Origin of the sequence: Macrococcus capreoli, from assembly GCF_025628935.1 — a bacterium.
Classification (GTDB): Bacteria; Bacillota; Bacilli; order Staphylococcales; family Staphylococcaceae; genus Macrococcoides; species Macrococcoides capreoli.
The window spans coordinates 1-57,671 of sequence record NZ_JAOTIS010000010.1; the positions used below are offsets into that span (position 1 = coordinate 1).

Here is a 57,671-nt window from a genome sequence, read left to right on the forward strand (position 1 = left end):
TATTAACGTTGACATATTGTCATTCAGTTTTCAATGTTCATTTTTTCGCGTTACAAGAATTAATATTAACATAACCCTCAACTCTTTGCAACACTTATTTTTAAGAAGTTTTACACTCGCTTGATTATGTTCTTTCAAACATTTTCTCAAGCAGTAATTTAACTTGCTTTATTATATTACAGCGCTTAGAACAAAGTTTCAAGTGTTAGTTTTACACTTTTTCAACTTGTTTTTTTCGATGTAATTTTGTTGTGTCGCTTGTTTTCAGCGACTTTTATATCTTAACAAGTTGAATATCTTTCGTCAATACTTTTTCTTAATTTTTTTATGATTTTTTTCTTTCTATATTTAGATTACTGGATTGTTTACTTTAACTACTAGCTCAATACTTAGAAATAATATCAGGAATACTTCAATATCTAAAACAAACTTCATTTCTATTCGCTATATTTGTGCAACGAAATTATGATATAATGCTTTTCAGTATTATATAGGAGATGATGGTTTGAAATTATTTAGTAAAAAACCAACAAGTAAAATAAATCGCATCCGCTCATGGGCTTTAGGTTTAATTTTTCTTGCGATGATCGTTATGTATATTGGATCGGCAATATTCTATTTCTATCATAGCCAGCTTATCTTTTCACTTTTCTTGTTATTAGGAACTATTTTATTCTTAATTAGTTTTGTCGTTTATTTCTGGATTGGTATGCTTTCAACGAAAACGATTCAAGTACGCTGTCCTAATTGCGAGCAGTATACAAAAATGTTAGGTCGTGCCGATATTTGCGCAAACTGCAACCAGCCATTAACGTTAGATCCAGACCTGGAAGGTAAAGAATTTAACGAAGATTATAACAATGCAAGAAAAAGTAAAGCATTAGAAGCACAATTATCACACAATGAATCAGATAAAAAATAAAGGAAATCGCTAATTGCGATTTCCTTTTTTATTGAGACATTCAGGACAAACACCGTATATCTCCATACGATGGTGGGTTACAGCAAAACTTGTAATATGTTGTGCAATATGTTCAACTTCATCTAATCGTGGATAATGAAAATCTGTAATCTTACCACACTCACTACATATAACATGATAATGATTATCTGTTTCAAAATCGTAACGACTCGCTGCATCTCCGTAAGTTAACTCTTTAACAAGTCCACTATCCTTAAATACTTTTAAATTGTTGTAAACCGTTGCGACACTCATATTTGAAAATTGAGGAGATAAAGCTTTATAAATTTCATCAGCAGTTGGATGACTGTTTGATTCAATTAAAAACTTTAATACTGCTTGTCTTTGCGGTGTTATTCTCACGCCAGTTTTACGTAAACTTTGAATCGCTTCGTCAAGCATATGTTCCATATTTAATTCAGCTGACATCATAACACCTCGTTTCTACTTTATAGTAATTCTATTTTACATTCTTTTTTTCAACAATGTCAAATGACTATCCTCATTTGGCATTCAAATTCATTATTTCAACACTTTATGAATCTCTTCCATTTGCTGTTTTACTTTAACACCATCGAAGTAAGCTAATACTTTATTTTCCTCATCTAATATAATTGTCGTTCTTACAATCCCCATTGATTCTTTCCCGAACGATTTCTTCATACGATAAATATTGAGCGTTTCCGAATATTGATAGTTTTCATCAACAAGTAAATCAAACTTTAAATTGTGTTTGTTAATAAAATTAGTGTGTTTCGTCTTACTATCACCACTAACACCATATACTTGAACACCTAAATCATTCAAGTTTTCTAAATTATCATTAAAGTCACATGCTTGTATCGTGCATGTCGGCGTGTTATCTCTCGGATAAAAATACAATATTGTCTTTTGTCCTAGTAAAGATTCGTTCGTTACAACTTCTCCATTTTGATTTTCCATTGCAAATGCAGGTAAATTATCACCAATTTTCAACATTTTAATCCTCCTAATCAAAATTTCTTTATTACTATGATAGTATAGTAGACGAAAATACTAAACAAAAGAGGTTGATAAAATGGATTTTACAAATTCTGAACGTATACAAAAACGCGCAAACGAAGCAATTCTAGGTGGCGTTAACTCACCTTCACGATCATATAAAGCTGTTGGCGGAGGTGCTCCTGTTGTTATGGCTCGCGGTGAAGGTGCTTACTTCTATGATGTTGATGGGAATAAGTATATCGATTATTTAGCAGCATATGGTCCGATTATTACCGGGCATGCACATCCACATATTACTAAAGCGATCAAACGCGCTGCAGAAAATGGTGTATTATACGGAACACCTACAGAACACGAAGTGATATTTGCTGAAATGTTAAAAGAAGCAATACCATCATTAGAGAAAGTACGTTTCGTGAATTCAGGTACTGAAGCTGTTATGACAACGATTCGTGTTGCAAGAGCATTTACAAAACGTGATAAAATCATCAAATTTGCTGGATGTTATCACGGTCACTCAGACTTAGTATTAGTTGCAGCAGGTAGTGGTCCTTCTCAGCTTGGGACGCCTGACTCTGCGGGTGTGCCTAAAAGTGTAGCGCAAGAAGTAATTACAGTGCCTTTTAATGATATCGAGCAATTTAAAGAAGCGTTCCATCATTTCGGTGATCAAATTGCCGGGGTATTAGTTGAACCTATCGTTGGGAACTTCGGTATTGTAGAACCAAAAGAAGGTTTCTTGCAAGCAGTCAACGATATTGCACACGAACATGGTGCACTAGTAATTTACGATGAAGTCATTACAGCATTCCGTTTCATGTATGGCGGTGCACAAGATTTATTAGGTGTGAAACCTGATTTAACAGCATTCGGTAAAGTAATCGGTGGTGGATTGCCAATCGGTGCTTATGGTGGTCGCCAGGATATTATGGAACACGTTGCGCCACTTGGACCGACATATCAAGCTGGTACAATGGCTGGTAACCCATTAAGTATGCAGGCAGGTATCGCTTTACTTGAAGTCATTAAACAAGATGGTGTGTATGAAGAATTAGATCGATTAGGTAAATTATTAGAAGACGGTATGCTTGAATTAATTCAAAAATACAACATTCGTGCAACGATTAACCGTTTAAAAGGTGCGATGACAATCTACTTCACTGATGAAACAGTAGTAAACTACGAACAAGCTGAGAATACTGACGGAGAGGCATTCGCGAAGTTCTTCAAATTAATGTTAAACCAAGGCATCAACTTAGCTCCTTCTAAGTATGAAGCGTGGTTTATCACAACAGAGCACACTGAACAGGATATTAAGGACACATTAGTTGCTGTTGAAAATGCATTCAAAGAAATGTCTATTGAAAAATAAATAAAATTCATGTATAAGTGTACTATCAATTAAATAATGAGGTAGATAGATGATATGAAATTAGGCGCACGTATATTAAAAACAGGCATTGCAATTATTATTTCATTATTTATTGCACACGCATTTAACGCACCCGGCGCTATTGTTGCTGGTATCTCAGCACTATTCGCTATGCAACCGAATGTATACCGATCCTTCAAAACAATTATTGAACAGTTCCAGGGAAACCTTATCGGCGCAGTATTAGCTGTAATTATGGCACATTTATTCGGTTTCCATATTGTGATTATCGGTATTACATCTATATTACTTATCTCAATTTTACAACGTTTTAACTTATCTCATGTTACAGGATTAGCTGTTGTGACACAGCTCATTATTATGGATCATCAGGATGGTAATTTCTTAGAATCTGCTGCCTATCGATTTACGTTCGTCATGATCGGCGTATTAAGTGCATTCGTTGTAAACACATTATTTTTACCACCTAAATTTGAAACGAAAATGTATTACAACTGTTTAAATATAAGTGGTGATATCTTTAAATGGATTCGTTTAGAAATAAACGGTTCTACTGAATTCCATGCGGTTAAACGTGATATTGATGATATACGAAGTAGAATTGAAAAAGTAGAAGAACAGTACAACTTATATAAAGAAGAGCGCGCCTATTCTAAAAAAGGCAGCATTCGTAACATTCGAAAAAAAATTATCTTTAAAGAAATCATTCTGGCAACTCGACGTGCACACGATGTACTTAGAAAACTGCATCGTTATGAAAATGATGTGATAAATTTACCTGAAGATTTGAAAATACAAATAAAATTTGAACTTGATGAATTGATGACGATACATGAAGAAATACTGATGCGTGTATCTCAGAAAGTTCCAGCTAATAAAATTGACGACAATTATATGATTAACGAAGCATTTAAAGAAAATATATTAGACGCATTCTTAAGAGAAATTAATCAAGCAAAGGATCCAGAGTATAGTAAGGAACATGTGCTTATTGTCATCGGCACCATATTTGATTACCGAGATCGCCTCGAACATCTGGACCGTATTACGCATAGTTTCTATAAGTATCATAAAGATGATAAGAAGATTACGATACAAAATGAAAGCGTTGATATATAGGAAGAGACGGTCTGAAATGCGTTTAGACTATTAATCAATAACGATTAATAGTCTTTTTTTATTGCCATCCATTATTGTCTTCTACTTTTACTCGATCCTTTGAGACATATGGATTGCCCTGCACCGTAAATCGATATAAATATTCCACTGCTTCCTCTTTATTATCAATGCCAATTCGTTTACTTCCGATAATGACTTTAGGAATTTTCCCTTCAGAAATTTGAATCGGCCCTTCATTAAGTCTGAGACCATTATGCAAATCTCGCTTCACACCTAAACTTTGTGTTAACTTACCAGGCCCATCTGTTAAATTGACATTTCTACCGCGTCTTGCAATCATCGTATTAATTCCTTCAACTGGTTCAATCCCTCTGATCAGAACCCCTTCAGGATGCGCTACATCACGTGTTATAAAATTCATACAATGATGTCCGTGCATCGTATAAACATAAATCCCACCATAATCACGATACATCATTTCATTCTTCTTATTTCTTTTTAATTGATATGTATGTGCTGCCTTATCAAGCTCACCTAAATATGCTTCTACTTCAGTGATATAGCCACTCGTAATTTTACCGTCGATATTGGTAGTTATTTTTTTACCTAGCAAATGTTTTGCTGCATGTATTGTATCATCTTTTAGAAAACTCAAATCCAATTCAATCACCTCAAAGATTAGTTTACCCCATTGAAGGTTGTATCAGTCATTATGTAGTACTGAAATTGGGGATTCTCCAATTTCAATCCAAATTTCAACCACGATTCTCAAACCCAATTACAACAAAAAACAGCAAACCCTATAGAGTTTGCTGCTGTTCATTAACTTACTTCTTTCAAAGCTTTATACATTCTATTCACATACTGCTCACCAGTTATAATTTCACCATTCTCAGTACGATATAACAAATGTTTCGCTTTAATTTGTGTCGGACTCTCAACCCCGCATGCTGCCGCTAAATTAAATAGTCCTTCATGCATACTAACGACATAGTTCGTCACACGATACTGTTTCTCTTCTACCACTAATCCTTTTTCTTTCTCTGGATCCGTTGTGGCAACACCGACAGGACAATCATTCGTATGACATTGTTGTGCCATAATACATCCAACACTCATCATCATTGCACGTGCAACTTGTACTAAATCTGCACCTAACCCTAAAGCAATCGCCACTTTATCTGGTGTAATTAATTTACCTGAAGCAATAATCTTAATATCATCTCTCAAGCCATTCTCAACAAGCACTGCATTTAATATCGGTAACCCTGAGAATAACGGTAGTCCAACAGTATCTTCTAATTCCTGATACGTTGCACCTGTTCCCCCTTCACCACCATCAATCGTAATAAAATCCGGATAAATACCTGTTGATTTCATATCAGCCACTAAACTATAGAGCATGTCTAAGTTACCGACAACCATCTTAAATCCTACTGGTTTACCACTTAACGTTTGTAATCGCGCTACAAAGTTTAACAGATCAATATTATTCTCCATAAACGTAAATCTATTCGGTGAGTTGATTGTTGTATAAGGTTTAACATTACGAATACGTGCAATCTCTTCAGTAACCTTCTCCGCTTCAACGTGGCCACCACGCGTCTTAGCCCCTTGTGCAAGTTTAATCTCAAATGCTTTCACATATTCGTTATTCGCCTTCTTCATAAAATGCTCTTCACTGAAATTACCATCCTCATCTCGCACTCCGAATAATCCAGGTCCGATTTGAAAAATAATATCACATTGCCCGCTTAAGTGATGATCACTTAAGCCACCTTCACCTGTATTCATCCACGTTGTAGCTAATCCTAAACCTTTTGACAGAGCAGAAATTGCATTTTTACCTAAAGCTCCATAACTCATACCTGACTGTCCGATTAATCGTTTCACGTAAAATGGATGTTTGCGGTTTGCCCCTAACACAACAGCATGTTCATCTGTTAACATATATGGATCAACTGACGCCTCTTCTCGATGCTCTTTCCTTGAAAATAATCCTTCTGCATCTAATTTATATACTTTCGTATTAACTTTCGTTTGCTGATCCACTGCAAGTTCATTCGGCTGCTTCGGAAATATTGAGTTTTGAATATAAAATCCTGGTGCATTAAAGTCACGTCTGGAACCAAATCCACCGATACGAGATTTATATTTACCTGCTTTCACAACATCTAAATAATCTTTTCTGGAAAATGGCGTTGACTCATTGTCCGATTGAATTAAATATTGTCGCATTTCTGGCCCAATCTTCTCAAAGAAATAACGTACTCGCCCAAGTACAGGATAGTTCCTTAATATACTATGTTGATGTTGTTTCTTATCGACAAAGATTAAAGAAATGATGCCAATCGCAACAATCAAAAAGATAACTAACAGAACTGTATCCACAATCAATTGAATTGTTTGTAATAAGTCCAAAATAATAACCCCCTATGCATGATATTTCTATCATACTATAGGGGGTTCATTCATACAAAGCTATTCCGCATCTAAATGTTGTATTGAATATAAATTATAATAATGTGATTTATTATGCATTAATTCCTGATGTGTACCTATTTCGACAATTTCACCATTTTGAATAACAACAATCTTATCCGCATGTGTAATCGTAGATAATCTGTGAGCAACAATCACTGTTGTTCTATCTTTCGATAATGTTTCTAATGCTTCCTGAATCACCGCTTCACTTTCTAAATCCAGCGCACTCGTCGCTTCATCCAGAATTAAAATCGGTGGATTCTTTAAGAACACACGTGATATCGCTACACGTTGTTTCTGACCGCCTGATAATTTCACACCGCGCTCACCGACTTCTGTATCATATCCATCTGGTAAGCTCATGATAAAGTCATGTGCATTGGCAAGTTTCGCTGCATAAATCATTTCTTCTTCAGTCGCATTCGGTTTACCAAGTAATATATTTTCTCTAATAGATTCTGAGAATAATATATTATCCTGCATTACCATACCGATTTGTGTACGTAAGCTTTCAATTGAGTAATCTTTCAATGGGACATGATCTATCTCAATCGCACCACTCGTCACATCATAAAATCTAGGAATTAAACTAATCATCGTTGATTTACCGCCACCACTCATACCGACAAAGGCAACTGTTTCACCACTGTTAATTTCAAGGTTAACGTTGTGTAATACTTCGTTATCCCCCTCATTATATTTAAAGCCTACATTTTTAAAGCTTATATCACCATGCTGCACTTTAATATCGCGTGCATGTGGCTCATCTTTCACATCATATGGTTCATCAAATAACTGGAACATACGATCCATCGATGCCATACTTTGCGTCAATGTAGTAGATGATGAGACTAATCGACGTAATGGTCCGTATAAACGATCTAAATATGCAATAAATGCTGCTAGACTACCCACAGTTAGTCCGCCTTCAATGACTAAATAAGCACCAAATCCTACAACGAGTAGCGGTCCGATATCTGTAATCGTATTGATAACCGCGAAACTTTTAGCATTCCATCGCGTGTGATCTGTCGCTTTCGTTAAGAAATTCTTATTACGTTTATTAAAGCGTTCGTTCTCTTCCTCTTCAATTGCAAAAGTCTTAATGACAGTCATCCCTTGCACACGCTCATGTAAAAATCCTTGCACTTCAGCAAGTGATTGACTACGTGCACGTGTTAATTTACGTAAGTTACCAAAGAAATAATAAATACTAAACATATAGAACGGGAAGACAATTAATGAGATTAACGTTAACTTCACGCTCATCGTAAACATGATTGCAAGTGCGATGATAATCGTCACTAAATCTAACCATACATTCATTAATCCAGTTACGATAAAGTCTTTCGTCGACTCTACATCATTTATCACACGCGAAATGACTTCTCCAACTTTATTATTTGAATAGAACCTTACACTTAATGCTTGTAAATGTTTATATAATTTCTTACGAATGTCATATAAAATCTTGTTACTTGTCCATTGCGCTAAATATTGTCGATAGTATTCAACAGGTGGACGGATGACTACAAAGATAAAGCCGAATATTAATAATGAATTCATTAAAGCAGATTTCTTCTCTGCTACACTCATCGCACCATTTTGAATGACGTCATCAATGACATATTTAATCAGTAAAGGAATCAATAACGGTATACCAAACTTTAGAATTCCAATTGCAATTGTTAAAATAATGAGCAGCCAATAAGGTTTAACAAACTGCATATAGCGTTTTATCATGTAAAATCTCCTTTTAACAAAATTAAATCAACCTAACGCATAGGTTGATTTAATCTTTCATTCTTTTCTGGAAATGAAATCTTTCTTGCCACACTTTAATGAAGTCCGGCGCAAATGGTCCCTTTTTCCTTTCAATCCATTGCTGCAAAATATCAACGTTTCGTCTTAGGATAACATCAATCTCTTTTGGATAATTCATCTGTTTCATATGTTGCTGATACTCATCCTCATCCAATAAGTGATACTTACCATTTGGATAGACTTTAATATCTAAGTCATAATCAATATATTTAATGGCCTCTGTATCGTAAATAAATGGTGATGATAAATTGCAATAATAGTACACACCATCTTCTCTAAACATACAAATGACATTAAACCAATACTCAGAATGAAAGTATACGATAGCCGGCTCTCGAGTGACCCATGTTCTGCCATCACTTTCAGTTACAAGCGTTCGATTATTCCCCCCAATGATAACGTGATTCGTCCCTTTTAAAATCGTTGTTTCAGACCAGACTCTGTGGATTTTTCCGTTATGTTTATAACTTTGTATCTGAACATTCTGGCCTTCTTTTGGTATGGATTCTTTGACCATATTCCACACCACCTATAATTTATAATCTTTGCATTTTAAATTATAACACAACTCAGTCATCAATAAACGTAATTCAACCTATTGAATATAATCTACATATTTATCAAAGATGTTCGTCATAGATACCGGAAAGTTAAATGTCCCTTTATCTTTAATCTCAATCAATTTATAAGGCAATGCAACTTTGCTGTTCGTATACGCTAAATAGACTTCCATTTGCCATTCTAAATGCGTAAATTGATGCTTTGTCTTCACAAATGGTTCATCTTCAATATGCAGTGAAAGATTCATTTGCGCTTCAATATCCGAGACATGAGTATCTATTTCAAACATCGGAAATTGCCACATCGAAGCTAATAATCCTGTTTCTGGTCTTTGTTCAATAATAATTTGATCATCTTTCTGGATGAGCAGTACTTTATATTGCTGAACTGTCTTCTTAACTTTCTTTAATTTAACTGGCAAATCCAGTACATTGCCTTGTTCAAACGCCATGCAATGTTCACGGACTGGACAAACTATACATAAAGGAGCTTTCGGGGTACAAACAGTTGCCCCAAGTTCCATCAATGCTTCATTAAAGTCACCTGCCGCGTCAGGCATGACTGCCATTACTTTAGCTTCAAAGTGTTTGCGTGCTTTCGTACTCGAAATATCGAATGCATCATTATCAAGTCTTGAAAACACACGATATACGTTGCCATCGACTGCTGGTAATTTGTGATTAAATGCGATACTCATCACTGCACCTTGCGTATATGGCCCAACACCTTTTAATGACAGAAACGTAGATGGATCTTTCGGCACTTGTCCATTATACGCTGACTGAACTTCACGTATTGCTGCATGGAAATTTCTTACCCTTGAATAATAACCGAGACCTTCCCAGTATTTCGCAACTTCATCTATTGACGATTGGGCAAGTGTTTCGATATCCGGAAATCTATCGATAAATCGCAAATAATAATTTCTTACCGTGTTGACTTGAGTTTGTTGTAACATTACTTCTGATAACCAAATTTTATATGGATCTTTCGTCTCACGCCAAGGCATCTCGCGTTTATGTTGATAGAACCATGCTAATAAATCTTTGCTAAACGTTTCGTTATGTTTCATAACAACCAACTTTCTAAATTTATTGTTAAACTTATACTATTGATGTATCAATGCTTTAAAATTGGATTATAATATTTGTGAAAGGAATGATGTATATGGATACTGCTACTCATGTTGTTATGGGGGTTGCACTTGCAGGACTTGCTACAATCGACCCCGCCATTTCTACAATGTACCCGGCAGTCGTTACTGCAGTGATGGTAGGTTCACAAATTCCAGATATTGATACTGTATTGAAATTAAAAAACAATGCTGTCTATATTAATAATCATCGCGGCATAACACATTCAATACCTTTTACAATCCTCTGGCCGATTGTTCTCACGCTGCTCGTCTGCTTAATATTTAAAGAACAACAATATTTACATATATGGTTATGGGCGCAAATCGCAGTATTTTTACATGTGTTCGTTGATATTTTCAATTCTTACGGGACACAAGCGTTGAGACCACTTACTAAAAAATGGATTCAAATTGGAATAATTAATACGTTTGATCCGGTTATCTTTATATTGCATTTATGCGCGATAGCATTATGGTACTTTGGTGGACCGCCAGTTTATATTTTCTCAGCATTATTTATAATACTCGTCATCTACTATATCACGCGACGTCTACTACAACAATCGATTAAACGCGCAGTGATTAAGCTTATTCCGAAAGATGAGACGATTATTAAGACGTTCGTAGCACCAACGATACGATTTTTTGAATGGCGCATTGCGATACAAACGAATACACATGATTATATCGGACGTAGTTATAAGCGTTCAATCAACTTTAGTGATCGTTTTAAACGCGTACCATTTCCTGATAAAGCATTAATGCAGTATGCACAATATGATGATAACTTTAAAGCCTTTATTAATTTCAGCTCGATTTACCGATGGACTGTAACTAAGACTGATTATGGTCACGAATTACGCTTTATCGATTTACGTTATTTAAAGAATGGACATTATTCGTTCGTCGCAATTATTGCACTGGATGAAACGTATCATGTTACACATAGTTATACTGGATGGGTGTTCTCAGAAGAGAAATTACAAAAGAAATTAATGCGTGGGCGTGTGAATATACAATCATATTAAGATTAGAAAAGCACCATAAAATCTGTACAGATTTTATGGTGCCTTTCTAATCTTCAAAATATATTGCTTTTATTTTCGCAATGCTTATATTATTTAAATCAAAATGTTGTTTCTTTTTAAGTTCAGTATACTCAATTTTATTCACGTTAATTTCATCTTTTAATATTTTATACAAATAATTAAACCATAAATAAATTAACATAAGTTCAAATATAAATATCATCTGTGTCGGTAAATTTAAAAATGGTGTTGTCCCTAATACTACCGATTCCTGAATACCATTCACGACAAAGTAAAATGGATTGAGTTTCAATATATTAACGAATAATACCGGTAAATCTGAAGGCACCCACAATATCGGTACACTGATAAAGATGACTCCAAGAATAATCATAATTACTCTTCGAATATTATATATTAAATGCGACATCAACGATAAAAGTGTACAAATCGGCATTAGCAATACAATTGTAGCTAACGAAAAATATAATACCGACAGAAAACTAATATCAAATTCCACATGATTCGTAGCCGCTAATATAAATAACATTAATAACGACAACATAAATAAAATGAAAAAATTAATGATCTGAACATTCGTTAATACATATGTTGGTGTATTCGTAATATTTAACATAAATCCTCTCGACTGCAACATTCTCATCGAGAAATAAACAGAACAAGCAATCCAGAAAAATACTAAATAGCCAGCGAGCGACCACAATTTAGATAACTTATCAATCGGCAAACTATCATTTACATTTAATAAAAAGAATGTTGCAGCGATTAACACTAAATTAACCGCAAGCCATAGCGAGTATAATTTACGATTATAATAAATTTCTATTAATGCATTCTTTATCGTATGCGGAATATATTTAATTGTATTTAATAATTCATTCATATTTCACACCTACATTTGAATATATAGCCATTCATGCTCTGTAAAGTCTGCAATGCCATATCCCTCTCCAATTTTGACAATCCATTGATCGCCTTCAATACCGAATTTCTTCTTAAGTTCTGCTTCATTTTCAATCGGATAACTAATACCGTTCAATATATTCGCATCATTAAAATGTAAATAAATTTTATTTTTCGTCAGTTTCACTTTATAGCGATGATTAGATTCTGGATACAGTTCTTTATTAATCGTATGATGCGTTTTTCCTAAATATCCGTTAAAGAACTCACGAAAGTTTACGTAGTTACTATACATGTACTTTTCAAGTTCACCGAAAGTATGTTCATCATATAAAGCGGCTGGATTAATGTAAATAATATCTTTCTTATTCACATCCATCGCAGATTTAGCAAAATTCACGCGATAGACCTGGTCGTTGATGCCTGAAATCGTTAACGTTGAATTGGCAGGTAATGTAACACTATTGTTTTCACTTGTAAGTTTCGTCTCTTTGTTCGTCACACCAAAAGCATATTTATCCACATATGCTTTCTTAGGCTTCTCTACAATACTCGTTTCTTCATTAGCAGCTACTTTAGCGGGAACACCAATATTATTGAGTAAGAGAACAAACATTAATGCAATCCCAAATAATATAAGCGCACTCATCGTCAATAACTTTTGCAGATGCTCATCAAACACTACACTACCATAACGTTTAATGCGACTTAGTTTGTCACCTTCATCATGATGAAGCGAACGTCCCATTTTATAATTTAAATCAAATAGTGCCCGTTCATCGTCGTTGCGACAGCTTTCATAATCTTTAATATAGTTTCTGTAGAGCGGCATGATAACACTCGGCACACCAGACTTTCTTACTTGTCCATGACTCATCCATGTAATATAATTCGCCGTCTTCTCAATAAAATCAATATCAGTTTCAATCAACACAATCGATTTACTTTCTTTCACTAATAAATCGATAATCATTCCAAATTTCTTTTTAAATTCATCGTCCAGATGGTGATATAAATCATCGAAGATAATAACATCAGGCTTTAAGAAATACGCAAGTGTTATCATTAATTTTGAACGTTCAAACGTTGATAATTTGTTTGTCGATTCCATTTCTTTCTGACTTAAGCCACTAAATTCTAATACATTTTTACGCTTTTCATTAAATGAATTGAGCGGTAAGTTATAAGATAAAAATATAGACTCTATTAATTGTTTTACAGAAGATTCACCATCAAAAATGTGATTATGACTTGCTAGAAAAGTTGGATAATCATTTTTTACACGACCTTCATTGGGCGCAACAACTTTGGATATCAATTTACCGACGACGGATTTCCCCGAATTTGGTAAACCAATTAATCCTAATATTTCACCTTTATATAAATGAATTGTGACATCTTTAACTTCAACGTTATGATTTTTAGATTCTGGTATAATAAAATCTCTTATTTTTGAAAAGCCACTGACATGACGAAAATATTTCGTTACGTTAACAAGTCTTACTAAAATATTATTTGACATCTTTTCTCTCCTTAAGCATCAAGCTGTAACAGCGCTAAAGGTATCCCCTCTTCGTCAAGCGTTGCACCTAATCTAAATCCCCATGCAAATACACCTTTTATACGTTCAACTTTAAAATATTCCTTTTGATTACCGATCAATTGATAAACTTTACCTATTTCTATTTTTTCACTATCTATCATATAACTTTCAGCGATGAGTGCTTTGCGCATCCAGACTTCGTACTCATTAACAACACCCATCGTTTCAGCCTTACGCGCCTTTTCGCGATAAATACCAACGATTTCTCGCAATTCATGCATATTCATTTCGATTAATTTTTTCTCAGTCACTTAAACCACTTTCCTTTAATCGTTCTATTATTATATCGTATTCAAAGCCTTTTCTCATTAAACTCTGAGTAATCTTTTGTTTTAATTCAAATCCTTCATACTTTCTGGATAATCGATTACTTTCTTTTTCTAAATTTTTTTGAAGGGCATCTTCATTTGATTCTATTTTAACATTTTTTAAAGCATCGTTTGCAATATCCAAATTATACCCTTTTTGAATAAGTGTTTGCATTATTTTTTGCTGAATCATACGACTTGATTGCTTTTTCTCATATTTTTTTATTATTTTATTTGCGATGCTTTCAATGCGTTCTTCAGTGATGAGCGATTCAAATTGATTTGTGTATCGCTCAATTAAGCTTTGTTCAACCCCAAGTTCTTTCAACTTTTGGGCATAAAATACTGGTCCTTTATCCGTTGTGTTCAGTATTGTATTCATCAAGCTGATGCAATAATCTTCATGATTAATATAACCGTTGTCTTTGCAATAAAGTATCGCTTTGTCTGCTGCTTGCGCATTCACTTCAAGCTGTGCTAAATAATGACGTACTTCCTGTTCCGTGCGCTTCTTATAAGATAAATATTGTAGCGCCTTATTAATGGCGACACGGTAACCGTCATACTCACCGATTTCAACTAATTGCTGATCCGTTAATATTAAATCTTTTCTTAAATTAAAGTAAACATATGTCGCTGCATCAATACCCGCAAAAAATTCACCATTGATATATAAGTTAAAACGTTCTTTATTATTTTTCTGAACTTCAATCCTAGTGATTTTTTTCTCCATTGTAAAACCTCCATAAAAATAACGCTAAAAATTAATTTAGCGTTCATCTTACTTATATTATAAACCACTTATTGCTTCATTGTATTGATTGTCGTTGATAAAGTTTTGCTCACGCATCTTAGATAATGTTGCCTTCGTGCGTGTCTTTAACGCATCATCTGATGCATATTGATCTGGATGATATAACGATGGTGCATTGATTGTACTCGCCAGAAGTGCACTTTGTAACACTGAGATTTGCGGGTAATACTGATTATCTTTATGTGTGCTGACGTTGAAATCTGCATTGGCCGCACTTTCAATCGTATAATGGTTATTACCAAAATAAATTGTATTTAAGTAATAACTTAAAATCTGTTCTTTCGTATAGTTATTTTCAATTCTTTTAGCTACAACGACTTCTTTAATCTTTCTGGAAATCGACTTCTCGTTATTGAAGAAGTATGTTTTAGCGAGTTGTTGTGTAATAGAACTTCCGCCTTGTGAAGCTTCTCCATTCTTTAATGAAACGAGCATTGCGCGACCAGTACCAAACCAATCTACGCCGTCGTGTGTATTAAATCGTTTATCTTCAACTGCAATAAATGCATTCTTCACGTAAGGTTGCATATCTTTCGTTGCGACATACGTTTCTTTCTGTTCGATTGTACGGAGTTCACCGATATCCACTTGAAATCCTTTATAAACATTAAAGCCAACATATAGAGTGATGATGAGTAATGGGATGAGTAATAATGTTGAACATCCTAAACATCCGCGTTTACGCTTTTTCAAATATGATGCACCTCTTTCCTTAACACCATATTACCACCCGGTCGTACGGTTTGGAATTAAAAGTGATAGAAACGACGTAAAATCAGTCCTGGGATGTATGATGATTTTCGCGTGAAGTGACTGATATTCGCGTTTATCAGTCATGTCACATATATTAGCATCAAAAAAACCAGCTGTCATCAGACAGCTGGTTTGCATCAATCTATTTCAATAATGATAATGATTCACGGTTAAAATCTGGTAGATCATCCGGTGTACGGCTCGTTACGATATTACTATCTATTACAACCGGTTCATCTACAACTGTTGCACCCGCATTTTCTAAGTCTTTACGGATTGATAAATAACTTGTCATCTTCTTACCTTTTAATAAATCTGTATCGATTAATAATTGAGGGCCATGACAGATTGCAAATACAGGTTTCTCCTGTTCAACGAATCCTTTCGCAAATGCACCGAATCGACCTTGTTCATCCCCACGTAATAAATCTGGAGAGAATCCACCAGGTATCAATAATGCATCAAAGTCTTCATGTTTCACTTCACCAATTGCTTTATCTATTGTAATTTCTGTATTTTCTTTTTTACCTTTAACTGTGCTACCTGCTTCTTTACCGATAACAGTCACTTCGTGTCCTTCTTGTTTGAATGCTTCAACTGGGCTCGTAAATTCTGAGTCTTCGAATAAATTATCTAATACTACTGCGATTTTCTTAGTCATAAATTACATCCTCCTAAAATCGTTATAGTATTATTTACCCGCCTCAAAAATGATAAAACATCCTTAAGCATTTGCCTAAGGATGTTTAACTTTACTTACCTAGTTTTCTTTTACGTACTAGTCTTACCACTGCTTCAACTTGGGCTGTTTGCGGGAACATATCAACAGGTTGAATGTAATCTACCTGGAATGCTTTCGTTAAATGCGCTAAGTCTTTCGCAAGCGTTGAAGGGTTACAGCTTGTGTAAACGAACGTCTTCGGTTTAATTTCATTAATTAATTGAATCGTTTCTTCAGATAATCCTGTTCGTGGTGGATCCACTGTTATCACATCTGGATAGAACCCATCTTTAATCCACTCATCTAATTTTTCTGATGCGTCACCGATTTCAAATTTACAGTTCTCTTTATTATTCGCTGTCGCGTTATAAATCGCGTTCACGATACCATCTTCATTCGTATCCATGCCACGTACTTCTTTCGCATTATCTGCTAACCAAATACCGATCGTACCAGTACCACAGAATGCATCGACAACATTTTCTTTACCTGTAAGCCCAGCAGCACGTTCAACTTCTCTATAAAGTACAACCGTTTGCTTCGGATTTAACTGGAAGAAGCTCTCAGCTGATAAGTCATAAACGTGATCCTGTAATGTCTCACGGATCGTCTCTGCTCCGGCAATTACAATCGTTTCGTTACCCATAACAATTGAAGTCTTCTCTTTATTGATGTTTAATGCTACACCTTTAACACCCGGCAAACGCATTACACGTTCAGCTAATAAATCTTGTTTCTTTAAGTCGCGTGTATTTGTCACAAACACAACTTGTAAGTCCCCTGTCGCAAGTGCAACACGCGTAATAATATGACGCACACCGTATTCACGCGCTGGATTTTTACAAACTTCGATATTTAATTCACTCATAATCTTTTTAATTTCATTCGTCGTCTTCATCGTACGATCATCCTGTACGATACATTCATGTAAATCAATTAACGTATTGGAATGCTCTTTATAAAGTCCAGCACGAATTTTACGGCCTGATTTCTCGACAGGGAATTGATTTTTGTTACGATAACCATAAGGATTTGCCATACCTAAAGTATCTTTAATTAAATCTAATTTAACATGGGGTGCATATTTCGTAATTGCATCTTCTACGATTTGCTTTTTATATTTTAATTGCCCATTATATGAAAGATGTTGTAACTGACATCCACCACACAAATCAAAGACGTTACATAGCGGTTTTACGCGTTCCCTTGATTTTTCACGGATTTTGACCATTTTTGCTTCTAAATATTTGTTATTAATATCAGTTACTTGTGCAACGATTACTTCGCCAGGCAATGCCCCTTTAACAAACGTAATCTTCCTTTTAAAATAACCTATTCCCTCGCCATTAATACCGAGTCTTTTAATTGTTAAAGGAAACTGTTGACCGATTTTTACCTGTATATCTGCCATTATTTATCTCCTTATTTTTGAATAGATTTAACTTTCTCTTCTAACTGATCTAATATGCTTAACCATTCGTCGATATCACTGATATCTGTCGTTTCTGGATCTACAGATTCGATTGTCTCCATAAAATCACTTAATTTCACTTTAATTTCTTCTAAAGATTCTTTAGTCATATTGAACTCCTTTTCATTATCTTGAATGTATTCATTATGTAACAAATTCACACAACTTTCAATGTATTTGTTGTTGACAAACATTCTCACACGTTCATAATAGTAAAAGACGAATATTGGAAAGAAGGCTAATCATGATACATTTGAAAGATAAGATTTCAATTCATAACGACCCATGGGAAGCATATAATGATGTTGAAAAATATGGGGAAACGAAACTTTCAAACATTGAATTTACGACTACTACATTATGTAATATGCGATGTGCACATTGCGCCGTAGGATACACATTACAACTTAAAGACCCCGATACGATTGATATGAACACTATATTTAAACGCTTAGATGAAGTAGAACATTTATCTACATTAAGTGTGACCGGCGGAGAACCGATGTTCTCTAAGAAATCTATTAAAGAAACAGTGATTCCTATCTTAAAGTATGCTCAAAATCGTGGCATTTATACACAAATGAATTCAAATTTAACAATAAACTATGATCGATATAAACCGATTATCGATTTAGTTGACGTGATGCATATTTCGCACAACTGGGGTACGATTGATGAATTTGCTGAAGTCGGATTCCATGTGATGGATAAGAAACCACCACTTGCAGCACGTTATAAACTATATGAACAAATGATTGAGAATTCACGCAAATTATCTGAAGCAGGCATGTTTGTATCAGCAGAAACGATGCTCAACAAAAGTACTCTGCCTTATTTAGAAAAGATTCATAAAGAAATTGTGAATGATATGAAGTGTGCACGTCATGAAGTGCATCCGATGTATCCATCTGACTTTGCTAGTGATTTGAATGTATTAACGACAGAAGAAACGAAAGCTGCTATTAGGCAACTATTATCTTTCAGGGATGAAGCAACGTGGATGTTATTTGGCACATTGCCAATTTTACCTTGTTCAATGAATCCAGATGATTTAACATTTTTAAATGAAGTAAAACAAGCCAAAAATGTAACAGTCAGAAACGATCCTGATGGTCGTTCAAGACTGAACGTCAATGTATTTACAGGTGATGTTATCGTGACTGACTTCGGTGATGAAACAGGTACGATAGAAAATATTGTGACTACTCCGCTTCAGACTATTTATGATAAGTGGAAAGCAAGCGAACTGAATCAATCATTAAACTGTCATTGTCCAAAAGTGAAATGTTTAGGCCCTAATTTACTTGTTAAGAATATGTATTATCCAGATGTTGATTTTAAAGCAAATGAGCAAAGAATGAACCAACTATAATTCAAACCAGACCCTTAATGGGTCTTTTTTAATACATTAAATAGTTATTTAAATATTCTTATTATTTTATCACTTAATTCATGTATAATAATAAATACAGATAGAATACTAGGGGTGTGTTATATGACAATAGGGGAAAAAATTCGAGAGATTCGAAAAAAACAAAATAAAACTTTAAAATACATTTCGGACGAAACGGGGGTGTCGATTGCTTTCTTATCACAGCTTGAAACGAATAAATGCAGTGCAACGATGTCATCACTTCGAAAAATTGCAGATGCATTAGAAATTCACCCGAGTTATTTCTTTCATACAACAAAGGTTGAAAAAGAAGAAGATTCAATAGAACCTACGCAATCATTTGTTTATCAAAATTTATCGAATGGAGTTGCTGGTGCTTTCATACCAAATCGCGTCGTCTTAAAACCAGGCGCAAATCAAAATGATTCAAGTCAGCATGCTGGTGTGGAATTTATTTATGTATTAAATGGAACACTAACGCTAACTGTCGGTACAGAACGCTATGAATTACAACCCGGCGCGTCATATATGTTCGATGCGCGTGAACCACATTATTGGTATAACTTTACTGAAGATGAAGTTGAATTTTTAGTCGTGAATGAAATACATAAACATCAAATGTAAAAGAGTAAGTTCGCAATTTTCACGGGTATTGCGAACTTACTCTTTTTATTTTTGAAGATTTTAAGTTATACTGCTCTTTTTATGTGTGTTAGTTCGTAATATTTTTCTCAAAGAAATTCAACAATGCTTTACTCTTTCCTCGTCTACTCTTTCTGAATTCAGCACGTTCTTTCGCTGTTTCATTAAGCCATATTTGATCTTCTGTTTCTGGTATAACTTCAGGTACAACAACCGGCTTATTATCTTCATCCAACGCAACAAATGTTAAGAAACTGATCGCCGCAAGTTGTTTCGTTTGTTGAATCACATTCTCTGACACTACTTGTACACACACTTCTATCGATGATGTCCCCGTATACGTCACAACCGCTTCAAGTGTAACAACTTCCCCAGGTCGAATCGGTCTCACAAAATCAACAGAATCTGTACTTGCAGTGACAACTGATCTTGCACAGTGCCTTGTCGCTGCAATACTTGCAACATCATCTATTAATGCCATTAACTTTCCACCGAACAACGTATGATGATGATTCGTATCTTCTGGAAATATTTGTTTCGTCTTAATTGTCTTTGATGCATTCATCGTCTTTTTTAATCGTTCTGTCATATCCATTCCTCTTTTTCTTAAACATATTATATTTATAATAGATGATTTAACGCAAAATAAAAAGAGATAGTCCCCTATCTCTTTATCGTTTAATTAATGTAAATCGTCAGCAAATACTTTCTTTTCTAACGCTTCTTCAGGTGTGTCAATAATATCTGCTTCTTTAGAATCAAAAACATTAATAAGTGTCATCATAATAAATCCACCAAATGTAACGATTGCAAATAAAAACGCAATAACAACTAACCACATCATAGGTACTGACATGCCCATCCTCCTCTTAAATCAATAGTAATATAATCATATCATTTAATGCTGAAAATTAAAACGCCCAATTTCCATTAATAAATATCGGTTCTTCCTCACCATCCGCTGTAATTCCCATAATGTTCATTTCAGCTGAACCTATCATGAAGTCTTCATGCGTAATAGAATTGTTTAATCCATTCGCTGCAAGTTCTTCTTCGCTCATTTCTTTTCCACCTTCAATACAGAAAGGATAAGCTGAGCCTAATGCTAAATGACACGATGCATTCTCATCAAATAATGTATTATAGTAAAGAATCTTAGAATTTGAAATTGGTGAGTCATGTGGTACTAATGCAACTTCACCTAAACGTCGTGCATTCTCATCTGAATTGAGTAAGCCTTCTAATATGTCTTTACCCACTTTCGCATCGAAATCAACAACGACACCGTCTTTAAATGTTAACTTGAATTCATCAATAATATTTCCCCCATAGCTTAACGGTAACGTACTAGAAACTGTTCCGTTTACTTGATCTTTATGAGGGACAGAGAATACTTCTTCAGTTGGCATATTCGCCATAAACGAATGCCCTGCTTTATTAATACTTGAAGCACCACTCCATATATGTCCTTTCGGTAATCCAACTGTTAAATCTGTACCTGGCGCAATATAATGTAATCCAACATAAGCTTTCTCATTTAAATAATCTGCCTTCGCATGTAAGTTATCATTATGTTCAACCCATGCTTGTACAGGATCATTAGCATTCATTCTTACTGAATCTAAAATTGCATCTAATAATTTCTCAAATGCTGCTGTTTCATCTAATTCCGGGAATACTAATTTCGCCCATGCAGGAGATGGATATGCTGCAACTGTCCAAGAGAATTGATCTGATTGCATCATCTTCATATATTCTTTAAACCCTGCTCCGTACGCTTTCATATACGCAGAAACTTTTGCCGGATCAGCATTTTTTAAATTTTCAGGGCTTGATGAGATTAAAGCAAGTTGCGCTGCATAGTCTTTCGCATAATCCATACGCTCATCGATTAAATATTGAGGTACAGTTTCAAAAGCTGACTGATCACGATATTCAAAATTAAGTTGCGCTAAACGATCATCAGTATAAGCAACTTTAACATCTTTAGAACCTGCTTTATAAGCCTCTTCAACAACTAAATGCACGAAATCTTTCGCATCAACAGTAGCACGAATAAATACACGTTGGTCTGGTTGAACGTTCATCCCTACTTTAACAAGTAGTTCAGCATATTTCTGTAATTTCTCTTCTTTGTATAATTTCATTGCTATTCCCCTTTTCGTTGATATATTTAGTAATATATTAATAAATTGAATTCAATTAATGAATTCAACACTATTTTACTGCTTTCTTAATTGTCCTAATGCATCTGTTAACGCGCTCATTTCACTCGGTGAAAATGTATCTCTTTTCGTTACCATTGCATGAATATCACGTAATTCCTCAATCTTATCGTCATCTATTGTTTCAGGTTTAATCACACCTACATTTACAAGCTTTAGCTTTTGGATAATTTCATTTACCATTTGTTCTTTATTCATTTTATACACCTTCTCTATCGGATTTCCATACAATTTCTATTTTATCAAACAATTCAAAAATTGAATAATATAAAATTTATATATTTTCGATATTCTTTGTTTATCAAAGGTCAACAATGGCTATATAATAATTAATAGGTGAGACATCACCATTTTTACATTACTAGGAGGAGAATCACATGAATAACAAATTAATTCCTGCAACAATTGCTGGTGCTGTAATCGGTGCTGCTGTATCAATGATCGATAAAAAAACACGTAGTTCGGTGAAGAATCAAGTACAAGCTACAAAGCAAAACGGATTAACACCTGCACCTGCAACAAAATCAAAAGTAAGTAATTTAAAAGATGAGTTATTATACTGGAAAGAAACAATCGATGAAATTCGTCGTAACAATCCAGAATTAGAAAAAGCACTTTTAGATGCAAAAGATACGTTTATTCAAAAGCGTAATCAAAAGAAATTATCTGGACCAAACAACTAATTAAATTGTTTTAAATTATGATGAGGTGATTTTATGACGAAAGAACAAAAAAGCACCTCTAAATTCTTGACTCAGGCTGCTAACAGTCCTGAGTCAAATCATTTAGAGGATGATAACAAGCAATCGTTACTGAGTAATTCAGACGAGAACTATGTTTCAAATCAAAAGTTCAAAACGAAACAACCAAAGAAAGATAATGAAACGTTTTACGTTTCTAAAATTAATAAACCTGCTAAATATAAAGAAAATGGTAATTTCTTAAACAAATTATTATTCAGAATTGGTAAAGACGACGCATCAGGACTTTCAGCACAACTTGCATATTACTTCTTACTGTCTTTATTCCCAATGTTAATCTTCTTATTAACATTGATTCCTGTGTTTAATGTTAAGCCTGAAACGATTACTGACTTGATTGCTCAAAATGCACCAGGTGACACTGCAAAAATGATTACAAATATCATTAATGACGTGATGAATAACGCCAACGGTGGATTATTATCATTTGGTTTAATCGCTGCACTATGGTCAGCGTCAAACGGTATGACAGCATTAATGAATGCATTTAATGTATCTTACGAAGTTGAAGATGCACGTAATCCAATCGTATCTAAATTATTAAGCGTATTATTTACTGTCATTATGGTAATAGTATTCGGTGTTGCACTTGCCTTACCTATATTTGGTGAGCAAATCGGTAACTACTTATTTGGACATATCGGCTTAGGTGATCAATTTAAATGGGTATTCAATTTAGTGAAAATCGTATTGCCGGTCATTGTAACATTTGTAGTGTTTACAACACTTTACGCACTAGCACCTAACATTAAATTAAAATTTAAATCCGTTTTACCTGGCGCTTTATTTGCGACTGTTGTATGGTTAGGCGCGAGTTTCTTATTTGGATTCTACGTTAACAATTTCTCTAACTACTCTAAAACTTATGGTAGTATCGGGGGCGTCATCGTATTAATGTTATGGTTATATTTAACTGGCTTTATCATTATTATCGGTGCCCAAATTAATGCAATTATTCATAAAGATAAAATCAATGCATAATTGCATTCGTTTATATTAAAATTGATATAGATTAAATTTAATGAAATCGAGGGAGAAATATGACGTTACTATCAAGTATTCTGGCATTCAACAAGAAATTCGTCGAAGACAAAGCATATGAAGCTTATGCAACTTCTAAAAACCCTGAAATGAAAGCAGTAATTCTCACTTGTATGGATACGAGATTACAGGAACTTTCTCATAAAGCACTCGGCCTTAAAAATGGCGACGTTAAAGTCGTGAAAAACGCCGGTGCAACAATTACGCATCCTTATGGTGCAACAATGAAAAGTTTACTTGTCGGTATTTATGCATTAGGTGCGGAAGAAATTATTATTATGGGGCATAAAGATTGTGGCATGTGCCAAATAGATGCTGATAAAGTAATCAATACGATGACACAACGTGGTATTAAACAGGAAACGATGGATACGTTAGACCATGCTGGCTATAATGTTAAACAATTTATCAGTGGATTTAATGATGTGAACGAAAATGTATACCACAATGTAGATATGGTTTATAATCACCCACTATTCGATAAATCAGTCCCAGTACACGGTTTAGTGATCGAACCCCATACCGGTGAATTAGAATTATTAGTAGATGGCTATGATAAAGTGATTAAGAAATAACGTAGTTAAGCAATAAAGTAATTAAAAATACAAATTGATATAAATAAAAACAGGCGAAAATTTCGCCTGTTTTTATTTTGAATATTATTTTTATTCTATCAAATCATGTTGGAAAGCATAAATCACTGCCTGCGTTCTATCCTGCACTTCCAGCTTGCTAAGTATATTACTAACGTGTGTCTTGACGGTCTTAATTGTGATATGACTCGCATCTGCAATTTCCTGATTCGAATAGCCTTTAGCAATCAATAGCAATATTTCCTTCTCACGTTCCGTTAGCATTTCATGCAGTTCTGCTTTCTGATTCATACGATATCGCATCTTCGCCATAACTTCTTTCTCAAAGACCGATTCCCCTGCATACGTCTTATATATCGCATCACGAATTTCTTCTGCACTACTCGTCTTCAATATATAACTATCTACGCCTGCATCTAATGCGCGATACACTTCTTTGTCTTCAATAAAGCTCGTTAACATGATCACTTTGACCGCTGGCAGTTGCGCTTTAATATGCATCGTCGCTTCAATACCATCCATTTCATCCATGACCATATCCATCAATACAATATCCGGCTTTAATGTTAATGTCTTTTCAATACCTTCTTTACCATTGCTCGCTTCACCAACAATTTCGATATTCTCCTGCATTGATAAATAACTTGAAATCCCTATCCTTACCATTTCATGATCATCTACAAATAATACGCGCATATTAATCCTCCTTGATTGGCACTTTGACTTCTATTCTTGTGCCTGCTTGTGGTGCAGAAATCACGTTACACGTTCCACCTATTTCTAATGCTCTTTCTTTCATTGTATGTAAACCGTATCTAGTATCATCGACTTGATTCATATCAAATCCTAAACCATCGTCACTGATACGTAGAATCACTCTGCCGTTTGTTTTAAATAATTCTATCGTTATCGTCGTTGCTTTAGCATGGCGTAGCGTATTGGATATAGACTCTTGCGCAATTCTAAACAAGTGATCTTCAATCCCTTTTTCTAGTTCAATCTCTTCAATATCTGTCGTAATCTGCATCGGTATTTTCTGTTTTAATTCTTTAATCAACTGCATTAACCCTTGCTCTAACGTCTTATTCTTTAATCCTACCGGTCTTAAATGAAGTAGTAATGCACGCATTTCTAATTGAGATTCGTGCAGCATCTTTTCGAGCAATGCAAGTTGCTTCATTACTGGTTCTTCATGCTTTGCAGACTTTAACGCTGATAACATCATACTTGCTGCAAATAATTGCTGGCTAACTGAATCGTGCAGTTCTCGTGCCAGTCTCTGACGTTCTTCTTCTACGATTTGTTTGACTGTCGCTTCATTTAAAGTGTGAACATCATTAATGACAAGCTGATTTTGGCGCTTAATATCTTCAATCGTGTGACTTACTTTCTCAAGTGACTTCATGATTTCAATGACTTCAATATCATGATTTAAATTATTCACATGTATCTTCTCTCCACCACCGAGACGTTCAATCATTTCCTGAATTTCAGCAAATTGCTCATTTTGGCGATAAGCTAAAATTGATCCCATAATAATACATGCTAAAATGACGGTCACATTTAAAAATAAAATTGCTGGTACGCCTACAATTTGTGTATAAAACATACCTTGAAAATAAATAATATTAACAAATATTCTATCTAAAATGAAAAATATGATTGCAAGACTATACGTTAAAATTAATAATGAACCGATCATACGTGTATAATTGTTCATCGGTAATGCACCTCTAAATCACCAACAATAGATGAAACAAACAATTTAATTACGACGTTATTCGCATAAGCATCAGATTCATACATTACACGCTCATTGCGCGCTTTCTTCGTATACTCATCTTGAATCGTTAATTCTCCGTACATCGTTGTATAGTCTACTTTCACTTGATATCGATACGGTAAAGTAATCGTCGTCTTACCTATCATATTTCTGACAACGACAATATTGCTCTCTTTTAAATTGGCTGCCTGACTTAAATCAATATTAATATCACCGACAGCGTGTTGTAAGTTCATATCTTCAAACTTATACACTTTATCGGGTGTCGACTGAAAGCTAAATAATGATTGTTTATTAATAATCATCTTATCAGCTTCTGTTTGAATGACTTTCATCGGTTGACGTTTATAAATAATATAACGAATGGCTATTATGATGATAAAACTAAATAAGACAATTAATGTATAAGGATTGGAGAGTAAGCCAAACATTAACATGATTAATCCTATCCATAATATGATAAGCCCTCGTAAATTCTCTTTCATTTGCTGACTTAGATAAATGAGCGCGATTGCAACAACGATAACGAGCAACATACCAATCTTTACAAAGAAAATATAATAAAGATTGGATAATAGGATTAATGTCAGAAAGATGATGAGCATCTCTGAATTGATGATTTGTTTCACTTATTCACTCCCCTTCTTTGAATTGCTTCCAGTTTGTCTGTGCCTATTCACTTTGGTGACAGCCTCTCACATTTGATAATAACAGGATTTCATACTGTATATTGCGTTTTTCCTCTTCTAAGTTTAACAATAATGCTTCAATTTCATCAATATCATTATCCAGCGCATTAATTTTATTAATTAAAGGCAGTCGATTATTCTTTAAATGTTCAGTCGGTTTAATTTCATGTGTTTCAAGCTCTGTTTGTATTTTCACTTTCTCATGAGTCAGTTGCTGAATTTCGTTCTGTTTCACATTTTTCAATCCATTAATATCCGCTAGACGTTTATAAGCAGATGCCGTTTTAAAATACATAAAATTCTGTATGCATGTTTTTACTGTGTTGTTTAAATATTGTTTTATTGTTTGCATAACCATACCTCACAATGATTGTAGTCTATACATTATAAAAAAATTCCACGGACTGTGTAAGCGTCCGTGGAATGATTATTGACTACAACTAAAGTTGTATGACTAGTCTTCTAATTGTGTTAATAATAATGGGCCATCTTGCGTTACAACTAATGTATGCTCAATTTGCGCAACATAACTTCTATCTTTCGTTTCAAATGCCCATTCGTCTTTACCATCTGTAACAATCGTTGCTTTTGATGAAATAAACGGCTCAACTGCAAGTACCATCCCTTCTTTGAGCAACGTTTTATCCATTGGATCATAGTAGTTCATAATGTGTTTCGGTTCTTCATGTAAGCTTTTTCCGATTCCGTGACCCGTTAAATTCTTAATCACTGTTAAACCATTTTTACGTGCTGTTGCATTAACTGCACGACCAATATTGCTTAATTTCGCACCTGGTTTAATTTTTGTCATCGCTTCGTTAAACGCCATTTCAGCACAATCGATTACTTTTTGTTTTAATGGATCTGTCACGTCACCTACTACAAATGAAATACCTGTGTCGGCATAATAACCATTTTTACATGCTGATACGTCAACGTTTACTAAATCCCCATTATTAATCACACGTGTTCCTGGAATACCATGGGCTACTTCTTCATTCACACTAATACAAGTGTAGCCTGGGAAGTCATATTCAGTTATCGGTGCAGATTTTGCACCATATTGCTCGAATAAGTCTTTCGCAATATTATCTAGTTCTTTCGTCGTCATTCCTGGTTTCGCTTGATTTTTCAGCTCATCACGAATAATAGCAACGATGCGTCCAATTTCTTTTAATCCTTGTAAGTCTTGTTCTGATGTTACGATCATGATTATCTCTTCTTTCACTTAAATTTGTAATTAATAAATGATACTAGAAAATATTAACTATCAATTGCACTTAATGTATTGATTATTTTTCATATTAACAATATCATATATTCGTCACTGTATATTATAACAAAGATTATGCAGTATACTACTTTTAAAAAATTGGGTTGATATTATGAAAATAAAATGGACGAAAAAAATAATCGGTGCACGTACGATTAAAACAGGTTTAGCAACATTTCTAACAGCATTGATTTGTCAGTTATTTCACTTGCCGCCTATCTTTGCAGTAATCACATCGATTGTGTCGATTGAACCGACTGCCCGTGCATCGCTCAAAAAAGCATTTGTCAGATTTCCAGCTTCTATACTCGGTGCATTTATTGCCGTGATGAGTACCTACTTCTTAGGTGAGTCACCGCTCAGCTTCAGTATTGCTGCAACACTTACGCTATACATTTGTTATCAATTAAAGTTATATGACGGCATGCTTGTCGCAAGTCTTACTGCGGTAGCGATGGTACCGAATATTCATCAGGACTTTGCGTTTAATTTCTTTTCACGTTTAGCAACAACAACAATCGGGTTATCAACTGCAACGATTGTGAATTTCTTTGTACTACCTCCAAAATATCATACACAAATTGCCAGCTTAATGGATATATTAGAAACGAAGTTAATGAACATGCTGATTCAACGTTCATCTGAAATCAATGCGGATTTAGCAGATTTAAGCGGTACTCTTCCGATGATGGAACAAACAAATAAACTTATCGCTAAAATTGATACATTGCTTGCATATGAAAAAGAAGAAATGCATTTCCACAAAAATTTAGAAGTCGAATATGAGTTGACACGATTACGCCATCGTCTTGATGTCAATCGTTTAATTCAACTCCATATTAATCATATGATTCTTATTCCGAATGGTACTGAGTTTATTATGACGAATGATGAGAAAGATGCAGTGAATCAACTAATGCAAGCTTTCAAATCGTTTGGTGAAGATAGATCTTATGTGCCAGACAAACCTTCACTCAGTTTACTGAAAAATAGCGTTAAACATTTAACTGAGTTTGATAATAATCAGATGAAGAGTCATTATATTTACGAACTGTTAATGATTAACCGACTCCTGAGTAATCATCCTAACAAAAAGAAACAGGTCTGAAATTCAAAACTTTCAGCCTGTTTCTTTTTTATTTCTTTTTTATTCATTCTTTTTATTCTTTTTCAATTTTATTCTATTTGTTATTTAATACGCTCAAACAACACATTGTTTTCTAAATGCACATGTTGGAAAGTGTCACGTTCCAGCATTGCTAATCGTTGATATACGACTCTAAATGTACCACACGCATCCATTGGTGGTGTAAAGTCATTCGTAATTTCACGCATGCGTTTTAAGATATTTCCTGCTCCGTCATGTTCTGTTTCAAGTTCAACGATATGAGGTGCAAGCTCAGCTTTCAATGCTTCTGTTGGATTGTTAGTATAGTCAATCACTAATGGGAATACATTCTCATCTTCATCTTTTGTATGAGCTAATAATTCATCGCGAAGTTTCATCGTTAATTCTTTTAATTCTAATAAATGTGGATGATTATCTCCATGTACTTTAGCTACTTTCGTAACATAAGGCATTAAATTTTTAAATTCTTCTGCAAGAGGTTTATGGAATTTATTCTGAATGTAATTGATAAGTGCCGCATTGTCTAAATATTGTACGTCTAAAGTACTTTCACTACCGTTATCCAGTGCATTAATTTCTTCTAATAATTCATCAAGCGGCTTGCTTTTCTCGTTAATTGCTTCTTCAAGTGGAATGTTGCCTCCACAACAAAAGTCAATTCTATTACTTCTGAAAATATCCGCTGATTTTGGTGATTGTTTAACGATATCTGAAACGAGCATGTCTTTCGTAATCATAATTATTTCCTCCGTTTTTTTATTTAATTACTCTAATAAATTGTTTCAACCTTTTTATTATTTATTCATTATTTCATAATACTAATTCGCTTGTTTTAATTTTCTTTGAAGCTGTATCCATTGTTTCGGTTGATATACACAATACGGTTCTGATTCCATATAGTCTCCAGTTACCGCATATGCACGACTTCTTGAGCCACCACATACATATCTAAATTCACACATACCGCATTTCCCTTTAAATAAATCAGGATTGCGTAAATTTTGTAAGATTGGTGAGTTAACGTAAATATCGCTCAATGGCTTTTCTCGAATGTTTCCACATGAAACAGGCAGTAAACCACTAGGGTAAACGTGACCTAAATGCGACACGAATACGAAGCCATTACCATCGTTCACACCTTTTGGCGCACGGCCTAAACCGTCGATTGTATTAATATCCATCGTCGTTAAACTATCTTCATACTTAATGGCATCGAATGTTCCTGATTTCTTCATTTCACGAATTTGTTCTTGTAACACGACGCGACGATAGTGTTGCGCAGACGTTGTCTTAATACCAAATGAAGCAGTTTTACGCAGTTTGTTTAAGAATCGGAAGACTTCTTCATGTTGAGCTGGTGTAACCATATCGCTTTCTTTTCCTCGGCCTGTTGGTACTAAGAAGAAGACTGACCACAGTACACACCCTAAATCTTCTACCATTTGAGCCATTTCTTCTAAATAATCGATATTATATCTACTGATAACCGTGTTAATTTGTAGCGGCATCTTTAATGCTTTTAAATATTGAATTGCGTTCATCGTTAAATCAAAGCTGCCTTCTGTTCCTCGGAAGTGATCATGAATTTGTTTGTTCGGGCCATCTATACTGAAAGCCCAACGAGAAAGTCCAACCTCTTTCGCACGTTGCATATTCTCTTTTGTGACATTAGGTGTAGCACTCGGTGTCATTGAAACACGTACACCACGATTAACTGCGTAAGCTGCAAGCTCAAATATATCTTCACGCATTAATGGGTCTCCACCCGTGAAGACTAACATCGGGCCATCCATTTGGGCGATATCATCAATCAAAGCCTTACCTTCATCCGTTGACAACTCATATGGATTACGATTAACTTGTGCTTCTGCTCTGCAATGCAGGCAATGTAATTCACAAGCACGTGTGACTTCCCATATGACGATAAATGGTTTCTCGTTATAATCTATCATCCATAACCCTCCTCGTAACTTATACGTTGATTATACACTTAAAAGATATATTTTAAATACATCTTTAAAAGAATTTGATATTTTGTCACATAAAATTGGCACGAAATTTATTTGTTTCGTGCCAAAACTATGGATTTGGCACACTCTTCTTAATTTTCGTGCCAAAATCATAAAAATGGCACGATTCTTATAAAAACCGTGCCAATAAATAAATTCTATATTTTATTTCTTCTCTTCCATCAATCGCTTTACTATCACTTGCTTCGCCGCTTCTTCCACTCGGTTGTCTAACTGAACGTCAGGAAAGTCCATTCCAATACGCTCACAAGATTGTCTTAGTAAGTAATCCGTAATTTCATGGTTCTTCGGTAAAATCGGTCCATGTAAATACGTACCTAACAAATTCTTATAATGAATGCCTTCTTTTTTATCTGTATCATTATTGCCGTAACCACTTACTACACGACCTAACGTATTGTAATCATGATATGTTCTGCCGCCATGATTCTCAAACCCTACAATTTGACCAAATGTTTCAGATTCAATCACGATATTCCCAGTTAATCTATCTTTCTTAGATTCTGTATAGAAGTCTAATATGTGCAGACCTTTCAACTCATTACCGTCAGGTGTCACATATTTCTCACCTAGGAACTGATATCCTCCACAAATCGTCAGCGCTGGCATTCCGTCTTCAATCGCTGCTTTAAAGTCATCTTTTACACGGAACAAGTCATCTGTAGCAATCTTCTGCTCACGGTCACTACCTCCACCGATAAATAATATATCGGCATCACTAATTTTAATGCCTTGTGTTGTGTTTACATCTGTCACCTTCACTTCTAAACCACGCCATTTCGCACGTTGTTTCAAAGCGATAATATTTCCGATATCACCATATAAATTCAATTTATCCGGCATAAAGTGGAAAATTTCGATGGGTCTATTCATGTCCTTTACCTCCTTCAAAAAAAGCATTTAACGCTTGGTGCATCGGTTCGAGCGATGTGTAGTTCGGAATACACACCGTATATTCAGGTCGTTTAAGGATTGTTGCCGTTGCTTCTTTAATATTCTGATTCACTTCAATTTGTGCATCAATTTCTGCGTATTTCAAACGTAATGCAATTTCTTCAGCACGATTCCCAGTACACATTATATACGGGATATTTTGACGTGTGAGCTTCTCGAAATCCGCATCCCAAATCCAAGAAATATCGCGGCCATCAGCACCGTTATCATTTAAAGAAATAATATAAGATTTCTCACCTTGAATCTTTTCACCTACTGATAAACTTGCATTAAGTCCTGCTGGATTCTTCGCTAAGTTAATAATCGCTTGTTTCTCACCTTTAACAATGTTCTGCATGCGTCCATTATCACTAGCATAAGTTAAGAAACCTTTTTCGATGGATTTGTCATTTAACCCTAACTCACGTAATACTGCATATGCCGCAATAATATTAAATACGTTAAAGTCCCCGGCAATCTTCATATTAAACGTATGTCCATTAATCGTCGGATTTAAAAACGGCGTTTCAGTTAAAGCTTCAACTTCGTATTTCGGTGTATTTCGGTTAAATCCACATGAACATGTGTAATGCCCGATTTGATTGTAATGTATCCAGTCATATTGCAGCATCTTCCCACAATTCGGACAATATTTACTTTCAATCATCGTACTTTCTTCAAAATCATGTATATGATCTTTCATGCCGTAATACGTTACATTATTACTTGCAATCTTTAAACGTGAAACGAATGGATCATCAGCATTTAAAATCAGCTCAATCCCTTTACCTTTAATATGGTCTGCAATTCTATCAACTAAAATATCAATTTCCCCAAAACGGTCCATCTGATCTCGGAAGAAATTTGTAAACACCATTTTTGTTGGCGTCATTTCATTTAACACACGCGGAATTGACCCTTCATCAATCTCAATGATGGCAAGTTTCGTATCTTTAGAAGATTGTACGATAAAGCTTGATGTAATACCTGCAGCCATGTTCGCACCTTCTGTATTATGAATAATTTTAATATTATTTTGTTTTAATGTATGTCCGATTAAATTACTTGTCGTTGTTTTTCCGTTCGTTCCAGAAATAAACACAACCTCTTCGACTTCAGCACTTAATTTTCGTAAGATTTGTGGATCTATTTTACGTGCAATCTGACCCGGTAAATCTGTACCACGTTTACCTGCCATAATGCTTAAACGTCGCGCGGCTTTCGCCATATTTTTAGCAGCAAATTTTTTCATAGTAACCTCCTATAATTAACACTTTATTATAGCATTACATTAATTTTTCTCATAAATATTTGTAGCTATTTTTATAAATATGATACACTTTCAACAATCTAACAATTATATTATATAATTATGTTATTCACTCTCATTGTATTATAATGGAATTATCTTAATCAATGGAGGGATTATCATGCTTTCTCAAGAATTAACAGCAGCACTTAATAAACAGATGAATGATGAATTTGCAGCAGCTCATGCTTATATGGCAATGGCAGCATATTGCGCTGCAGAGAGTTACGACGGCTTTGCGCATTTCTATGAACAACAAGCAGCAGAAGAAAGATTTCATGGTACAAAGATTTATAACTATTTAAATGATCGTGATCAACATGCGAAGTTCACAGAAATTCCTGCACCTAAAACAGATTTTACAAGTGTACTGGATACTTTCGAATCAGGCCTGGCACAAGAACAGCAAGTGACATCGAGTTTCTATCACTTAGCTGATATCGCAAGAAATGATAATGAATACTCAACGATTTCTTTCTTAAATTGGTTCCTGGATGAACAAGTTGAAGAAGAAGCCATGTTCAAGAAACACATCGATTATATTAAACGCATTAAAGATGATGCTAACGCACTTTATCTTTACGAGAAAGAATTGGGTGCACGTACATTTAATGAAGCGTAAACTAATTAGCTATCAACACGGTAATAAATGAATTACCGTGTTTTTTATTTTGTCGAAAAAAAGGGCATTCCCTACTTGTTTATGTATAATTTAAGTGATATTCTATACGTAAATGATAATCAATATCAATTAAATGAAGAAGGTGTCTTTCAATGGTACATATCGCCAACGCTACACTTGGGCGTACATATAAAATTAAATCGATGATCTTTGATAACCCGATGGTCATGCATCGCTTACATGCGCTAGGATTTACTGAAGGCAGCGAAATCAAAGTACGTCAAAAGAGTTTATTTAAAGGCCCCTGCACTTTAGATATTAATGGTCAACACGTATGCATTCGAAATTGTGATGCGTGTAAGATCTTACTGGAGCAAATCAATGAGTAGTCAGTCATTTTGTATATTAGGTAACCCAAACGTTGGGAAAACGTCGCTATTCAATTCACTTACCGGCAGTTATGAATATGTAGGGAACTGGAGCGGTGTTACTGTAGAGAAAAAGGTTGGTAAACTTAAAAGTAATGCAGGACAATTGATTGATTTACCAGGAATTTATGATTTGTTACCACTGTCAAAAGATGAAACAGTAGTAACAAATTTTTTATTGAATGAGCACTTTAATGGCATGATTAATATTATCGATGCAGCTCAACTGAAACGTAATTTATTGTTAACGATTCAGTTGATGGAATACGGTGCGCCGATGATGATTGGATTAAACATGGTCGATGTTGCAACGAAACGTGGTATTAATATTAATATTGATTTATTAATGAGAAAGCTGAAGACGCCTATTATTCCTGTAATTGCACGTACTGGACGTGGCTCATCTGAGGTGTTACACGCTTTAGGCGATACGCTATCACAAAATCGCCCATTGAAAATTACATACGACAGTCAAGTTGAACAAGCCATTTCAGAAGTAATTCAATTATTACCGAATGATTTACCGCTCGCCAATAAACATTACCGCTTCTTAGCGATTCAATATTTGTTGAATAATCCATCTGTTGAAAGTTATTTACCTGAAGCAACGTTATCGCAGTTATTGCCAATTAGAACGCACCTTGAATCTCAGCTTGTTACAAGCTTAAAAACGAGTATTCATCAAACCCGTGTTGCATATATTGAGCAATTAGTTGATGGTGTAATCACATATCCGAATGAAGAGAAGCAGTTTTTAACTGAACGTTTAGATAAGATTGTCACGCATAATATTTTCGGTATTCCAATTTTCTTATTTTTAATGTGGCTTATCTTCCAGACGACGTTCACATGGATTGGTACCCCACTATCTGATCAACTTGATGCATTCTTTGCTGGACCATTAACGGACACTGCAAAATCAATCATGCAGCAAATGGGTATCGTACCGTTCTTACAAGATTTAGTGACTGACGGTGTTATTGCTGGGGTTGGTGGCGTTCTTGTCTTCGTCCCTCAAATATTAGTGCTATTCTTCTTCATTTCGTTACTTGAAGATTCAGGGTACATGGCGCGTATTGCAGTCATTATGGATAGAGTGATGGAAGTATTCGGTTTAAATGGTAAGTCATTTATACCGATGATCATCGGTTTCGGTTGTAACGTACCTGGCATTATGGCGGCGCGTAGTATCGAAGAAGAGAAAGAACGTCTGACAACAATACTCATTGCCCCATTTATGTCGTGTTCAGCGCGTTTGCCGGTATATGCATTATTTGCAGGCGTATTCTTTAAAGAGAACCAGGCACTCGTTGTCCTTAGTTTATATGTGATTGGTATTGTCGTTGCTTTACTTGTAAGTTTAATATTATCTAAGACTGTTCTGAAGAATGATACATCGATCTTTATCGTTGAATTACCACCATACCGTTTACCGTCATTAAAGACGTTATGGAGAAGTACATGGGAAAAAGGTAAAGGTTTCGTTAAAAAAGCAGGGACATTCATCTTCGGCGGTTCAGTGTTAATCTGGTTACTGAACTATGCAGGCCCTGGTGGATTTGGAGTGGATATTGAAAATAGCTTCTTAGCGATGATTGGTGGCGCAATTGCGCCATTCCTAGTCCCTTTAGGCTTTAGTTCATGGCAGGCAGGCGCAACGCTAATACCAGGATTTTTAGCGAAAGAAGTTGTCGTAAGCGCGATGGCGATTATATATGCCGTAAAAGATGATGCGTTAGTATCAATGATTCATCATCAATTTACACCACTTTCAGCGTATGCATTTATGTTATTTATATTGCTCTACATTCCATGTTTATCTACAGTTGCTGCGATAAGAAAAGAAACTTCTTCATGGAAATGGACATTCGTCGCGACTGCATATCCACTAGCAACAGCGTATATATTAACGATGCTCGTTTACCAAATTGGAAGATTATTTATATAGGAGGTTGAATTATGGCATTATTTTTTAATATATTATTATTTGCATTAATCTTTGGCTATGCATTCTACACTTTATATAAATTCTTCAAGAAGTCTAAAGCTGGTAAATGTAATAGTTGTGACTTAAACGATAATTGTGGGTGCGATACATTACATCAAATAGATTTTGATAACATAAAGAAATAGAGAACAAAAATGAGTGCGAAGTGCACTCATTTTTATTTTGACATTAAACATGATAAAATACGTTAAATCTAAAAAAGAGGGATGTTTATGAATCAGTTTATCGCATTAGACTTTGAAACAGCGAACGGAAACCCCGCTTCCATTTGTAGCGTCGGGATGGTGAAAGTCATTGATAACATGATGACTGAGACGTTCTATACAACGGTTAATCCGGAAACATATTTTAGCGAATCGAATATAAGAGTACACGGCATTCATCCGGAAGATGTTACGGATGCACCGACATTTAAGACGGTATATCCATATATGCTAGACTTCATTGGTGATTTACCGATTGTTGCACATAATGCGCAGTTTGATATGCGTGTGTTACATGCCTCTATCAATAGATATCACTTTGAAATGCCGACTTTACCCTACTTCTGTTCAGTCATTATGGCGCGTGATACGGTGCAGAATCATAGCCATAGCTTAAAGAATATGATGAAGTATTATAATATCGACTTTCATGGGCATCACCATGCTTTAAATGACGCGAAAGCGTGTGCGATGATTACAGTACGACTCCTTAAACATTATGACAATTTAGACGACTATTTAAGATTAAAACGCCGAAAAAAATACATAAAAAATATATCTACCACTTCAAAAAAACAAAGTATGTCCCGTTATCAGCAGGAACTTTCGAGTATAGTACCGGAGCAAGACAAAATTGATACAAGTCATCCGTTCTACAATAAGCGCATTGCTATTACCGGCACGTTGCATAAAGCGCGTAAACATATCGTCCAGTACATCGTTAATTGTGGCGGGACATATACTGATGATATCGACAACATTGATTACTTTATTATGGGTAAACAAAAAAACGCACAACCTTCAAAGAAAGAAGGAATCGTGCGCAATAAAATCGCTTTAGGTCAGGATATTATCATTATGAATGATGATAAGTTACAAGCGATGATTGCATTTTACCAATAGAATATATAAAAAACACGACTACTATTTTTTCGTAGCCGTGTTATCTTTTATTGTCTTCTTAATTGTATGGCGATTAACTGGTCGTTCTAATTTATGATCAATCCAGAATAAGAATGCTGCAACTAAAATAATACCGATTAGCGGTAACACTTTAAATCCATGCTCTAATGTTTCCATAATGTACATCATAATGAGAAGTGCAGTTATACCAATGATAGCAAATTTAAATTTCATAATACTTCCTCATTTCTAAAGAAAATCGTATATTGTAAGATTTTCATACACTTTATTTTTTAAATTCCCTACAGAGACGCCGACTAAACGTATATTGTCAAATTTCCCTTTTAGGTCTGTATATAATAACACAGCTGTATTATAAATGGTATCAGGTTGATCCGTAAAGTCTAAAAGCTTTGTCTGTTTTGTGTGGGATTCGAAATCACTTGTTTTAATTTTTACAGTGATGGTATCGCTCACTTTATTTAAATCCTGGAGCTTTTGTGCAACCTTCTCTGAATGTTTGCGCATCGTTTGTAAGATGAACGTCTCGTCTTGAACGTCATGAGAGAAAGTTGATTCTTTTCCAATTGATTTTCTTACTCGGTCCATATTTATTATGTCTGAACCGATTCCACGTGCTTTCTGATAAAGACTCGTGCCCTTTTTTCCGAATAATTCGATTAACTCCAACTCCGTTTTAGCACGTAAATCCTTGCCTGTTTCAATCTTTAAACGTAACATTTTCTCTTCGGTCACTTTCCCTACACCAGGAAATTCGCCTATTGGAAGTTCATTTAATATCGCTTCAACATTACCGTAATGAATAACCGTAAGGCCATTAGGTTTGTTCATACCCGATGCAATCTTCGCTAAAAATTTATTATAAGATACGCCAGCTGAACAAGTAAGTTGTGTTGCAGTCATAATGTCACGTTTAATATAAGCAGCAATTTGACTGGCACCTAAATCTTTACGTACGAGATGTGTGATATCAAGGTAGGCTTCATCTAAAGAGACAGGTTGAACGATATCCGTGTAACTTTTAAATATCGACATAATTTGACTGGACACTTCGCGGTATACTTCAAATCTCGGACTGACATAATAGCCATCCGGACACAATTGATGCGCACGGGCAGTCGGCATCGCACTATGTACACCGAATTTACGTGCCTCATAACTACATGTTGCAACAACACCACGATTTCTACTTTTCCCTCCGACAATGACAGGCTTCCCTTTTAAGTCAGGATTATCCCGTTGCTCAACTTGAGCGAAAAATGCATCCATATCAATGTGTATAATTCTTCTTTCCATCTCATCACTTCTTCTTTTTACAGTTATCTTTATTATATATGAAAAGCGGGAGAGAAGATAATTAACAGACACCTGACTATAGATTTAGCGGTTGTATTTTGTGAATACTACCGTTTGCTTTGATTTGATTTCTTATTTTGTTACGGAAGCGGTTGTATTTTGTGAATACTACCGCTTGTTTTGAATTGATTTCTTATTTTGTTGAGGAAGCGGTTGTATTTTGTGAATACTATCGCTTGCTTTGAATTGATTTCTTATTTTGTTGCAGAAGTGGTTGTATTTTGTGAATACTATCGCTTGCTTTGATTTGATTTCTTATTTTGTTGCGGAAGCGGTTGTATTTTGTGAATACTACCGTTTGCTTATCACTGTGAATTCCTCATACGGTATTAGTAAAATACAGCGACGTATATCATGCATAAAAAACACAGACCCAAAAAGTCTGTGCTCTACTCATGTTATTTATTTCAATCTCGTATCTACACCATACTGCTCAGGCACGCCTAAGTGTTCTCTCAAAGTAGCACCCTCATAATCTTCATGGAATACACCACGTTCTTGTAGAATTGGCACAACTTCATCAACGAAACGTTGTAAATCAGTTTCAAATATATCTGGAATTAACCAGAATCCATCAGCTGCACCAGCTTCAAACCATTCTGTTAAATGATCTGCTGTTTCTTTTGCATCACCTAAAGTAACAGGATGATAGTCAATGACTGAATGATATATAATATCACGTAACGTCCAACCCTCTCGTGCAACTTTCAACACATTCTCAATTCGTGGGTCTGAATATGCATCAATGACTACTCTATCTAAAAGTTCAGGTGCGATTGGTTTATCTAAATCTGCTAAAGTTAATTGAATTCCTAAAACCATACTGATATGGTACACACGCTGCTGTACTAAGCTTTCATCCATAAATTTCGCATGTCTGTTTATAGCTTCACGTTTATTATCTGCAACTACTGGCATTAATCCAGCGATAAACTTAATCTCATCTGGATTTCTTCCTGCATCAATCGCTGCCTGACGTAATGCATTACGTGTTTCAATCCCCTGCTCAATCGTCCATACTTCACCAATCATTGCATTTGCATAACGACCTGCAAAAGCAATACTTGCAGGAGATCCACCAGAATGGAAGATTACCGGTTGACCCTGAGGTGTTGGCGGCATAGGTAATGCACCATTTGCTTGATGATATCTTCCATTTAAATATACTTTTTTAACTTGATTATAATCTGCGAAGATTCCTTTTTCTTTATCTGCTTTTAACGCGTCTTTTCCCCAAGTCCCCCAGAAATGTTGGACCATTTCCACAAATTCATAATGACTTTCGTAACGTGCTTGTCTATCCATTAATGTGACACCAAAATGTTCAGCGACTTGTGGACTAGAACCTGTCACAGCATTCCAGGCAATACGTCCACCACTCATTAAGTCTAGCCCTTTAAATTGTCGTGCAACAGTATACGGACTATTCCACTGCGTGTGAACTGTATTCGCAATACCGATATGCTTCGTTTCTCTTAATATTGCAGTCGATGTAATAATCGGTTCTAAAGTCATTGCAGGTACTTCACTATTATCATTCGGTACTGCACCCGGAAAATCTCCGATAAAGATAAATTGAAATTTACCCTTCTCAGCCATTTGTGCATAACGGATATCCGCTTCAATATCAGGATAGGTATTAACATTAACTTCTTCACTCATCCACGCTTTTGAATTCGCTCCAAACGTTCCTGTAAATCCTAAGCCTAACAACATTTTATTGTTATTCGTCATAAGTTCTCCTTTATTGATTACATATTAATAAGTAGCTACATCATAAAGAAATAGTCTCTTAAAATCAATTCACATGACTTGAACAAAGAACTTATGCTATTAATTTATTCTCATGGTGTTTCTTAACGTATTTTTACTAAGCTTATCCATTAGTTAATCTTATCTTTAAGTTCGATTTAGATAACGTATCAATAATCTCATTTTGAGGAAGATTAATTTCTCCAAGTTTAGTATAACGCCATGAATTTGTTCCATAGAATATAACAAGTTTATCTCCATTGAATATTACAATATCTCCTATTTTGGTTGTCATATGCTTGTCTTCAACGATATAACGTTTTCCTAATTCACCAACTTGTTCAAACCCACCATATTTAGACATCGTTATGACTATATCATTTTGTTGTACATCCACATCAATTGCTTTTGTTGAAAGATTCTTTACCCATTTTACGTCTATTTCTTCTTCTTCTATAAATAACTTCATTTGATTCTCACCTGCCCATATCATCCTTATTTCAACTGAGATATTGATTGTTTAATTCCTATTTTAAATAGGCTTCAAAAAACGTTTGTATTGTATCAAATGGAATGACATCTAAGTTATCATAAAGATCTACGTGAATAGCACCTTCTAGCGTTAACAGTTCCTTATTATCTTTAAACTTATTCCCTTCTAACATATTATGATATGCGTCTTTACCAAAATAATAACTGTGCGCTTTATCTCCGTGTACGATTAACACTGCACTACGAATTTCATTACTATACTTAAGTATTGGTTGATTGATAAAAGACATTGTTCCAATAACATTCCAACCCTCATTTGAATTTAATGATCTTTCATGATATCCTCTATCGGTTTTATAATAAGCATGATAATCTTTCACAAAATCAGGTGCGTCTTCTGGTAGTGGATCAACTACGCCTCCTGCTCGAGAATATTGTTTATTGTAAAAATTCTTTGTTCTTTCTTGATTAAGACTCACTTTCTTTTGATATCTTGCTTCTTCACTATCCTCAGAATCATAGTATCCATTTGCATTGACTCTTGTCATATCATACATTGTAGAAACTAACGTAGCTTTCACTCTCGTATCAAGACTCGCCGCATTGAGTGCCATGCCACCCCATCCACATATACCGATAATACCAATTCGTTCAGCATCTACATTTTCATGTACAGTTAAGAAATCAATTGCTGCTTGAAAATCTTCTGTATTAATATCGGGAGATGCCATGTATCTAGGTTGACCTCCACTTTCACCAGTAAATGAAGGATCAAAAGCTATTGTTAAGAATCCTCTTTCTGCCATTGTTTGCGCATATAGACCACTTGATTGTTCTTTTACAGCTCCAAAAGGACCTGATACAGCAATCGCTGGTAATTTTCCTTCAAATTGATTTGGCATGTACAAATCTGCAGCAAGTTTGATTCCATAACGATTTGTAAATGTTACTTTATGATGTATGACTTTGTCACTTTTAGTAAAAACCTTATCCCACTCGTTCGTTAATATTAATTCTGTATTTATCATATTAATCCTCCTCGTATTAACTTTCTAATTTTTATGATACAATCATTCTAAAACCTAAACCTGACTTTAGGTCAAATGTTTTGGAGGAATTTATAGTGTATACAATAGGAGAAGTATCAAAAATGTTTAATTTACCGATATCAACGCTACGTTATTATGATAAGGAAGGACTTTTTCCTACGCTGACAAGATCAAATGGCATTAGAAAATTTAGTGCTGTTGAAATAGAAGGTTTAAATGTAATTGAATGTTTAAAACGTTCAGGCGTAGAAATTAAAGATATAAAACAATTTATGCAGTGGTGTGAAGAAGGACCTTCTACCTATCCAGAAAGAAAACAACTTTTTGATGACAATAAAATTCGTTTAGATAATGAAATAAAACAACTCGAAAAGCACCTTGCAATGCTAAAATTCAAAAGTTGGTATTATGAACAGGCGATTCAAGATGGCAATGAAGATAGATTAAAAACTATTATCCCAAATAATCTGCCTGTGGATATAAAAGAAATTTATGATTTAGCGCATTCATAATCATATTGCAGTACTTGCGCTTATTTCCTATAAAATCGTAAAAAATAAAAAGCCTTGTCTCCAAGGCTTTTTTTAATATTACTTCGTAAGTCTAACGACAACTTCAGTATGGGCTGTTTGTGGGAATAAATCCACTGGCTTCACTGTTTCTAATTTGTATCCAGCATCTGCAAATTTACGGCAGTCGCGGGCACATGTTGATGGATTACAGCTGACATAAACAATTTTCTTAGGATTTTGTGCGATTAACGTTTGAATAAAGTCGTCATCTAAACCTTTACGAGGTGGATCGACAACCGCAACATCAAACTTCACGCCTTCTTCGCTCCACTTCGGTAATATTTCATCTGCAGCACCTGTTTCAAAATGCGCATTTTCAATACCATTAAGTTTCGCGTTCTGTTTTGCCATCTTAATCGATTCATGTACAATTTCCATCGCATAAACTTGTTTCGCTTCTTTTGCTAATGCTAACGAGATTGTACCGATACCACAATAAGCATCCAACACTGTTTCAGTACCGTTTAAATCCGCCGCTTCAAGCGCTAATTTATACAGTGCTTCTGCTTGTGGTGTATTGACTTGGAAGAACGAATTTGGAGATACTCTAAACTCTAATCCTAACATCTTATCCGTATAATACGGTGTACCATGTAACACAGTATTATTACGTCCTAATATCGCATTACCTTCTTGATTATTGAAATTCAATACAACGCTTTCCACGTTATCAATCGTATTTACAATATCATGTGTAATAGATTCGATATTTTGTAGACGCTTCTTGTTCGTTACTAAAATAATCATTAACTGCCCTGTATAATGACCACGTTTCACTACGATATGACGGATTTCACCATTATGGTTACGTTCGTTATAAGGTACGATATCATATTTACGTAGAATATCTCTTACTTTCACAATCGCTTCATCAATGTCTTTATGTTGAATATAGAAATTCTCAACAGGTACTAACTGATGACTATTCTTTCTAAAGAATCCTGTTTCAAGCATGCCGTCAACTGATCTCACTGGAATCTGCGCTTTATTACGATACTCATAAGGTACTTCCATACCAATCGTTTCATCCACTTTAACACCTTTAAACTTTCCTAAACGCTCAAATGCACTTTGTACTAAATGCTGCTTAAATTTAAGTTGCGCAGGATATGCTAAATGCTGCAACGTCATCGTTCCAATCTGGCGACCAATAATATCTTTCTCAGGTACACGATCCGGACTTTCTGTTTGAACAGACATAAGGCGTGCGAAACCGAATGTCTTCCCAACTTTCATGACTTTAATCGTTACTGATTCTCCTGGCAATGCGCCTTCAACGAAAAACGGATAATCATCAATCTTAACAACACCTGCTCCTTCGTGCGTTAAGTCTACTACTGTCCCTTGTAATTCGTCATTCTTGTTAAAATTAATTTGTTTCATATGTTCTCCTAATGGTTTATTTCAAAATATTGAATCGGACTCAAATATTTTGATGGTCTTGCAAGAAGTAATGCCCTATTCCTTCGATAAAGCTGTGTTCAGTTCGTAAATTAAATAGTCATCGTCGTACAATTCCGTTGCTGTAATACCCGGTTGTAAATGGCCTTTTCCATTCGGGCTGGATTTAAATTTAAAGATGCCGTCCTGTACAAACGTAAATGGTCTTGTTGCTTCAAAATCCATGCCATATGTTTTAATATAGTCGATAATGATTTGTCTTATTTCGATATCATCAAGCTGAATCTTTGTTACCGAACTATCCTTTAATATCGGGCAAAAATTCATACGGTAGTCCGTCGTTAATACGGTATATTGCTGTGTATCTTCAACAGGATCATTTAAATACGTTAAATCTTTAATACGATACGTGTCATTTATTTTCTCACCTACATTACTGTACCTTGCTTCACGGGATAAGTCTATACAATAGTTTAATTCATAGAAAATATCCATATTGTAACTCGGGAATCCTGGTGCAGTCGATTTGTTATCTTTCACAATATATTCATGATCTATCGTGTTATAACAAGAGACACTCCATTCCACCCATTCCCTTAATACTTTACCGGAAACATTTACAGCAGCAAGCTTATTCGGAAAGCGATAAATATTAATTGCGTCCTTTAAAGTTAATGGTCCTTCGTCGATATCAATATAGTCATTAATCCCATCACGTCCTGCTTTTATCGGCGCACTTGTTGAAATAATATGAGAGGCCGCAATTTTTAGTTGATCACTGGCAATTAATTGTTCAACTTTTTGTTTAGCAGCTTTTGCAATCACTTCAACAACTGTACTTGGACCTAATTGTGCGAAATAGCTATCATGATGACCTGTCGTTTCACCGATAGGATGCTTCACATATTCAAGGACACCACGATGTGCCGCTTGATTCACTTGCACTAAATGTGTATTAATATTGACATCACTGTTCTTCAGCTCAATCACACGACTTTGACCACCAACAACAGTAAACCCTTGATCCGTCTTTTCCAGCGTTAAATCAATGCTTCCGATATGACTTGCGAAACACATCGGCTGTACACCGTACGCATGAAATACTTTCCCTACATCAGCATCCACATTAGGAATCCCTTGATAGTCAGGTCCAGGAAATTGCTGATGTGTATGGCCAAATACAAATGCATCAACCGCTTTAATTTGTGCTAATTGGTATACTTGATTCTCAATACCACGCATCTCTTTTAATTGTTCCTGGTCCAGCCCTGTATGCATTAAAGCAACAACGATGTCACAACCCATCATTTTCAACTCATTACTATACTGGTACAAGGCATCGTACATATCTTCCACAATAACGCGTCCATTCAAGTGCTCCTCGTCCCACATCATGATTTGTTCCGGAACGACTCCTGTAATACCGATTTTTATTTTTGTGCCATCATGAAATGCTTTCTCAACAATATGGTATGGTGACACAACATAATCTCCGTTGATGTACTTTACATTACAATTCACAAGTGGAAACTGCGCTTGTTGATGTGCTCGCTCTAAATAAGGTAAACCGTAATTAAATTCATGATTACCTAACGTACCAGCATCATAACCGATTTCGTTCATCATATTGATTGCCGGATGAATCGACGGATTCGTTTCTGCAGCATAATCCGCCATAATATTGCCTTGCAGTATATCACCATTATCTACAACAAGCGTTGCAATACCTTGCTGTTCATTGATTGATTTCAATGCTTCAATCTTGCTACCTGCTAAGATTAAACCGTTAATATGCATTTCTGTTTCTAAGAAATAATCATATAAACTAATATGACTATGCGTATCTGTCGTTGCTAATATCGATAATTTATACATTATTGTGCCACCTTTCATCTTTATTTTATTAAATAATGAAATGAATGTCACATTTCACACGATTGATTAACAGAAGATTTTGCGGGTATTACAAATAAAAAAGGAGTGACGACATGTATAATGATTTAAAAGGTAAAGTAGCGATAATCACGGGTGGCGCGTCAGGTATCGGAAGAGCAACTGCAATTCGTTATGCGAAAGAAGGTGTTCATGTAGTAATTAACTATCATTCACGAGAAGATGAAGCGAATAAACTTATCGATATTATTAAAGCACTTGGTGTCGATGCTCTTGCGATTCAAGCAGATACAACAAACAAGAATGAGATGGAACATCTTATGAATGCAACGATTCAACATTTCGGCGCATTTCATATAATGGTTAATAATGCCGGTATTCAATCTGACATTCCAAGTCATACGATGTCTATAGAAGATTTTGATAAAGTGATTAATGTGAACTTACGTGGCACATTTATCGGGTGTCAACTTGCACTTAACCACTTTATGGAACGCAAATTTAAAGGCAGTATTATTAATATTTCAAGCGTGCATGAAATTATTCCATGGCCACATTATGCGCATTACTCAGCGAGTAAAGGCGGCGTAAAGTTAATGACACAAAGTTTAGCCTTAGAATATGCACGTGTGCAGATTAGAGTAAATAATATCGCACCAGGCAGCATTAACACACCGATCAATGCTGAAAACTTTAAAACACAAGAAGATAAACATGATGCGGATATGTTCGTACCGATGGGTTATGTCGCCGAACCGGATGAAATTGCAAATGTAGCAGCATTTCTTGCAAGTTCAGAAAGTAAATATATTACTGGCCAGACTATTGTAGCTGATGGTGGACTGAGTTTATATCCATCACATCGTAACTTTGAATACGACGAATTATTAGATGAATTTACAGATAAAATTTAGCTTGCTTAGATCCACATTAAACTTATATTAGTGAAATCAATCGTTCTTCCTTCTGATCAACGCGTCTATTTATAAAAAATAAACCTCAACTTTAATCCAATCCAGATTAAAGTTGAGGTTTTTTTTATAAATGGACTTATGACTCTAAATCTTTCGTATATTGCGTTCTAATTTCATTTTCTTTATCAGGATGGATGACATCAAGTTGGCTGTACACATTGATATGACGTTCCAGATTAATAAAGTGCGCAGGTAAGATACCACCAAATTCTCCATCCACATTTAATTGTACTTTTTCAAAGCTTGAAACTTTAATATCTTTCGCCTTTACGTAATGGACTTTCGGATGTTTAATATGGTCACCACGTGATGCCAGAGAGAACACATGACCAAATTCAGCGAAATTCACTTTCTCTAAGAAAAGGAGTGTGAAATAGCCATCATTAATCGACGCATCCGGTACTAATCTCTCAAATCCTCCAACCGAATTCGTTAATCCGATTAAGAATAACATCACTTCGCCACTAAATACATTCCCATCATATTCAATACGGATATCTGTCGCTTTAATTTCAGGTAACATTTCTAAACCTTTAATATAATAAGCCAGTGGACCTAGTACCGTCTTAAGTTTACTTGGGGCTTCGTAACTCACTTCTGTAATCTTACCGCCACCTGCAATATTAATGAAATATCGATTGTTCATCTTACCGACATCGACCGGCACTGTATTGCCCTCAATAATTACATCAACAGCCTGCATAATATCTTTTGGGATTAATAATGCACGACCGAAATCATTAACTGTTCCCATTGGAATAACGCCAATATTCGGACGATAGTCCTGTTCAGCGATGCCGTTAATTACTTCATTAATCGTACCATCGCCACCTGAAGCAATTACTAAATCAAAGCGGTCTTCCACCGCTTGACGCGCAGCCTGAATCGCATCACCCGAAGCTTTTGTGGCATAGGCACTCGTTTCATAGCCCGCATCTTCTAATTTAATCAATACATCCGCTAGTGATTTCTTAAATAACTCACGACCAGATGTAGGATTATATATAATTCTCGCTCTTTTTCTCAAAAAGCACACCACCTATTTCTTCTCGTTTAAATATCCTCTATCTTTGAAGTAAATTCTAATTAATATAAATGTTACGATGACAATACCAACTTGTACAGCTTTTGTATAAACCGTGTTTGCCTGGATGACAGGCAGCATCATCACAACGAATAGCATTATATTAATCAAGATGAGTATAATATATTTCCAGTGATTCTTCATTATCTTCTTCTACCACCGAATAAATTTCTTACGATTTCACGACCAATTTGTCGGCCGACACTTGTTAGTACGCTTGTTGCAACTTTTTGTAATTCTGATTTAGGTTGGCGTTTTTCTGCTTTAACCGTCTTTTCTTCAACCTTTTCCTGTTCAGCTTTTTGTTGTTCCACTTCTACTGCTGTAAACTTTTGTTGCAGCATTTCGTATGCACTCTCTCTGTCGACAGCTTTACCATATTTCGCCTGATAAGGATTTTGGTTTAATACAGACTGTTTAACTGTTGGATCAATAACCCCAATCTTACTTTCCGGTGGACGGATGAAAGCACGTTGTACGATGCTCGGTTGTCCATCTTCATTTAAGCATGAAATTAAGGCTTCACCTGTTTTTAATTCGCCGATAACTGAAGCAACATCTAAATCAGGATTTTGTCTGAATGTTTCAGCGGCACTCTTTACTGCTTTTTGATCTCTTGGTGTGAATGAACGTAATGCATGTTGTACACGGTTACCCAGCTGACCTAATACTTCGTCTGGTAAGTCGATTGGGTTTTGTGTAATGAAATATACACCGACACCTTTAGAACGTACAAGACGAACAACTTGCTCTACTTGTGTTACGAATGAAGATGGTGCGTCTTTAAATAATAAATGGGCTTCATCGAAGAAGAAGACTAATTTAGGTTTATCCATATCGCCGACTTCTGGAAGTTCTTCGAATAATTCAGTCAGTAGCCATAATAAGAATGTTGAATATAATATTGGTTTCGTATATAAATTGTTTGCCATTAAGACGTTAATCATACCTTTGCCGTCAGGGCTTACTTCCATGAAATCTGTTAAGCTTAGTGCAGGTTCTCCAAAGAAATCCTGACCACCTTGAGATTCAAACGCTAATAATTTACGTTGAATTGAACCGACAGATTGCTTCGTAATATTACCGTATTGACTACTATACGTTGAAGCGTTGTCTGCCATATCTTTCAGTAATGCTTGTAAATCTTTCAAGTCTAATAATAATAAACCGTTGTCATCACTGATTTTAAATGCAATGTTTAAGACACCTGTTTGTGTATCGTTAAGTTCTAGTAAACGCGCTAATAATAAAGGACCCATTTCAGTGATTGTCGCTCTAACAGGGGCACCGTCAGTACCGAAAATATCCCATAAACGGACTGGATAACTTGCTGGAGCATAATCCGTTATATTTAAATCCGTTAAACGTTGTTGAATCTTTTCGTTGATTGTCATTGGCTCGGCGATGCTTGCAAGATCGCCTTTAATATCTGCTAAGAAGACAGGTACGCCATTTTTAGAGAATTGCTCTGCCAATACTTTTAAAGTTACAGTTTTACCGGTACCAGTAGCACCTGCGATTAAACCGTGGCGGTTAGCCATTTGAAGTTGTAATGTAATATCGTTTTCGTTTTTTGCGATGTTAACAGAAGTCATATTTATCCCTACCCTTTTATAAATTCATGATTACTTTCATTTTACAGTAAACTGATAAATAAGCAATTTTCATACACGGGATAGTATGGGGAAATTGATGGGTTAGGCTTTGGGATATAGCGTCGGAAATAAGGATGAAGAAGAAAGTGGTTGTACTGGAGGGATAGTGTTTAATTAAATAAGTAAGTCATTATTATCAAAACCCATCTGAAATTTTCATTTGTATTTCAGATGGGCTTTTTATTTTATAGTTATTCAGTTTCTTCGCTGACGATCTTATGACTATTTTCAACTATTCCCTTTCTATAGTTTAAACCTGGATCATTAATAGCAACTTGATACAGCTCTCTATATCTCAATTCTTCTTCATCTTCAAACCCATTAAAAATAACTTTATCTATATTTTCCTCATTGAAATAATATATTTCATCAAAATCAAATCCCATAGGATAACGACAAGCTGAATAATCAAACAACAAATTTTGATTTTTTGATTGTTCTATGTAGCCACGATTTAATATCATTAACTTTTGCGTTCCTTCTTTCAAACAATATAATTCGCATCAATAAAAACCCCCTTCAAAATCTAATAGATTTCAAAAGGGGTAAATGAACCAATATGCTATTATTCTATAGATTATTTTCTATCATCTGCTTTGCGAACGATACCATTGCAGTGCTTTCTTTTCCAGATTCAAAATATAATCACTCGTAAAATGTTTGTACATCTTATAATCATTTCGATTTTGCACTGCTTGCTTCATTTTATACTTTGCATAAGCTAATCGCTCCGCTTTATGCGCGCGCAAATAATCTCTTAAAGCAAGCCTTCTCGAAATCGCTTCATGATTCGATCGCTCAATCATCGTCACATAATACGTCAACTGATGCTTCTTCGCAACAAATAATCTACACTCATCATCCGTAAATAATTGTGCATCCATTTCTTTATATCCCAATGCTTCCATCTTATCCACAAACAAACTCACCTGCGATAACGATTTAACAATTGGTAATATATCAATTGTCATATTTCCTGGTATATCCTTCACGGCATTATTACCAAAATGATGTAGCTCAACGATTTCATTTCTAAAGATTTCGATTAGTTCTTTCGCCTCATGTATAAATATTTGATGATAATCTTTATCATTACACGGCGTATAGTCTATCATATAATTCCTCCAATACGGGCAATATTTAACATCTATTTATCTTTGTATATTATTCGTCTCTTTATGTTTATACTCATACAAGATTTGTTGTTTTTATTAATAATACCAATCAATTATTAATTTTGTGTAAATTTTAGAAATATTTCATCATCAATTTTTTCACGTTAATCAATCTATTTTCTTAATATATCCTTTTATTCTTACATTAAACTTAATATTATTACTATTTTGTGTCATAATTAAAGTTGTGAAATTTATTATTCAAGATACATATTGTGTTTCGATCAACACATTTATAAAAATTACGGGAGGTTCATTACAATATGAAGAATGTATTATTTTGGGTTTATGTTTTAGTAGCCATTATTATCATCGCTCTCGGGTATAATTTTTGGGAAAACCGAGTAACTGGCGCTAACCCAGAAGAAAAGAATATCTCAACACAACAATCTGATGAGAAGAGTAAAGAGAAGAAGGAAACTTCTGACACGAAATCAGAAACTAAAGATGAGGCTAATGAGAACTTATTTAAAAATAAAACGTTCCAGAAAGTATATACTGACGCGGTAAAAGACAAAGAACAAATGAATATTACAATTGTCAATACTCCTTACCAAACGTCAAATAATAACTCATCTGTCAAAGACGAATTAGAAAAAAATATCGATAAAAAAATTAAGTTAAACGAGCTTGAAGTTGCAAACGAGTCTTCTACAATTGATTTCGATAAAATCAATAAAACAAAACCTAATTTAATAATATTAGATGCGCTGACTTTAAATGATTACTTCGGTAATGTTTCAGTAGATGAACATAATGCGGCGATTGAAAAACTATATAAAGATGCAAAGAAAAATAAAACGCAAATTATTATTGTCGGTACACGTCCAGAATATGATGATGCTGATTTCAAAACATACCAACAAGCTGAATCGAAATACTTTAGCAATGAGAACAATGACTTTTATTATGTTGACCAGGCAAATCAATGGCCGAATGATAAATCAATTGAAAAATATTATGATATAAAAGATGGTTTATTAACAGATAAAGGTGTAGAGCAATGGGTACAATCTATTAATAAATACTTATTTAAATAAAAATATCCCCACGTTTAAATGTAGTTAAACGTGGGGATATTTTTGTCTTTCTATGTGGAAGTAAGCGCCCGTATTTCGTGAATACAGCCGCCTGCCTCTAAACGCCCGTTCGATTGCCTGTAAACGGCGTCTCCTAAAACAATCCGAATAATTTCTTCTTTTTCTTTTTAGTTTTCTCAACTCTATCTTTCGTTTCTACTTCTAACGGACTCACATAGCGGATCGTTTCACCAGCCAACACTTTTTGAGCGTTTTCTTTATATTTATTCACTTCTTCAATACCATACTGCTGCTCAATAACATCATACGCTTCTTTCATATAGTAATTTCTCGATGTAACATTATGTGCATCACTGGCCACAATATGAATTAAACGATGTTCCATCATCATCTCAGCACATTGTTTACTGTATTCACCTAACTGACCACAGACAACCCCTGCTGTCACTTGAGCTAACGCCCCTAATTCAATTAATTTCGCTAATTTATTAGGATTCTTCTGCAGCTCAGTATTTCTTTCAGGATGTGCAATAATCGGTATATATCCTTCTAATGCTAATTTCGTAAACAACTGTTCTGTAAACACCGGTACTTCATTCGAAGGAAACTCTATTAACACATACGGTCCGTTCTCCGTAAGCGTCAACGCTTTACCTGACTTTAAATCTTCTACAACGTCGCCATAAATTCGAATTTCCTGACTCGGATGCACTTTCACAGGTATACCTTCTGCCGCAATAATTGTATTCACTTCTTCTGCCAGCGCTTTTATCTTCGGTCCAAAGTTCTCATATACACCAATTTTGTGATGTGGTGTAGCGATAATATCCGTAATACCTTGTGCCTGTGCTGCACGTGCCATATTTAATGTATCTTCTTTCGTCTGCGCACCATCATCAATGCCAAACAATATATGGTTATGTAAATCTATCATATTATTCACTCCTCTACGATATTCATTAAATTAATAGTATCAGTATCCATATGCATTGTATAATAAAAACCCTAAAAAGAGTGCTCACACACTTCAAATTAGGGTTTCAGTATTACAATATTAACGCTTCTCTAATTCTTCTTTAAGAATTTTATTAACCATTTGTGGATTTGCCTGACCTTTAGAAATCTTCATAATTTGTCCTACTAAGAAGCCAGTCGCTTTTCCTTTACCGTTCTTAAAATCTTCGATAGATTGGGGATTGTTATCTAAAGCTTCTGTAACGAATGCTTTTAATTGTTCCGGATCAGAAATTTGAACTAATCCTTGTTCTTCCATAATCACTTTCGGTGCTTTTCCTGTTTCCACAGTGTCAGCAAATACTTTTTTAGCGATTTTAGATGAAATTGTACCGTCTGCGATTAATTTCACCATTTCAGCTAAGTTTTCTGGTGTTAATTTCGTTTCATGTAATTCTTTCTGGTTTTTATTTAAATACTCGTTTACGCCACCCATTAACCAGTTTGAAGAAAGTTTAGCGTCCGCATTTAAAGCGATCATCTCTTCAAAGAAATCAGACATTTCTTTCGTTAACGTTAATACGTGCGCATCATATGCCGGCAAACCGTATTCTGAAACGTACTTCTCTTTACGTTTATCTGGTAATTCAGGAATAGAAGCGCGCACGCGTTCTTTCCATGCTTCATCAATAAATAAAGGTACTAAATCCGGTTCCGGGAAGTATCTGTAATCGTCAGACCCTTCTTTTACACGCATTAGAATTGTCTTACCAGTCGCTTCATCAAAACGACGTGTTTCCTGTAAAATTTCTCCACCGTTAAGTAATACTTCTTCCTGACGTTTAACTTCGTGCTCAAGCCCTTTCTTAACGTAAGAGAATGAGTTTAAGTTCTTAAGTTCAGCTTTCGTACCGAATTTCTCTTGTCCTACTGGACGTAATGAAATATTCGCATCACAACGTAATGAACCTTCTTCCATACGTACGTCAGAAACGCCAGTATATTGAATGATCGCTTTTAATTTCTCTAAATATGCATATGCTTCTTCAGGCGTGCGAATATCTGGTTCTGATACGATTTCAACTAGTGGCGTCCCTTGACGGTTTAAATCGACTAAAGAATAACCATCTTTATGATTTAATTTCCCAGCATCTTCTTCCATGTGAAGCCGTGTAATACCGATACGTTTCGTCTCACCGTTCACTTCGATATCAATATAACCATTCTCACCGATCGGCTCATCAAATTGTGAAATCTGGTAAGCTTTCGGATTATCCGGATAGAAATAGTTTTTACGGTCGAATTTCGTTGATGTACGAATATCCATGTTTAATGCCATTGCAGCACGCATTGCCCAGTCTACTGCCGTCTTATTTACTACAGGTAATACACCTGGATACCCTAAATCAATAACACTTACGTTCGTGTTCGGTTCAGCTCCGAAATGCGCAGGAGAAGCTGAGAACATTTTTGATTCTGTTTTAAGTTCTACGTGGACTTCTAGTCCAATTACTGTTTCAAAATGCATAATTCAATTCTCCTTATAATGATTGATAGCGTTCAGACATATTAAATACTTGTTCGTAATTATATGCCACGTTGTATAATAATTTCTCATCGAATGGCTTACCGATTAACTGAAGTCCGATTGGTCGACCGTTTGCCTCACCACAAGGAATAGACATTGACGGAAGACCTGCTAAGTTAATAGGAATCGTTAAAATATCATTCGCATACATTGTTAATGGATCATTTAATTGTGCACCTAAATCAAACGCTACAGTTGGTGCTGTTGGTCCAACGATAATATCATAATCAGCAAATACGCGTTCAAAGTCTTGATTAATTAACGTACGTACTTTTTGAGCTTTTTTGTAATAAGCATCGTAATAACCAGAACTTAAAGCATATGTTCCTAACATAATACGACGTTTCACTTCGTCACCGAAACCTTCCTGACGCGTCTTTTTGTATAACTCTTCTAAGTTCTTCGCACCTTCAGCCTGGTAGCCGTAACGAATACCATCGAAACGTGCTAAGTTTGCTGATGCTTCACTTGAAGATAAAATGTAGTAAGTTGCTACACCATATTTTGAATTTGGTAATGAAACTTCTGAAATTTCAGCACCCATTTTTTCAAGTGCTTTAATTGCATTTTGAACAGATGTACGTACTTCTTCAGATACACCTTCACCTAAATATTCTTTAGGCACTGCAACACGTAAACCTTTAATGTCTTTCTCAATTGAAGAAGTGAAATCTACATCTTCAACTGGCGCGCTTGTAGAATCCATTGCATCATGTCCAGAAATAATTTCTAACACTTTCGCATTATCTTTTACATTACGTGTAATAGGTCCGATTTGATCTAATGAAGATGCAAATGCAACTAATCCATAACGAGATACACGACCATACGTTGGTTTCATTCCGACAACACCACAGTAAGATGCTGGCTGACGAATCGAACCACCTGTATCACTACCTAATGAGAATGGTACTAAACTTGCGGCAACTGCTGCTGCACTACCACCTGAAGAACCACCTGGTACTGCACTGTGATCAAATGGATTCACTGTTTGTTTGTAGAATGAATTCTCAGTAGATCCACCCATGGCGAATTCATCCATGTTTAATTTACCGACAACAATACCGTTCTCAGCATTTAATTTATTCATTACTGTTGCATCATAAACCGGGTTAAATCCTGTTAAGATTTTTGATGCACATGTCGTTTCTAAATCTTTAGTAACGATGTTATCTTTAATTCCCATCGGAATACCAAATAGCTTACCCGTTGGTTCCTGGTTATCCATTTGCTTCGCTTTGTCCATTGCGACCGCTTCATCCAACGCTAAAAACGAATTGATTACTGCATCGTCTTGTTTAATATTTTTAAATGTTTCTTCAATTAATTCAGAAGGTTTAACTTTCTTCTCTTGAATCAATTTTGTTAAATTTTCGATAGATTCATATCTTAATGACATTATTATTCTCCTCCGTCTAAAATCGATGGCACTTTAAATTGACCCGCTTCAGTGCTACGCGCATTCTTTAATATCTCTTCTTGTGTTAAACTTTTATGCGCAACATCTTCACGCAATACATTTTGAAGATCTAATACGTGGAACGTCGGTTCAACATTCTCAGTATCCACTTCTTCTAACTGGTCTGCAAAGTTTAATATCGCTTCTAACTGTGCACTAAACTTCGTTGCTTCTTCTTCAGTGATTTCAAGACGTGCGAGATGTGCAACGTGCTTTACTTGCTCGTTTGTAACTTTTGACATGAATATATTCCTCCTGAACTTTGTATCATCCTTAGATTTTATCAAATTTTTCGATAAAAATCTAAAATATTTAAAATATATCTATGAAAACGCTTTAGTTAAGATTATAATGAATAATGTAAATATTCTGATTTAATGAGGTAAAGGACTAAAAGGGGGATTTATATGTTTTTATTAGGTAATACGTTTCAAAATGTAAAGATTGAAGCGACATGGATGACGTATGTCATGATCGCAGTTTACTTTTTAATTTTACTTGCTATTGGATACTATGCCTATAAACAATCAACGAGTACACTTGATGAGTATATGCTTGGTGGTCGTAACTTAGGCGCATTAGTTACTGCGTTATCTGCAGGTGCTGCAGATATGAGTGGCTGGATGCTGATGGGATTGCCGGGTGAAGTTTATAGCGTCGGATTATCTGCAACATGGATTGCCATTGGATTAACAATTGGTGCATGGCTTAACTATATTTTAGTAGCACCAAGGTTACGTGTTTATACTGAACTTGCAGATAACGCAATTACTTTACCAGATTTCTTCGAGAAGCGCGTTAGTGATCATACACGTATTTTAAAGATTATATCAGGATTAGTTATTGTAGTCTTCTTTACATTGTATACTCAAGCCGGTATGGTTTCCGGTGGAGTATTATTTGAAAGTGCATTTGGATTAGATTATCATTTAGGTCTAGTTTTAACCGCTGGTATCGTTATTATCTATACTTTATTCGGTGGTTACTTAGCAGTATCATTAACCGATTTCTTCCAAGGCGTTATCATGTTAATTGCATTAGTATTAGTACCACTAGTTGCTCTATTAAAGCTAAATGGATTAGATACTTTCAATACGATTGCGGAATTAGAACCAACAAATTTAGATTGGTTTAAAGGTACAACGACTGTTGGTATTA

At 35.1% G+C, this 57,671-nt stretch carries 63 protein-coding genes and 1 pseudogene (1 of these 64 running past the window's edge); 20 read left to right on the plus strand and 44 right to left on the minus strand.

What is annotated here, in order from left to right; all coding sequences use genetic code 11:
* Nucleotides 1-505: 505 nt before the first annotated feature.
* Nucleotides 506-922, plus strand: a complete 417-nt coding sequence (locus OCL94_RS08400; protein WP_262996474.1) for a YgzB family protein — start codon at nt 506-508, stop codon at nt 920-922.
* A gap of 9 nt (nt 923-931) precedes the next feature.
* On the opposite strand, the gene perR is transcribed toward OCL94_RS08400, so the two are convergent.
* Both perR and OCL94_RS08410 read right to left on the minus strand, forming a co-directional pair.
* Complete coding sequence (gene perR, locus OCL94_RS08405; protein ID WP_262996475.1) at nt 932-1,390, minus strand: peroxide-responsive transcriptional repressor PerR; 459 nt, start codon at nt 1,388-1,390, stop codon at nt 932-934.
* Between the two features lie 93 nt (nt 1,391-1,483).
* Entirely contained in the window at nt 1,484-1,939 is a 456-nt protein-coding gene (locus OCL94_RS08410; protein ID WP_262996476.1) for a peroxiredoxin, read from the minus strand.
* A gap of 79 nt (nt 1,940-2,018) precedes the next feature.
* Between OCL94_RS08410 and OCL94_RS08415 the strand changes: the two genes are divergently transcribed.
* Both OCL94_RS08415 and OCL94_RS08420 read left to right on the plus strand, forming a co-directional pair.
* A complete protein-coding gene (locus OCL94_RS08415) occupies nt 2,019-3,317 on the plus strand; it encodes a glutamate-1-semialdehyde 2,1-aminomutase (RefSeq protein ID WP_262996477.1) in 1,299 nt (432 codons plus the stop codon).
* Between the two features lie 54 nt (nt 3,318-3,371).
* Entirely contained in the window at nt 3,372-4,457 is a 1,086-nt protein-coding gene (locus OCL94_RS08420; protein ID WP_262996478.1) for an FUSC family protein, read from the plus strand.
* A 58-nt stretch (nt 4,458-4,515) separates the two neighbouring features.
* On the opposite strand, the gene OCL94_RS08425 is transcribed toward OCL94_RS08420, so the two are convergent.
* The 5 genes from OCL94_RS08425 to mutY form a co-directional block, all read right to left on the minus strand.
* Nucleotides 4,516-5,127 carry a DNA-3-methyladenine glycosylase gene (locus OCL94_RS08425; protein WP_262996479.1) on the minus strand — a complete coding sequence of 204 codons (612 nt, stop codon included), beginning with the start codon at nt 5,125-5,127 and terminating at the stop codon, nt 4,516-4,518.
* A 152-nt stretch (nt 5,128-5,279) separates the two neighbouring features.
* On the minus strand, nt 5,280-6,878 hold the full coding sequence (locus OCL94_RS08430) for an FMN-binding glutamate synthase family protein (protein ID WP_262996480.1): 1,599 nt from the start codon (nt 6,876-6,878) through the stop codon (nt 5,280-5,282).
* Nucleotides 6,879-6,938: 60 nt separating this feature from the next.
* Nucleotides 6,939-8,684 (minus strand): ABC transporter ATP-binding protein, encoded by a 1,746-nt coding sequence (locus tag OCL94_RS08435; RefSeq protein WP_262996481.1) that lies wholly within the window; start codon nt 8,682-8,684, stop codon nt 6,939-6,941.
* Nucleotides 8,685-8,733: 49 nt separating this feature from the next.
* On the minus strand, nt 8,734-9,282 hold the full coding sequence (ntdP, locus tag OCL94_RS08440; protein ID WP_262996482.1) for a nucleoside tri-diphosphate phosphatase: 549 nt from the start codon (nt 9,280-9,282) through the stop codon (nt 8,734-8,736).
* Between the two features lie 78 nt (nt 9,283-9,360).
* Nucleotides 9,361-10,398, minus strand: coding sequence for an A/G-specific adenine glycosylase (mutY, locus tag OCL94_RS08445; RefSeq protein WP_262996483.1), 1,038 nt, complete (start codon nt 10,396-10,398; stop codon nt 9,361-9,363).
* A gap of 95 nt (nt 10,399-10,493) precedes the next feature.
* Here mutY and OCL94_RS08450 point away from each other — a divergent pair, with 95 nt between their 5' ends.
* The gene (locus tag OCL94_RS08450; RefSeq protein ID WP_262996484.1) at nt 10,494-11,489 is read left to right on the plus strand and encodes a metal-dependent hydrolase; all 996 of its coding nucleotides are present in this window, start codon (nt 10,494-10,496) and stop codon (nt 11,487-11,489) included.
* 46 nt (nt 11,490-11,535) lie between these two features.
* Here OCL94_RS08450 and OCL94_RS08455 read toward each other — a convergent pair whose 3' ends face one another.
* From OCL94_RS08455 to OCL94_RS08490, 8 genes are all read right to left on the minus strand, one after another.
* Nucleotides 11,536-12,393 (minus strand): hypothetical protein, encoded by an 858-nt coding sequence (locus OCL94_RS08455; protein WP_262996485.1) that lies wholly within the window; start codon nt 12,391-12,393, stop codon nt 11,536-11,538.
* A gap of 9 nt (nt 12,394-12,402) precedes the next feature.
* A complete protein-coding gene (locus tag OCL94_RS08460) occupies nt 12,403-13,935 on the minus strand; it encodes an ATP-binding cassette domain-containing protein (RefSeq protein ID WP_262996486.1) in 1,533 nt (510 codons plus the stop codon).
* An 11-nt stretch (nt 13,936-13,946) separates the two neighbouring features.
* Nucleotides 13,947-14,267, minus strand: coding sequence for a YfhH family protein (locus OCL94_RS08465; RefSeq protein WP_262996487.1), 321 nt, complete (start codon nt 14,265-14,267; stop codon nt 13,947-13,949).
* Entirely contained in the window at nt 14,260-15,057 is a 798-nt protein-coding gene (recX, locus tag OCL94_RS08470; protein WP_262996488.1) for a recombination regulator RecX, read from the minus strand. Before recX ends, OCL94_RS08465 begins: the two co-directional genes overlap by 8 nt.
* A 57-nt stretch (nt 15,058-15,114) precedes the next feature.
* Nucleotides 15,115-15,831, minus strand: coding sequence for a glycosyltransferase (locus OCL94_RS08475; protein ID WP_262996489.1), 717 nt, complete (start codon nt 15,829-15,831; stop codon nt 15,115-15,117).
* 202 nt (nt 15,832-16,033) lie between these two features.
* Nucleotides 16,034-16,552 carry a type 1 glutamine amidotransferase domain-containing protein gene (locus OCL94_RS08480; RefSeq protein WP_262996490.1) on the minus strand — a complete coding sequence of 173 codons (519 nt, stop codon included), beginning with the start codon at nt 16,550-16,552 and terminating at the stop codon, nt 16,034-16,036.
* Between the two features lie 91 nt (nt 16,553-16,643).
* Nucleotides 16,644-18,023 (minus strand): 23S rRNA (uracil(1939)-C(5))-methyltransferase RlmD, encoded by a 1,380-nt coding sequence (gene rlmD, locus OCL94_RS08485; protein WP_262996491.1) that lies wholly within the window; start codon nt 18,021-18,023, stop codon nt 16,644-16,646.
* 11 nt (nt 18,024-18,034) lie between these two features.
* Nucleotides 18,035-18,193 carry an SE1561 family protein gene (locus tag OCL94_RS08490; protein ID WP_262996492.1) on the minus strand — a complete coding sequence of 53 codons (159 nt, stop codon included), beginning with the start codon at nt 18,191-18,193 and terminating at the stop codon, nt 18,035-18,037.
* Nucleotides 18,194-18,327: 134 nt separating this feature from the next.
* Between OCL94_RS08490 and yfkAB the strand changes: the two genes are divergently transcribed.
* A complete protein-coding gene (gene yfkAB, locus OCL94_RS08495) occupies nt 18,328-19,455 on the plus strand; it encodes a radical SAM/CxCxxxxC motif protein YfkAB (protein WP_262996493.1) in 1,128 nt (375 codons plus the stop codon).
* 123 nt (nt 19,456-19,578) lie between these two features.
* Nucleotides 19,579-20,100, plus strand: a complete 522-nt coding sequence (locus OCL94_RS08500; protein ID WP_262996494.1) for a helix-turn-helix domain-containing protein — start codon at nt 19,579-19,581, stop codon at nt 20,098-20,100.
* A gap of 88 nt (nt 20,101-20,188) precedes the next feature.
* Here OCL94_RS08500 and OCL94_RS08505 read toward each other — a convergent pair whose 3' ends face one another.
* The 4 genes from OCL94_RS08505 to OCL94_RS08520 form a co-directional block, all read right to left on the minus strand.
* Nucleotides 20,189-20,713, minus strand: coding sequence for an acyl-CoA thioesterase (locus tag OCL94_RS08505; protein WP_262996495.1), 525 nt, complete (start codon nt 20,711-20,713; stop codon nt 20,189-20,191).
* A gap of 87 nt (nt 20,714-20,800) precedes the next feature.
* A complete protein-coding gene (locus OCL94_RS08510; RefSeq protein ID WP_262996496.1) occupies nt 20,801-20,974 on the minus strand; it encodes a hypothetical protein in 174 nt (57 codons plus the stop codon).
* Nucleotides 20,975-21,029: 55 nt separating this feature from the next.
* A complete protein-coding gene (locus OCL94_RS08515) occupies nt 21,030-22,265 on the minus strand; it encodes an aminopeptidase (RefSeq protein ID WP_262996497.1) in 1,236 nt (411 codons plus the stop codon).
* A gap of 75 nt (nt 22,266-22,340) precedes the next feature.
* A complete protein-coding gene (locus OCL94_RS08520; RefSeq protein ID WP_262996498.1) occupies nt 22,341-22,541 on the minus strand; it encodes a DUF1128 domain-containing protein in 201 nt (66 codons plus the stop codon).
* 179 nt (nt 22,542-22,720) lie between these two features.
* On the opposite strand from OCL94_RS08520, the gene OCL94_RS08525 reads away from it, so the two are divergent.
* The 3 genes from OCL94_RS08525 to OCL94_RS08535 are packed head-to-tail and all read left to right on the plus strand — an operon-like array spanning nt 22,721 to nt 24,720.
* Complete coding sequence (locus OCL94_RS08525; RefSeq protein WP_262996499.1) at nt 22,721-23,026, plus strand: YtxH domain-containing protein; 306 nt, start codon at nt 22,721-22,723, stop codon at nt 23,024-23,026.
* A 33-nt stretch (nt 23,027-23,059) separates the two neighbouring features.
* A complete protein-coding gene (locus OCL94_RS08530; RefSeq protein WP_262996500.1) occupies nt 23,060-24,085 on the plus strand; it encodes a YihY/virulence factor BrkB family protein in 1,026 nt (341 codons plus the stop codon).
* Between the two features lie 59 nt (nt 24,086-24,144).
* Entirely contained in the window at nt 24,145-24,720 is a 576-nt protein-coding gene (locus tag OCL94_RS08535) for a beta-class carbonic anhydrase (RefSeq protein WP_262996501.1), read from the plus strand.
* Between the two features lie 90 nt (nt 24,721-24,810).
* Here the strand turns inward: OCL94_RS08535 and OCL94_RS08540 are convergent, their stop codons facing one another.
* The 5 genes from OCL94_RS08540 to map form a co-directional block, all read right to left on the minus strand.
* On the minus strand, nt 24,811-25,440 hold the full coding sequence (locus OCL94_RS08540; protein ID WP_262996592.1) for a response regulator transcription factor: 630 nt from the start codon (nt 25,438-25,440) through the stop codon (nt 24,811-24,813).
* A complete protein-coding gene (locus tag OCL94_RS08545) occupies nt 25,436-26,458 on the minus strand; it encodes a sensor histidine kinase (protein WP_262996502.1) in 1,023 nt (340 codons plus the stop codon). Before OCL94_RS08545 ends, OCL94_RS08540 begins: the two co-directional genes overlap by 5 nt.
* Nucleotides 26,455-27,150 carry a cell wall-active antibiotics response protein LiaF gene (gene liaF / locus OCL94_RS08550; protein WP_262996503.1) on the minus strand — a complete coding sequence of 232 codons (696 nt, stop codon included), beginning with the start codon at nt 27,148-27,150 and terminating at the stop codon, nt 26,455-26,457. The genes OCL94_RS08545 and liaF overlap by 4 nt, the downstream gene beginning before the upstream one ends.
* A 43-nt stretch (nt 27,151-27,193) precedes the next feature.
* Nucleotides 27,194-27,562 (minus strand): hypothetical protein, encoded by a 369-nt coding sequence (locus OCL94_RS08555; RefSeq protein ID WP_262996504.1) that lies wholly within the window; start codon nt 27,560-27,562, stop codon nt 27,194-27,196.
* A gap of 102 nt (nt 27,563-27,664) precedes the next feature.
* On the minus strand, nt 27,665-28,420 hold the full coding sequence (gene map / locus OCL94_RS08560; RefSeq protein WP_262996505.1) for a type I methionyl aminopeptidase: 756 nt from the start codon (nt 28,418-28,420) through the stop codon (nt 27,665-27,667).
* Nucleotides 28,421-28,595: 175 nt separating this feature from the next.
* Between map and OCL94_RS08565 the strand changes: the two genes are divergently transcribed.
* A complete protein-coding gene (locus tag OCL94_RS08565) occupies nt 28,596-29,591 on the plus strand; it encodes an FUSC family protein (RefSeq protein ID WP_262996506.1) in 996 nt (331 codons plus the stop codon).
* An 80-nt stretch (nt 29,592-29,671) separates the two neighbouring features.
* Here the strand turns inward: OCL94_RS08565 and scdA are convergent, their stop codons facing one another.
* The 4 genes from scdA to murT all read right to left on the minus strand — a co-directional run bounded on the left by scdA (nt 29,672) and on the right by murT (nt 33,827).
* A complete protein-coding gene (gene scdA, locus OCL94_RS08570) occupies nt 29,672-30,349 on the minus strand; it encodes an iron-sulfur cluster repair di-iron protein ScdA (protein ID WP_262996507.1) in 678 nt (225 codons plus the stop codon).
* Between the two features lie 81 nt (nt 30,350-30,430).
* Nucleotides 30,431-31,564, minus strand: a complete 1,134-nt coding sequence (locus OCL94_RS08575) for a TIGR04053 family radical SAM/SPASM domain-containing protein (RefSeq protein ID WP_262996508.1) — start codon at nt 31,562-31,564, stop codon at nt 30,431-30,433.
* A 222-nt stretch (nt 31,565-31,786) separates the two neighbouring features.
* A complete protein-coding gene (gene gatD / locus OCL94_RS08580) occupies nt 31,787-32,515 on the minus strand; it encodes a lipid II isoglutaminyl synthase subunit GatD (protein ID WP_262996509.1) in 729 nt (242 codons plus the stop codon).
* Entirely contained in the window at nt 32,508-33,827 is a 1,320-nt protein-coding gene (gene murT, locus OCL94_RS08585; protein ID WP_262996510.1) for a lipid II isoglutaminyl synthase subunit MurT, read from the minus strand. The genes gatD and murT overlap by 8 nt, the downstream gene beginning before the upstream one ends.
* 178 nt (nt 33,828-34,005) lie before the next feature.
* On the opposite strand from murT, the gene OCL94_RS08590 reads away from it, so the two are divergent.
* The 6 genes and pseudogenes from OCL94_RS08590 (at nt 34,006) to OCL94_RS13315 (ending at nt 38,048) form a co-directional block, all read left to right on the plus strand.
* Nucleotides 34,006-34,506, plus strand: a complete 501-nt coding sequence (locus OCL94_RS08590) for a ferritin (RefSeq protein ID WP_262996511.1) — start codon at nt 34,006-34,008, stop codon at nt 34,504-34,506.
* A gap of 152 nt (nt 34,507-34,658) precedes the next feature.
* On the plus strand, nt 34,659-34,895 hold the full coding sequence (locus OCL94_RS08595) for a FeoA family protein (protein WP_262996512.1): 237 nt from the start codon (nt 34,659-34,661) through the stop codon (nt 34,893-34,895).
* Nucleotides 34,888-36,882: a ferrous iron transport protein B gene (feoB, locus tag OCL94_RS08600; protein WP_262996513.1), complete on the plus strand. Its 1,995-nt coding sequence runs from the start codon at nt 34,888-34,890 to the stop codon at nt 36,880-36,882. The genes OCL94_RS08595 and feoB overlap by 8 nt, the downstream gene beginning before the upstream one ends.
* 11 nt (nt 36,883-36,893) lie before the next feature.
* The gene (locus tag OCL94_RS08605) at nt 36,894-37,067 is read left to right on the plus strand and encodes a FeoB-associated Cys-rich membrane protein (RefSeq protein WP_262996514.1); all 174 of its coding nucleotides are present in this window, start codon (nt 36,894-36,896) and stop codon (nt 37,065-37,067) included.
* An 81-nt stretch (nt 37,068-37,148) separates the two neighbouring features.
* Nucleotides 37,149-37,709 (plus strand): annotated as a pseudogene (locus OCL94_RS13310) (3'-5' exonuclease); the annotation flags it as partial.
* Nucleotides 37,710-37,727: 18 nt separating this feature from the next.
* The gene (locus tag OCL94_RS13315; RefSeq protein WP_411268495.1) at nt 37,728-38,048 is read left to right on the plus strand and encodes a BRCT domain-containing protein; all 321 of its coding nucleotides are present in this window, start codon (nt 37,728-37,730) and stop codon (nt 38,046-38,048) included.
* Nucleotides 38,049-38,069: 21 nt separating this feature from the next.
* Here OCL94_RS13315 and OCL94_RS08615 read toward each other — a convergent pair whose 3' ends face one another.
* From OCL94_RS08615 to OCL94_RS08635, 5 genes are all read right to left on the minus strand, one after another.
* Nucleotides 38,070-38,282 (minus strand): hypothetical protein, encoded by a 213-nt coding sequence (locus tag OCL94_RS08615; RefSeq protein WP_262996516.1) that lies wholly within the window; start codon nt 38,280-38,282, stop codon nt 38,070-38,072.
* A gap of 15 nt (nt 38,283-38,297) precedes the next feature.
* A complete protein-coding gene (gene dinB / locus OCL94_RS08620) occupies nt 38,298-39,365 on the minus strand; it encodes a DNA polymerase IV (protein WP_262996517.1) in 1,068 nt (355 codons plus the stop codon).
* Between the two features lie 462 nt (nt 39,366-39,827).
* Nucleotides 39,828-41,159 (minus strand): NtaA/DmoA family FMN-dependent monooxygenase, encoded by a 1,332-nt coding sequence (locus OCL94_RS08625; RefSeq protein ID WP_262996518.1) that lies wholly within the window; start codon nt 41,157-41,159, stop codon nt 39,828-39,830.
* 142 nt (nt 41,160-41,301) lie between these two features.
* Entirely contained in the window at nt 41,302-41,670 is a 369-nt protein-coding gene (locus OCL94_RS08630; RefSeq protein WP_262996519.1) for a cyclophilin-like fold protein, read from the minus strand.
* Nucleotides 41,671-41,704: 34 nt separating this feature from the next.
* Entirely contained in the window at nt 41,705-42,697 is a 993-nt protein-coding gene (locus OCL94_RS08635) for an alpha/beta hydrolase (RefSeq protein ID WP_262996520.1), read from the minus strand.
* Between the two features lie 95 nt (nt 42,698-42,792).
* Here OCL94_RS08635 and OCL94_RS08640 point away from each other — a divergent pair, with 95 nt between their 5' ends.
* On the plus strand, nt 42,793-43,230 hold the full coding sequence (locus OCL94_RS08640) for a MerR family transcriptional regulator (RefSeq protein WP_262996521.1): 438 nt from the start codon (nt 42,793-42,795) through the stop codon (nt 43,228-43,230).
* A gap of 78 nt (nt 43,231-43,308) precedes the next feature.
* On the opposite strand, the gene rlmD (OCL94_RS08645) is transcribed toward OCL94_RS08640, so the two are convergent.
* Nucleotides 43,309-44,673, minus strand: coding sequence for a 23S rRNA (uracil(1939)-C(5))-methyltransferase RlmD (gene rlmD / locus OCL94_RS08645; protein WP_262996522.1), 1,365 nt, complete (start codon nt 44,671-44,673; stop codon nt 43,309-43,311).
* A gap of 75 nt (nt 44,674-44,748) precedes the next feature.
* The gene (locus OCL94_RS08650; protein ID WP_262996523.1) at nt 44,749-46,566 is read right to left on the minus strand and encodes a 5'-nucleotidase C-terminal domain-containing protein; all 1,818 of its coding nucleotides are present in this window, start codon (nt 46,564-46,566) and stop codon (nt 44,749-44,751) included.
* Nucleotides 46,567-46,679: 113 nt separating this feature from the next.
* Here OCL94_RS08650 and OCL94_RS08655 point away from each other — a divergent pair, with 113 nt between their 5' ends.
* Nucleotides 46,680-47,498, plus strand: a complete 819-nt coding sequence (locus tag OCL94_RS08655) for a glucose 1-dehydrogenase (protein ID WP_262996524.1) — start codon at nt 46,680-46,682, stop codon at nt 47,496-47,498.
* Nucleotides 47,499-47,634: 136 nt separating this feature from the next.
* On the opposite strand, the gene OCL94_RS08660 is transcribed toward OCL94_RS08655, so the two are convergent.
* From OCL94_RS08660 to OCL94_RS08680, 5 genes are all read right to left on the minus strand, one after another.
* Complete coding sequence (locus OCL94_RS08660) at nt 47,635-48,585, minus strand: diacylglycerol kinase (RefSeq protein ID WP_262996525.1); 951 nt, start codon at nt 48,583-48,585, stop codon at nt 47,635-47,637.
* Nucleotides 48,586-48,597: 12 nt separating this feature from the next.
* Entirely contained in the window at nt 48,598-48,786 is a 189-nt protein-coding gene (locus tag OCL94_RS08665; RefSeq protein ID WP_262996526.1) for a hypothetical protein, read from the minus strand.
* Nucleotides 48,786-50,237 (minus strand): DUF853 domain-containing protein, encoded by a 1,452-nt coding sequence (locus OCL94_RS08670; RefSeq protein ID WP_262996527.1) that lies wholly within the window; start codon nt 50,235-50,237, stop codon nt 48,786-48,788. The genes OCL94_RS08665 and OCL94_RS08670 overlap by 1 nt, the downstream gene beginning before the upstream one ends.
* A gap of 251 nt (nt 50,238-50,488) precedes the next feature.
* The gene (locus OCL94_RS08675; protein WP_262996528.1) at nt 50,489-50,785 is read right to left on the minus strand and encodes a DUF4176 domain-containing protein; all 297 of its coding nucleotides are present in this window, start codon (nt 50,783-50,785) and stop codon (nt 50,489-50,491) included.
* Nucleotides 50,786-50,884: 99 nt separating this feature from the next.
* Nucleotides 50,885-51,412, minus strand: coding sequence for a GrpB family protein (locus OCL94_RS08680; protein WP_262996529.1), 528 nt, complete (start codon nt 51,410-51,412; stop codon nt 50,885-50,887).
* A 323-nt stretch (nt 51,413-51,735) separates the two neighbouring features.
* Here OCL94_RS08680 and OCL94_RS08685 point away from each other — a divergent pair, with 323 nt between their 5' ends.
* Nucleotides 51,736-52,512, plus strand: coding sequence for an ABC transporter permease (locus OCL94_RS08685; protein WP_262996530.1), 777 nt, complete (start codon nt 51,736-51,738; stop codon nt 52,510-52,512).
* Nucleotides 52,513-52,645: 133 nt separating this feature from the next.
* Here OCL94_RS08685 and OCL94_RS08690 read toward each other — a convergent pair whose 3' ends face one another.
* From OCL94_RS08690 to gatC, 4 genes are all read right to left on the minus strand, one after another.
* Nucleotides 52,646-53,446: a tyrosine-protein phosphatase gene (locus OCL94_RS08690; protein ID WP_262996531.1), complete on the minus strand. Its 801-nt coding sequence runs from the start codon at nt 53,444-53,446 to the stop codon at nt 52,646-52,648.
* 120 nt (nt 53,447-53,566) lie between these two features.
* On the minus strand, nt 53,567-54,994 hold the full coding sequence (gene gatB, locus OCL94_RS08695; RefSeq protein WP_262996532.1) for an Asp-tRNA(Asn)/Glu-tRNA(Gln) amidotransferase subunit GatB: 1,428 nt from the start codon (nt 54,992-54,994) through the stop codon (nt 53,567-53,569).
* Nucleotides 54,995-55,007: 13 nt separating this feature from the next.
* A complete protein-coding gene (gene gatA / locus OCL94_RS08700) occupies nt 55,008-56,453 on the minus strand; it encodes an Asp-tRNA(Asn)/Glu-tRNA(Gln) amidotransferase subunit GatA (RefSeq protein ID WP_262996533.1) in 1,446 nt (481 codons plus the stop codon).
* Nucleotides 56,454-56,455: 2 nt separating this feature from the next.
* The gene (gatC, locus tag OCL94_RS08705; RefSeq protein ID WP_262996534.1) at nt 56,456-56,755 is read right to left on the minus strand and encodes an Asp-tRNA(Asn)/Glu-tRNA(Gln) amidotransferase subunit GatC; all 300 of its coding nucleotides are present in this window, start codon (nt 56,753-56,755) and stop codon (nt 56,456-56,458) included.
* 165 nt (nt 56,756-56,920) lie between these two features.
* Between gatC and putP the strand changes: the two genes are divergently transcribed.
* Nucleotides 56,921-57,671 carry the 5' end (the start) of a sodium/proline symporter PutP gene (gene putP, locus OCL94_RS08710; RefSeq protein WP_262996535.1) on the plus strand. It continues 791 nt past the right edge of the window, so only the first 751 of its 1,542 coding nucleotides appear in the window; its start codon is at nt 56,921-56,923; its stop codon lies beyond the right edge, outside the window.

Excerpts from the sequence above, each read along its gene's own strand:
- perR (WP_262996475.1), bottom strand. The coding sequence starts at position 1,390 with ATGTCAGCTGAATTAAATATGGAACATATGCTTGACGAAGCGATTCAA.
- OCL94_RS08410 (WP_262996476.1), bottom strand. The coding sequence starts at position 1,939 with ATGTTGAAAATTGGTGATAATTTACCTGCATTTGCAATGGAAAATCAA.
- OCL94_RS08415 (WP_262996477.1), top strand. The coding sequence starts at position 2,019 with ATGGATTTTACAAATTCTGAACGTATACAAAAACGCGCAAACGAAGCA.
- OCL94_RS08420 (WP_262996478.1), top strand. The coding sequence starts at position 3,372 with ATGAAATTAGGCGCACGTATATTAAAAACAGGCATTGCAATTATTATT.
- OCL94_RS08435 (WP_262996481.1), bottom strand. The coding sequence starts at position 8,684 with ATGATAAAACGCTATATGCAGTTTGTTAAACCTTATTGGCTGCTCATT.
- ntdP (WP_262996482.1), bottom strand. The coding sequence starts at position 9,282 with ATGGTCAAAGAATCCATACCAAAAGAAGGCCAGAATGTTCAGATACAA.
- mutY (WP_262996483.1), bottom strand. The coding sequence starts at position 10,398 with ATGAAACATAACGAAACGTTTAGCAAAGATTTATTAGCATGGTTCTAT.
- OCL94_RS08450 (WP_262996484.1), top strand. The coding sequence starts at position 10,494 with ATGGATACTGCTACTCATGTTGTTATGGGGGTTGCACTTGCAGGACTT.
- OCL94_RS08455 (WP_262996485.1), bottom strand. The coding sequence starts at position 12,393 with ATGAATGAATTATTAAATACAATTAAATATATTCCGCATACGATAAAG.
- OCL94_RS08460 (WP_262996486.1), bottom strand. The coding sequence starts at position 13,935 with ATGTCAAATAATATTTTAGTAAGACTTGTTAACGTAACGAAATATTTT.
- recX (WP_262996488.1), bottom strand. The coding sequence starts at position 15,057 with ATGGAGAAAAAAATCACTAGGATTGAAGTTCAGAAAAATAATAAAGAA.
- OCL94_RS08480 (WP_262996490.1), bottom strand. The coding sequence starts at position 16,552 with ATGACTAAGAAAATCGCAGTAGTATTAGATAATTTATTCGAAGACTCA.
- rlmD (WP_262996491.1), bottom strand. The coding sequence starts at position 18,023 with ATGGCAGATATACAGGTAAAAATCGGTCAACAGTTTCCTTTAACAATT.
- OCL94_RS08490 (WP_262996492.1), bottom strand. The coding sequence starts at position 18,193 with ATGACTAAAGAATCTTTAGAAGAAATTAAAGTGAAATTAAGTGATTTT.
- yfkAB (WP_262996493.1), top strand. The coding sequence starts at position 18,328 with ATGATACATTTGAAAGATAAGATTTCAATTCATAACGACCCATGGGAA.
- OCL94_RS08500 (WP_262996494.1), top strand. The coding sequence starts at position 19,579 with ATGACAATAGGGGAAAAAATTCGAGAGATTCGAAAAAAACAAAATAAA.
- OCL94_RS08505 (WP_262996495.1), bottom strand. The coding sequence starts at position 20,713 with ATGGATATGACAGAACGATTAAAAAAGACGATGAATGCATCAAAGACA.
- OCL94_RS08510 (WP_262996496.1), bottom strand. The coding sequence starts at position 20,974 with ATGTCAGTACCTATGATGTGGTTAGTTGTTATTGCGTTTTTATTTGCA.
- OCL94_RS08515 (WP_262996497.1), bottom strand. The coding sequence starts at position 22,265 with ATGAAATTATACAAAGAAGAGAAATTACAGAAATATGCTGAACTACTT.
- OCL94_RS08520 (WP_262996498.1), bottom strand. The coding sequence starts at position 22,541 with ATGAATAAAGAACAAATGGTAAATGAAATTATCCAAAAGCTAAAGCTT.
- OCL94_RS08525 (WP_262996499.1), top strand. The coding sequence starts at position 22,721 with ATGAATAACAAATTAATTCCTGCAACAATTGCTGGTGCTGTAATCGGT.
- OCL94_RS08530 (WP_262996500.1), top strand. The coding sequence starts at position 23,060 with ATGACGAAAGAACAAAAAAGCACCTCTAAATTCTTGACTCAGGCTGCT.
- OCL94_RS08535 (WP_262996501.1), top strand. The coding sequence starts at position 24,145 with ATGACGTTACTATCAAGTATTCTGGCATTCAACAAGAAATTCGTCGAA.
- OCL94_RS08545 (WP_262996502.1), bottom strand. The coding sequence starts at position 26,458 with ATGAACAATTATACACGTATGATCGGTTCATTATTAATTTTAACGTAT.
- OCL94_RS08555 (WP_262996504.1), bottom strand. The coding sequence starts at position 27,562 with ATGCAAACAATAAAACAATATTTAAACAACACAGTAAAAACATGCATA.
- map (WP_262996505.1), bottom strand. The coding sequence starts at position 28,420 with ATGATCGTAACATCAGAACAAGACTTACAAGGATTAAAAGAAATTGGA.
- OCL94_RS08565 (WP_262996506.1), top strand. The coding sequence starts at position 28,596 with ATGAAAATAAAATGGACGAAAAAAATAATCGGTGCACGTACGATTAAA.
- scdA (WP_262996507.1), bottom strand. The coding sequence starts at position 30,349 with ATGATTACGAAAGACATGCTCGTTTCAGATATCGTTAAACAATCACCA.
- OCL94_RS08575 (WP_262996508.1), bottom strand. The coding sequence starts at position 31,564 with ATGATAGATTATAACGAGAAACCATTTATCGTCATATGGGAAGTCACA.
- gatD (WP_262996509.1), bottom strand. The coding sequence starts at position 32,515 with ATGAATAGACCCATCGAAATTTTCCACTTTATGCCGGATAAATTGAAT.
- murT (WP_262996510.1), bottom strand. The coding sequence starts at position 33,827 with ATGAAAAAATTTGCTGCTAAAAATATGGCGAAAGCCGCGCGACGTTTA.
- OCL94_RS08590 (WP_262996511.1), top strand. The coding sequence starts at position 34,006 with ATGCTTTCTCAAGAATTAACAGCAGCACTTAATAAACAGATGAATGAT.
- OCL94_RS08595 (WP_262996512.1), top strand. The coding sequence starts at position 34,659 with ATGGTACATATCGCCAACGCTACACTTGGGCGTACATATAAAATTAAA.
- feoB (WP_262996513.1), top strand. The coding sequence starts at position 34,888 with ATGAGTAGTCAGTCATTTTGTATATTAGGTAACCCAAACGTTGGGAAA.
- OCL94_RS08605 (WP_262996514.1), top strand. The coding sequence starts at position 36,894 with ATGGCATTATTTTTTAATATATTATTATTTGCATTAATCTTTGGCTAT.
- OCL94_RS13315 (WP_411268495.1), top strand. The coding sequence starts at position 37,728 with ATGTCCCGTTATCAGCAGGAACTTTCGAGTATAGTACCGGAGCAAGAC.
- OCL94_RS08615 (WP_262996516.1), bottom strand. The coding sequence starts at position 38,282 with ATGAAATTTAAATTTGCTATCATTGGTATAACTGCACTTCTCATTATG.
- dinB (WP_262996517.1), bottom strand. The coding sequence starts at position 39,365 with ATGGAAAGAAGAATTATACACATTGATATGGATGCATTTTTCGCTCAA.
- OCL94_RS08625 (WP_262996518.1), bottom strand. The coding sequence starts at position 41,159 with ATGACGAATAACAATAAAATGTTGTTAGGCTTAGGATTTACAGGAACG.
- OCL94_RS08630 (WP_262996519.1), bottom strand. The coding sequence starts at position 41,670 with ATGATATGGGCAGGTGAGAATCAAATGAAGTTATTTATAGAAGAAGAA.
- OCL94_RS08635 (WP_262996520.1), bottom strand. The coding sequence starts at position 42,697 with ATGATAAATACAGAATTAATATTAACGAACGAGTGGGATAAGGTTTTT.
- rlmD (WP_262996522.1), bottom strand. The coding sequence starts at position 44,673 with ATGAAACAAATTAATTTTAACAAGAATGACGAATTACAAGGGACAGTA.
- OCL94_RS08650 (WP_262996523.1), bottom strand. The coding sequence starts at position 46,566 with ATGTATAAATTATCGATATTAGCAACGACAGATACGCATAGTCATATT.
- OCL94_RS08655 (WP_262996524.1), top strand. The coding sequence starts at position 46,680 with ATGTATAATGATTTAAAAGGTAAAGTAGCGATAATCACGGGTGGCGCG.
- OCL94_RS08665 (WP_262996526.1), bottom strand. The coding sequence starts at position 48,786 with ATGAAGAATCACTGGAAATATATTATACTCATCTTGATTAATATAATG.
- OCL94_RS08670 (WP_262996527.1), bottom strand. The coding sequence starts at position 50,237 with ATGACTTCTGTTAACATCGCAAAAAACGAAAACGATATTACATTACAA.
- OCL94_RS08680 (WP_262996529.1), bottom strand. The coding sequence starts at position 51,412 with ATGATAGACTATACGCCGTGTAATGATAAAGATTATCATCAAATATTT.
- OCL94_RS08685 (WP_262996530.1), top strand. The coding sequence starts at position 51,736 with ATGAAGAATGTATTATTTTGGGTTTATGTTTTAGTAGCCATTATTATC.
- OCL94_RS08690 (WP_262996531.1), bottom strand. The coding sequence starts at position 53,446 with ATGATAGATTTACATAACCATATATTGTTTGGCATTGATGATGGTGCG.
- gatB (WP_262996532.1), bottom strand. The coding sequence starts at position 54,994 with ATGCATTTTGAAACAGTAATTGGACTAGAAGTCCACGTAGAACTTAAA.
- gatA (WP_262996533.1), bottom strand. The coding sequence starts at position 56,453 with ATGTCATTAAGATATGAATCTATCGAAAATTTAACAAAATTGATTCAA.
- gatC (WP_262996534.1), bottom strand. The coding sequence starts at position 56,755 with ATGTCAAAAGTTACAAACGAGCAAGTAAAGCACGTTGCACATCTCGCA.